Genomic DNA, 48380 nt, shown 5'->3' with positions numbered 1-48380 from the left:
GCTCCCACCTCCGGCCGCCTCACCCGCCTACGCGGCCGTTTAGCCCGCTCACAGAACGCGGTCGGCAAGAGCCTGCTCGGCCTGCTCGGCGGCGGCGACCTGGACGAGGACTCCTGGGAGGAGATCGAGGACACCCTCGTGATGGCCGATCTCGGCACCGCCGTCACCGCCACCATCGTCGAGAACCTGCGCTCGGAACTGGCCGCCCGCACCATTCGTACCGCCGACGAGGCCCGCGAGGTCCTGCACTCGGTACTCGTGCGGGCGCTGCGCCCGGAACTCGACCGCTCGATTCGCGCCCTGCCGCACGACAACCACCCGTCCATCCTGCTGGTGGTCGGCGTCAACGGCACCGGTAAGACCACCACGACCGGCAAACTGGCCCGCGTCCTGGTCGCCGACGGCCGCCGCGTGCTGCTGGGCGCGGCCGACACCTTCCGCGCCGCCGCCGCCGATCAGCTCCAGACCTGGGGTGAGCGCGTCGGCGCGCAGATCGTGCGCGGCCGCGAGGGCGCGGACCCCGCGTCGGTCGCCTTCGACGCCGTCAGCACCGGCATCGACACCGGCGTGGACGTCGTCCTGGTCGATACCGCCGGCCGCCTGCACACCAAGACGGGCCTGATGGACGAGCTGGGCAAGGTCAAGCGAGTCGTGGAGAAAAAAGCCGCCGTCGACGAGGTCCTGCTGGTCCTGGACGCCACCGTCGGCCAGAACGGCCTGACCCAGGCCCGCGTCTTCGCCGATGTGGTCGATATCACCGGTGTCGTCCTGACCAAGCTCGACGGCACCGCCAAGGGCGGCATCGTCTTCCAGGTCCAACACGAACTGGGCGTTCCGGTCAAACTCGTCGGCCTGGGTGAGGGCGCGGACGACCTGGCCCCCTTCGAACCCGGCGCCTTCGTCGACGCCCTCCTGGGCTAGACCCAGCCGCGAGCAGTGCCCCCGATCCAGGTCGCGGTGTGCGGCCCCCGAGACTGCCCCGACACCGACACCCGCAACGCCCGAGAGGTCGGCCGCCTCCTGGCCGAGGCCGGCGTCACCGTCCTGTGCGGCGGCGGCACCGGCGTCATGGCCGCCGTGGCCGAAGGCGCCTCCTCGGCCGGAGGACTGGTGATCGGAATCCGCCCCGACACCGACCCCGCGGCCATCTGCCCCGGCCTGTCGGCAGTCCTGTACACGAACATGGGCGAGGCCCGCAACACCATCTTGATCCGCTCCGCCGACGCGGTCATCGTCGTAGGCGGCTCTTGGGGCACGCTGTCCGAACTGGCCCTGGCCAACCACCGCGACGATGTCCCGATCGTCTCTCTCGGCGGCTGGCAGATCCTCGACGCCGCCGGGCAACCGATCGAATCTTCCGCTGTAGCAACAAGTCCTGCGCATGCGGTCGAATATGTCCTGAGCCATGCGGCATCTCGGTAAACGCACTGTGCGGACACATAGGAGACATAGCGTGGCCGAGCGGGATCCGGCGAGCCTGCGAACTCGATCCGAATTCGTGGAATACGTTCGCGCTCTTGCCGAAGCGGTCGGCGACAACCCGGGACAGTACGAAAACATCAGCTCGGCAGAGCTTCTCGAGGCAGCCGCCGCATGGGTCGATGATGCCGATGCTTGCGCTGCCGAGGCTGACGGGCAGTCACGCTCTGTCGACTGGTCGTTCATCGCGAAATTGCTTACTGCGGCATTGATATACGAGTGACCTGACCGACGTCGTGGCCCGGGGAAGTGCCGAAGGTGCGGCGGTATTCGCGGTTGAACTGGGATGGGCTTTCGTAGCCGACGTGGTAGCCGATCTCCGCGACGGTTCGGGCGCCGGTGGCGAGCAGGACGCGGGCCTCCTGGAGTCGGATTTGCCGGCGGAACTGGATCGGGGTCATGGATGTGGCCGCGCGGAAGTGGCGGTGGAAGGTTGATTCGCTCATTCCGGAGAGGGCGGCCAGATCGGCGATGGACAGGGGGCTCGCGAAATTTTCGCGGATCCAGCGGATGGCTCTGGCGATGTGGGTCAGGTGGCCGTCGGCGGTGCCTATCTGGCGGATGAGGGCGCCCTGTGCGCCGGTGAGCATGCGCCACAGGATCTCGCGTCGGCAGGCGGGGGCGAGTACGCGTAGATCGTCCGGATGGCCGAGTAGGCGTAGCAGGCGGATGATCGGATCGAGCAGGTCGGGAGTCGCGTCGCTGATGCTCAGTCCGGCGAGGCTGGGCCTGCGGGCCGGGACGGGGGTCTCCAGCAGCAGCGGTGCGATCTCGTGCGGGCTCAGAGTCATGCTGACCACGACCAGGGGTGCGTCGCGATCCGCGACCAGCGCCTGCCCGGTGACCGGGAGGTCCAGCGACACGATCAGGTACTGACCCGGGTGCTGCTCGTACGCCCTGCCGTTCAGCGCCGTGCTTTTGACGCCCTGCGTGACGATCGCGAACGAGGGTTCGGCCATCGCGCTCTGCGGCAGTGTCGGCTCGTCGACCGTGGTGACGGTGATGCCGTCGAGGACCCGCACTTTGCGCAGTCCGCCGACGCCGACCGCGGCCAGCGCCAGTGCGCGGAGTTCGTCGAGTGGGTCCACGCGTCGAGTCAACCTCGCGGCGTCGCCACGGGCAACGTGGTATTGCCCGATCGGCTCGAATTCGACGGGATCGGGCAATTCTCTGCCGGTATTCGCCTCACAGTGCGCGCGTCTGACGTGGTGCTCTGGTGTGGTCACCACATCGAGGGAGAAACCATGGAGTACCGCCCTTTGGGCAAGACTGGGATCGCGGTCGGTCCGCTGTGCCTGGGCACGATGATGTTCGGCGCGTGGGGTAATCCCGACCACGACGAGTGCGTGGCGATCACGCACCGTGCGCTGGACGCGGGAATCAACGTCGTGGACACCGCGGACGTGTACTCGGCGGGCGAGTCCGAGGTCATCGTGGGCAAGGCCCTGGCTTCGGTGGACCGGTCCCGAATCGTGCTGGCCACCAAGGTCAGCTCGCCGATGGGCGACGACCCGAACGCCCGCGGCGGCTCGCGGCGCTGGATGACCGCCGCCTGCGAGCAGAGCCTGCGTCGCCTCGGGACCGATTACATCGACCTCTATCAGATCCATCGCCCCGACGAGACGGTCGACATCGATGAGACGCTCGGCGCGCTGACCGATCTGGTCCGCGCGGGCAAGATCCGGTCCTTCGGCAGTTCGACCTTTCCCGCCGAACAGATCGTGACCGCGCAGTGGGTGGCGCAATCGCGCGGACGGGAGCGATTCCGGACCGAGCAGCCGCCGTACTCGATGCTGGTGCGCGGCATCGAGGGGCATGTGCTGCCGGTCGCTCAGGAGTACGGGATGGGGATCCTGTCGTGGAGTCCGCTGGCCGGGGGTTGGCTGTCCGGCCGGTTCGGAGTGGGCAAGGAGAACGTCAGCGAGCGCGACAAGCGCCTGCCCGGGAGGCCGGGCGCCGGCGGGCGATTCGACCTCACCACCCCGGCCAACCAGCGCAAGCTGCAGATCGTCACCGACCTGGCCGCACTCGCCGACGAGGCCGGGCTGACGCTGGTGGAGCTGGCGCTGGCGTTCGTGCTCGAACATCCGGCGGTGAGCACCGCCATCATCGGACCGCGCACCACCGACCAGCTCGAATCCCAGTTGGCCGCACCGGATATCCGGCTGGACCGCGCGATCCTGGACCGCATCGACGAGATCGTCCCGCCGGGCATCGAGGTCAATCCCGAAGACACCGGCTGGCGGGCTCCGGCCCTAGTGGACCCCGGTCGCCGCCGTCGTTCCTGGTGAGACCGCCCCGCCGAATTCGTCGAGTCGATAGAGCGTCCGGGCATTGGCGTACGCGATCTTGTCCCGATCCGCCGGGTCGGGGAGCGTCTCGAGGAATCCGGTGAGGGTCGCGGCGTCGATCCGGTGGAAGGGGTAGTCGCCGGAGAGCAGGATCCGGTCGACGGTGGTGAAGTCCAGCGCGTGGCGCAGCAGGCGGGGAGTCAGCATGCCGCTGGTCGCGATGTACACGTTGGTCTGGAAGTACTCGGCGACTCGGCGATCGAGGGTAGCGACATGGGAGAGACTGTCGGCCCGATCGAGGGCGAACAGCAACATCTCGCCCCAGTGCCCCATGACGATCTGCAGGTCCGGGTGCCGGTCGAAGGTGCCGCGCAGGATCAGGCGCAGCGCCGCGAGCCCGGCCTCGATATGCCATCCCCAGCCGAAGGTGGCCAGGGCCAGATCGACGGTCGGGTCGAACCCGCTGTAGGACGCCTCGCGCACCGGGTTCGGCGGAATCTGGGGGTGGATGAATATCGGCCGGCCCAGGCGGGCGGCGGTCGCGAACACCTCGTCGTTGGCGGGATCGTCCAGTGGACGGTCGCCGCTGCGGCCGTAGGACATGATCCCGACATGCGCGGGGTCGTCCGCGGTCCGCTCGAGTTCGGCCACGGCGGCATCCGGGTCGGACATCGGCAGCGTGGTCATGGCCCGCAGCCGAGTCGGATAGCGGCCGACGGCCTCGCTGGCGCGATCGTTGGCCTCGCGGCTCAGGGCGATGGCCTCGCGGGCCGGGAGCCCGTGGGTGCCCGGCGGGGCGAGCGACACGATCTGCATGTCGATCCCGGCCGCGTCCATGAACTCGATCCGCTGCTCGCCGAGATCGAGCAGGCGCGCGGGGATATCTCCCCGGTCGTTCAACGCCAAGCTCTCGTCCGCGCCCTGCGCGCGCAGCGCGCGATCGATCCCCTCCGACGTCCAGTGCTCTTCGATGGCAATGGCTCTCATCATGCTCCTTTGGCTCATGCTCTGTTGAGCGAATATATCAGATTCGCTCAACAACTGTAGAGTGAAATTCGTGGACGAACCGACGACTCGCGCGGCCAAGCGCGCCGCCACCGCGCAGCGGATCCTCGAAGCCGCCCAGGTCGAATTCGGCGAACACGGGCTCGAGGCCACGACGGTGCGCGCGATCGCGGGGCGTGCCGGGGTGGATCCCTCGCTGGTCATTCAGCACTACGGCTCGAAGAGCGACCTGTTCGCCATCGCGGCCCGGCTCGACGGCGACAGCACCGGCGGCGACGTCTCCGGGCACCTGTTCGATGTGCTGGGCGTCCGGCTCAGCGGCCTCCCACCGGAGACCCGCGCCCTCGTGCGATCGATGCTCACCGCACCGGAGGCGACACGGGCAATGAAGGACTTCCTCGACGAGCGGGTCCGCAACCTCGCGCGCACCAGCGATGACGCCGACGCCGAACTGCGAGCCGCGCTGACCGTCAGCAGCATCCTCGGCCTCACCATCGCGCGGCACTTCCTGGAACTCGACGCGCTCGCCGACATCTCCGAGTCGCAGATCGACACGGTCCTGCGACCGTGGCTGACCGCGGCTCTGGGCGAGGATGGCGGGGATGGCTAGGGCCTCGCGGCGCCCTCAGCGCCGGGTGGGTCCGGCGGTGAGGATGTTGATCACTGATTTCCGGTCGCGTGTCGCTCTCGCGGTTCTGCACACTGCTTGATCAGGCATTTTATCCTCAACACGCGAACCGTCTCGCAGCCGCGCGAAGCGCTGTGCACAGAATGAAACATGGTAGCAACACGGAGAACTCATCCGTTCACGCAGGCGAAACATCGCGGCGGCACAGATGAAACACCGAGTAGCGAACCTTCTGTGCAGGCTCGTTGCAGATGCTTTGGCCGAGCCCGGAGATGAGGAGGAACAAGGTGGCGTATCCCTTGGTTGGTGTACCGGACACCGGCGACACCGCGTGGATGCTGGCAAGCTCCGCGCTCGTGTTGCTGATGACCCCCGGACTGGCGTTCTTCTACGGCGGTATGGTCCGCGGGAAGAACGTGCTCAACATGATCATGATGAGCGTCAGCGCGATGGGCATCGTGGGCGTGCTGTGGGCGATCTTCGGATACTCCGAGGCCTTCGGTAACAACAAATTCGGCGTGATCGGCGATCCGGGCCAGTTCTTCGGCCTGAAGGGCCTGATCGGATCGAACGGCGCGGCCGCCGTCCCAGCGGATGCGGCCAACCACGTCGCGGCGAAGGCGGCGGTGACCATCCCGCTCGCCGGAACCATTCCGATGACGGTGTTCGTCGCCTTCCAGCTGATGTTCGCCATCATCACCGTCGCGCTGATCTCGGGCGCGGTCGCCGACCGGCTCAAGTTCCGCGCGTGGCTGATCTTCGCCACCGTCTGGGCGATCGTGGTCTACTTCCCGGTCTGCCACTGGGTGTTCGACTTCAACGTCTCCGACTCCGCCGGCAACCTCGTGCACGAGGGCGGCTGGATCGCCAACAAGCTGCAGGCCATCGACTTCGCCGGTGGTACGGCGGTGCACATCAACGCCGGCGCCGCGGGCCTGGCGCTGTGCATCGTGCTGGGCCGCCGCAAGGGCTGGCCGAGGGTTCCGGGCCGCCCGCACAACCTGCCGTTCGTGATGCTCGGCGCCGGTCTGCTGTGGTTCGGCTGGTTCGGCTTCAACGCCGGATCCTCGGTGAGCTCGAACGGCCTGGCCGGTTCGACTTTCCTGACCACCACCTTCGCCACCTGCGCCGCGATGCTGGGCTGGCTGCTGGTGGAGAAGCTGCGTGACGGCAAGCCCACCAGCCTGGGCGCGGCGTCGGGTCTCGTCGCGGGTCTGGTCGCGATCACCCCGTCCTGCTCCTCGGTCAATGTGCTGGGCGCGCTGGCCATCGGCGTGGTCGCCGGCATCGCCTGTGCGCTGGCGGTCGGCCTGAAATACAAGCTCGGCTTCGACGATTCGCTCGACGTGGTCGGGGTGCATCTGGTCGGCGGTCTGATCGGCACCCTGATGGTGGGCCTGTTCCTGGCCCCGCAGTCCGGCGCCTCGCAGAGCTTGAACGGCGCGAAGGGTTTGTTCTACGGCGGCGGCTTCAGCCAGCTGGGCAAGCAGGCGATCGGCGCGTTCGCGGTGATGGCCTTCTCCTTCATCGTCTCCCTGATCCTGGCCTACATCATCAAGTTCACTATCGGTCTGCGTGCCACGGCCGAAGAGGAGTTCGAGGGCCTGGACGAGTCGGAGCACGCGGAAACGGCATACGATTTTGCTGCTGCGACTGCTGTGGGTGGCACGGCACGTGAGGTCGTCAAGGAGGCATGACCAAAATGAAACTCATCACCGCGATCGTCAAACCATTCACACTCGAGGACGTCAAGAGCGGGCTGGAGCAGGCGGGCGTACTGGGTATGACCGTCAGCGAGGTCCAGGGCTACGGCCGGCAGAAGGGACACACCGAGGTCTACCGCGGCGCGGAGTACTCGGTGGACTTCGTCCCCAAGGTCCGGGTCGAAGTAGTGGTGGACGATACGTCGGTCGAAAAGGTCGTCGAGGTGATCGTCGAGGCCGCTCGCACCGGGAAGATCGGCGACGGCAAGGTATGGGTCACCCCCGTGGACGCCGTCGTGCGTGTGCGGACCGGTGAGCGCGGCGCCGACGCCCTGTAGGGCCGAATTTCGAGCGGCGGCCCCGCTCCCCACCGGGATACGGTAGGGGCGGGGCCGTCGCATGATCGTTGGGTGGTGGTGTGGGCTATGCAGGCGAAGAACGATATGCCGGGCGGTGCGACGGATCTGGTACGGGCCCGCGATCAACTGCTGGAGGGCGGCGACACCCGGCATCCGCGACTGGACGCCCACGCGCTGCGCCAGGCGCTGGTCGATCTGCACGATCTGTGGCTGACCGCTAAGGGCGCCGAACTCGGCATCACCGCCGACAGCGGGCTGGCCGTGGTCGCGGTGGGCGGGCTCGGCCGCCGCGAGATGCTGCCCTACTCGGATCTGGACCTGGTACTGCTGCACGACAACGTGGACGCCGCACGCGTGGCCGAGGTGGCCGACAGTCTGTGGTACCCGCTGTGGGACGCGCACATCAAACTCGACCACAGCGTGCGCACGGTCCCGCAGGCGCTGCGGGTGGCCGCCGACGATCTCACCGCCGCGCTCGGGATGCTGGACGCCCGGCACATCGTGGGCGACGTCGAACTGAGCAACCTGCTGATCGGCGGTGTGCGCCGCGAATGGCGCACCGGAATCCGTTCGCGCTTCAGCGATTTGGTGGAGCAGGCGAACCAGCGGTGGCGGCGCAGCGGGGAGATCGCGCACCGCGCCGAGCCGGATCTGAAGAACGGCCGCGGCGGCCTGCGTGATATCCAGCTGCTGGACGCCTTGGCGATCGCGCAGCTGACAGACGCCATGCCGGGCCTCGGGCCGGACGTCCCGGGCGGCGGGCTGAAGCAGGCCCACCGCCGTCTGCTGGACGTGCGCACCGAACTGCATCGGGTGGCCGGACGCGCGCGAGATCAGTTGCGCGCCCAGGACGCCGACGAGATCGGCAGTGCGCTGCGCATCGGCGACCGCTTCGATCTGGCCCGCACGCTCAGCGACGCCGCGCGCACGGTCGGCTATTCGGTCGACGTCGGGCTGCGCACCGCGGGCAACGCCCTGCCCCGGCGCGGGCTGGCACGGCTGCGGCGCATTCCGGTGCGCCGGCCGCTCGATGAGGGAGTGGTCGAACACGCCGGTGAGGTGGTGCTGGCCCGCGACGCGCGCCCGCAGAAGGATCCGGGTCTGATCCTGCGGGTGGCCGCGGCCTCGGCCCAGCACGCGCTGCCGATGTCGGCCACGACGCTGAACCGGCTGTCCGAGGACGCGCCCGAACTGCGCGAGCCGTGGCCGCGCGAGGCGCTCAACGATCTGCTGGTCTTGCTGGGCACCGGCCGCACCATCGTGGCGGCGGTCGAGGCGCTGGACCGGACGGGACTGTGGGGCAGGCTGTTTCCGGAGTGGGGCGCGGTGCGGGATCTGCCGCCGCGCGATCCGGTGCACACCTGGACCGTGGATCGGCATCTGGTGGAGACCGTCGCCTACGCGTCGGCGCTGAGCACCCGCGTGTCCCGGCCGGACCTGCTGCTGCTGGGCGCGCTGCTGCACGATATCGGCAAGGGCCGCACCGAGGATCACAGCATCGTCGGCGCGGACCTGGCCACCCATATCGGCCGGCGACTGGGCCTGTGGCCCCAGGATGTGCGCACGCTCAGCGCGATCGTGCGTTATCACCTGCTGCTGCCGGATACCGCGACGCGCCGGGATCTGGCCGATCCGGAGACCGTCGACACTGTGGTGCGGGCCCTGGAGGGCGATCCGCAGCTGCTGGAGCTGTTGCACGCCTTGGCCGAGGCCGATTCCCTCGCGACGGGTCCGGGCGTGTGGGGCGATTGGAAGGCCTCGCTGATCCGGGAGCTGGTGCGCCGCAGCCGGTTGGCGATGGCGGGCGAGGCGCTGCCGCAACCGGATCCGATCGATCCACAGCTGCTGGTCAAGGCCAAGGCGGGCGGGGTGCACGTGGAGCTGACGCCCGGCGATGGGCGCTACACGCACGTCGTCACGATCGTCGCGCCCGATACCGCCGGCCTGCTGTCCGAGGCGGCCGGAGTGCTGGCGCTGCATTCGCTCCGGGTGCTGTCGGCATCGCTGGGCGCGGAGGGTGATTCGGCGATCGACACCTTCGTGGTGAGCCCGAAGTTCGGCGACCCGCCCGATGTCGGGCTGCTGCGCCAGGAATTGATCCGGGCGATCAACGGCGAGCTGGATCTGGCGGCCGTCCTGTCGAAGAAGGAGCTCGACGCGGGGCTGCCGCCCAATCCGTACGCCCAGGCCCAGCCTCGCGTGCTGTGGACCGAGACAACGGTCCCCGGACAGGTATTGCTGGAATTGCGTGCCGAGGATCGGATCGGCCTGCTCAGCCGCCTGGCCGGGGCGCTGGCCGGGGTGCGCGTGAATGTGCTGTGGGCGAAGGTGGTGACTCGCGGCGCGTCCGTGGTCGACGCGTTCTGCCTGGATCTGCGGGGACCCGACACGCCCGAGCGGCGGGCGGGGATCGAGGCGGCATTGCTGGCCGTCGTCCCGCAGCCGTTGCCGCCGAAACCGAAGGATGCCGAGGAGGAGTAGGCGGCCGGAAACGGACGGTGGGCCTGGTTGGGATGTGAGTTGCGGGCAGGTGGCCCGGTGGGGGATTTGCTGACAAACCTGATGTTTACCGGTTAATCAGATCGTTGCGTGCGATTTGCTGCAACTCGTATCGGCTGTGATGTGACCCACTCTACGATCACTGGGGATCCAGCTACGCGAGTGTGGAGGAATCCGGCGTGAGTGGGGGCCGGTGCGAACCGGCCGTCTCTGCCGCGGGTGTTCGTTCGAACCTGTCAGGGATGTTCGAGCATGAGGGAGCGGGCCGGTGGCGATTGAAGTTGTTTCCGCATCGATGATGACCAGTGACCTGACCCAGCACATCGCTCGCTGTGTGGGGGGCGATCGCTGGGTGGTGTCCTGGCTGCCGGGGCGCACCCTGTCCGGGCAGCAGGCGGTCACGGCGATGACCATCGCCTCCACGGTGGCCGACGGGTCGAGCGCCCCGCCCACCGACGTGGAATGGGCGACGCTCGATTCGATGGCCCTGGATTTGGGGCTGACCGGCCGGGAGGCGGCCTATCTGGCGACCCTCCAGGACCGGGACATCCGCCAGGCGCCGCGGCCGCGGCGCCGGACACTGGAGTAGACGTGCCGCCACACCCCTGATGACTAGGGCGAATCCGTTCGTCATCGATCGCGCATTACGCTGGTATCCCGAGTGACAGTCCCTCGAGATCAGGAGCGCGATCGGTGTTCGAATCCTTGTCCGACCGGTTGACCGGTGTTCTGAGCGATCTGCGCGGTAAAGGGCGTCTGTCATCGGCCGACATCGACGCGACCGCGCGGGAGATCCGGCTGGCCCTGCTCGAGGCCGACGTCGCACTGCCTGTGGTGCGCGCGTTCATCGCCCGCGTCAAGGTGCGCGCCCAGGGGGCGGAGGTCTCCGGTGCGCTGAATCCGGCGCAGCAGGTCGTCAAGATCGTCAACGAGGAATTGATCGCGATCCTCGGCGGCGAGACGCGGCGGCTGCAATTCGCCAAGACCCCGCCGACGGTCATCATGCTCGCGGGTCTGCAGGGCGCCGGTAAGACCACCCTGGCGGGCAAGCTGGCCAAATGGCTGAAGGGCCAGGGGCATACGCCGCTGCTGGTGGCCTGTGACCTGCAGCGCCCCGGTGCGGTGACGCAGCTGCAGGTGGTCGGCGAGCGGGCCGGGGTGCCGGTGTTCGCGCCGCATCCGGGCACCTCGGTCGGCGGTGGCGGGCAGGATATTTCCGTCGCCGAACCGATCAACGTCGCGCGCAGCGGTATCGAGGAGGCCCGGCAGAAGCAGTACGACGTGGTCATCGTCGATACCGCGGGCCGTCTGGGCATCGACGCGGCGATGATGGGGCAGGCCGCGGGCATCCGCGACGCCGTGCAGCCCGACGAGATCCTGTTCGTGCTCGACGCGATGATCGGCCAGGACGCGGTCAATACCGCCGAGGCGTTCCGCGACGGCGTCGGCTTCACCGGCGTCGTGCTCACCAAGCTCGACGGCGACGCGCGCGGCGGTTCCGCGCTGTCGGTGCGCGAGGTGACCGGTCAGCCGATCCTGTTCGCCTCCACCGGTGAGAAGCTCGAGGACTTCGACGTCTTCCACCCGGACCGCATGTCCAGCCGCATCCTGGGCATGGGTGATCTGCTCACCCTGATCGAACAGGCCGAGCAGGTCTACGACGCGCAGCAGGCCGAGGAGGCCGCGCGCAAGATCGGGGCGGGCGAGCTGACCCTCGAGGACTTCCTCGAGCAGATGCTGGCCATTCGCAAGATGGGTCCGATCGGCAACCTGCTGGGCATGCTGCCCGGCGCGGGCCAGATGAAGGAGGCCATCGCCTCGGTCGACGACAAGCAGCTGGACCGGGTGCAGGCCATCATCCGCGGTATGACGCCGACCGAGCGCGCCAACCCCAAGATCATCAACGCCTCGCGTCGCCTGCGCATCGCCAACGGTTCCGGTGTCACGGTGACCGATGTGAACCAGCTGGTCGACCGCTTCTTCGAGGCCCGAAAGATGATGGCCGCGATGGGCCGCCAGATGGGTATGCCCGGCGCCAACCGCCGCAACAACAAGAAGGGCAAGAAGGGGAAGAAGGGCGGTCGCGGCCCGACTCCGCCGAAGGTGCGCGGTGGCTTCCCGGGCATGCCGGGGATGCCCGCCATGCCGCCTGGTATGCCCCCCGGGATGCCGGACCTGTCGGATATGCCCGCCGGACTCGACCAGCTCCCGCCCGGACTCGACGGCATCGACTTGTCGAATCTGGTCAAACGTAACCCGCCGAAACCTAAGGGTTAGGCGGATGACCAGGAGGTTTGTCGGTGGCAAGAGTGCTCGGGAGAGTACGGCTCTCGCGTTTCACAGACGAGTCAACATCACCGGAGCGGCAACGCGAGATCATCCAACAGTGGTCCGACTTGAACGGTCACCAGGTTGTTGGATGGGCTGTGGACATGGACGTGTCCAGGTCGGTAAACCCGTTCGATACGCCTGCGTTGGGTCCGTGGTTGACGGATGCCAAGCAAGCGCAGTGGGATATCGTTGCGGGTTGGAAGCTAGACAGGATCGCTACCGGCTCTATCTACCTGAACAAGGTTGTGGACTGGTGCGATAAGTACGGCAAATCATTGGTCTCGGTTACCGAGAATTTCGATTTGTCAACTTGGGTAGGTCGTCTAATTGCCAATGTTATTGCCGGTGTGGCTGAGGGTGAACTAGAGGCTATTCGAGAGCGTACTCAAGGGTCACGAAAAAAACTGGTTGCATCTGGCAGATGGTTCGGTGGAAAACCGCCGTACGGTTACCGGGCGGTGAAACAGAGGACTGGGGAAGGCTGGAAATTGGAGCCTGATCCAGAGTCCTCTGTTGTGCTGGAACGAATCGTTGATCAAGTTATCGCGGGTGACTCCGCGCTGGCTGTGTCTAAGCAGCTAACCGCCGAGAAGGTCCTTACGCCTAGTGATTTTATCCGGTACCGGAATAAAAAACCTACTAGAGGAACTAGCTGGAATCCGACTACACTACTGGACCTTCTTAGATCTAAATCGCTTCTCGGATATATGATTCATGACGGCATAGTGGCCCGGGAGGATGATGGAACCCCCGTGATGGTCGGTACACCGTTGTTGTCTGTCGAGAAGTTTGGGCAGTTGCAAGGTGCGCTAGAACAGCGCGCGATCGTTCAGCAGAACGAGCGCGGGGACGCCTCACCGCTTCTAGAGGTAGCGAAATGTTTCGACTGCCAAAATAATTTGTATCATCAGCGCGTGTACGACAACCGGAACGGTAACCGAAGGCGTTACTACCGCTGTCAGAACAAATGCACTCAGCAGATTGTTGCAGATACCGCCGAACTGTTGGTAGAAGAAAGGTTTCTCGGCGAACTCGGGCATGTTGAGGTTTTCGAACGTGTATACATTCCCGCTCAGGATCACCAAGCAGAGTTAGTGCAGGCGGTAGAGGCTATGGACGAACTAACTACGCTTCTCCGGGGTGTGAAGTCGCAAGCGGGCCGACAGCGTCTCTCCGCGCAAATAGCGGGTCTGGATTCGCAGATTCAAGAGTTGGAGCGAATGCCAGCTTCGGAAGCTCGCGAAGAACTGCGACCAACCGGGAAGACATATAGTGAGGTCTGGCAGGATAGCGACGTTCAAGAGCGTAGAGCGCTTCTGATCCAAGCGGGTATCGTCGCTAAGATGAAACTATCTGGTCGGGTAGGTAGAAGCGGGGGAGCGCTACAATGCGAGCTTTTTGTACCCGAGGACGTTAGGCAGCGGATGAACTAACGCATATCCGCAATGAAAACCCCCGGCCTCCGCGGTCGGGGGTTTTTTCTTTTTCACCCTAGATACGGTGATCTTCTCTGTTCTGAATGATGCTGCAATCTGAGCCGTACCGTTTCATGTACCGGCACCTCGGCTAGTTCGCCCAGAGTCAAAAACTTAACTTCGGTGGATTCCTTCGATACGGCGATACTGCCGCCGACAATCCGACCGTAGAACGTGATATTGAATTCTTGTCGAACTTCGTCGTTGCTGGTGTAGTGAATGACGTGTTTCGGATCGGTGTAAATACCGAGTAGCCCTGTGATCTCGATATCTAATCCGGTCTCTTCTTTCGTTTCGCGGACTACGCATTGTTCTAAAGTCTCGCCGATTTCCATGATCCCTCCCGGAAAACTCCAGTTTCCGGAATCCGATCGGCGCTGCATAAGTATCGCACCGTTAGCGTCTACAACCAACGCAGAACCGCCCGGTACTAACGAATTTGCTTGTGGTGCGTTCGGATCGTTGTAGTAGTCATGCCGTGAGGCCATGTGAACCCCCTTCGACGTACGGCACGGTGGTTTGCCATATCTGTTCGAACTGGTCGGCGAACGATTCGAATATGCCGTGTGGAGACAACCTACGCAGATACAAGGCTGTGTGCTGGTATCCGCGGGCACGGAACAGATACGGAGTAACGATCATTTCGTCATCGAACCGAAAAACCGAGTTGTACAAGTGTGTCGAGTGCAGACCTACCCGACACCCGGGAGTGTCCGGCAGTGGCCCCAGCATGGACAACGCATTACGTATCCGGCCCGGAAGCGTGCCGTTCATTTGTTCTAGCGTGTCGCGCTCTGCAACGTGATCACAGTCGGGATCTGCGAAACCTAGCCGTACCTCGCACCCCGCTAAGCACTTGCTAGCTATGACCTCTGAGGCTTTAGGCAACAGTTCGAGTACGAACGGGTAGGCGTACCCCATGATGTCTATCCGGTGAGTTGCCTTGTGCACCAACGAAACCCACAGATCGTTAGGTATCTCCGATCGGTGTGCGTAAGCGCTTAGAACCTCAGCGGTAGCAGGGGCACCCTCTTGCGTGTCCGGCCTAGCGGCCGGCCATAGCGTCTCCTCGGTCTCACCTAGTAGTTCGGCTACCTGCACACGTGTACGTCGGTGCGGTACTCGACCAGCTAGCCACCGGTTCACTGTCTTCACGTCTACGCCCGCCTTGTCGGCTAGCTCCGCAGAGCTGAGCCCCGATCTGAGAATTGCGGTTTCTAGCCTCTGCTGAGCCATACCCATAAGGCTAGGGGACATTCGGGACGTTTGAAGTGTCTTCCGAAACGTCCTCAGCACGGTTCAGGCGTCCCGTGGTTACTACGAGTCTGTAGGTAGCCCCGCGCTGAGGTGAGAGGCCCCCAGCGCGGGTGCCCACCACTGAGAGAGGTGAGATGGCTACCCACCGATTACCAGACCGGACACCGGGCGATCATCTGCCCGAGTACGTGAAGTTCGGCCCCAACGCCGAACTGTTGACCGAGGAGACGCTTCGGTACCTGTTGCGTGCAATGCGGGTGATCCCGGAGATTCAACCCGAACGCTTCGACTGGTGGGCTGAGCAATGAGTGCAGAGATGCCCCGTCGCCGAATAATCGTTTATCCGTGGGGATTCATGGAGGTTTGGGGAGACGATACGGATTGTGACGATTACCGCGTGATGACCGATGACGATCCGGACGATGATCCGGATTGGCGGCCTGCGTCATGATCATAGTGGGTTACGTGATCATGTTCGGGTTACCTGCGGTTGTGATACTTCATTCAGTAATCGCGATTTACCGTCACCGGTAAAATCTCGAACGTTAAGCCACCCTCTCTGCGGCGGGGTGGCTTTTTTGATGCCGTGACGACCGACGCTGAGCGAGTACCCGAAACAGGCCCCTGGTTGCCCCGTAGACGGACGAACACGGCTCGGGTGGGTAGTTGTGTGGTTCCGGGGGGTTCGGCTCTGAGAATCGAACGATTCCGGGATGTTGATCACGGATTTAGCATCTGAACTGGTCTTATACCCAACACGAATTACTGTCGGACTAGCTCTGACCTCGAGCTATGCGTGTGCATGCATCCCAGCGACACGGGGACAAGAGTCCCCTCCGTTGCAGTCCGTCTGCGACGGCTGCGACACGCCCGGAGGACTACCCCAGCGCGCGGGGGAGCGAGTGAACGTGCGCGTACGCACGCGGTAAGAGATATATACAACCGCGGAACGTGACGTTCGAGCTGTACCCGGCAACCGGTCCAGTCCAGCGAGCCACGAAGGCTCGCAGTATGTGAGTTGCCTCACATATTCCCCGGTGACCTGCGGATTCGCACGCTTAGTTATATGAGGCAGAAAAATTGTCACCCTTAGTCATATGACCCCAGGGAAATACTCACCCTTAGTTAGGTAGAGGCAGTTTCAAGTACTTGGATACAGTGACTGACGAAGATAATCGTGTGAACTAGGTCACAATCTACTCTCGAAGACCGAAATACTCACCTTCATACATATAGAGGGAGTAAGGGAGCAACGAAGTTGCGACCGCAGTGACCGAACCAGAGACGTGCCGAAGCCTCAGGGCGTAGGTACGGCTCGGTAGTACAACAGTTTGGTCTCGGACTGAAAATACTCAGGCTTAGTTATATGTACCACCCGGCAACCGCAAGGTTGACCGGGATTTTTTATGCCGCATTGACCGTAACGCTACGGATAGGAGGTGACCATGTGCCGCAACAACCACCCGGAGACACCCATGAGTCGGTATCCCGACTCGCACGAGTGTCGTATCTGCGTCAAAGACCGACAAATCAAATACCGGACCAAGAACCGTGCTCGCCTTCGGTGGCTCGCAGATTCCGGACTACTCAATTAAAGAAGGAAATCATGAAACCGACCATTCGGGCGTTCCGACCCAAGTCGGCAGACAAGGTCTTGTATCGCGTCGGTATGCCCGGCAACAACAAAACCTTGACTTTCAATCGCGAAGAGCTGGAAGCCCTCGCAGACCTTATACCCCTAGTCCTTGGAGGACGAAGCAATGACCAGACAATCCGCTAAGTTCGGGTGGCTAGAGGCTTACGCTTATAGCGGCAAGAATCTACCGAGCCGGGCAATGATGGTGCTGTTGCACCACGCAGACGGTGACACCTTGCAGTGTCATCCTAGCGAGCCGACGATAGCGAAGGCTTGCGGTATTACCGAGCGTGCGGTTAGGAAACAGATAGCCGCCAACAAGGCGGCTGGTTGGGTAGAGGTCGTACAGCGTTACGACCGATCGAACGTCTACACCCTTACCATCCCAGACCGGAACGATAGTTCCTCCCCTACTGGGGAGAGCGGAACTATAACGCAGGGAGAGAGGAACAATAGTTCCACTCAGAGAGGAACGATAGTTCCGCCTAATAGATCACTGGATAAACCAGTGATAGATCAGTCAATAGATCAAGAGAAGGGCGGAACAATAGTTCCGCACCCCGAAGACGTGACTACGTCGCCGGATTTGAGATCCGCCTCCGCAGGGACCGAACAGAGTGAGGGACCAGACAGAGAAGTTCCGGAGTGGAACAATAGTTCCGCTCTAGATCCCGACCCTTGGGCTAATTGGGTCGAACCGCCGCACCCAGAGAACTGCAAGTGCCTCCGATGCGACGACGAACCCCCGTTCTAGAATCGTTCGATTCTAAGCCTCGGGATCATCCCGAAGTATACCGATGTACCCCAAGCTCCCGGTAGTGGCTCACTGAGCCACACAGGGGCTTTTTTGATGCCTACGTAAGGAACACCATGGCAAGTAGTGAACTAAAACAGATGCTTCTAGCTCGGTTGAACGGTGAGCTACCGGAAACCGATGCCGACGACAACCAGTCGGTAGCGATGTCTCGGGCTGAGCTTAAGCAAGCGATGCTAGATGCGATTCATGACACCGGGGCAAAGACTCGGAATCATAAGCCGACCGAAGAACGGCTAGCCGAGCTACGCACTGTGCAGGATGACAACAACGATTGGTACGCAGCGCAGATTGCTAAGTACAACACCGAAATGACCAACGCCGAGAGTTCGCCTACGGCGTTGAACCGTTCGTTTTCTGAGTACAACCGCACCGTTAGCCTCTAGGGAGAGTTTGTAAAAATGGATATCAACAACACCGACGTTTATTCGAATCACGTGCAAGCGGTCGAAATGGTGGAATCGGCCGGCGGACAGGTGCCCGCGGAGTGGACGCGAATCCGCGAGGCTTACGAAACCAAATACGTGTACCGGTCGGAGTCTTTCAGTCTTCGGCTGGTCGAAATGATCGTAGACGCTAAATCGTCTGGTGATGATGTCTCGGAACTACGCGCTATTACCTTGGCGGATGCCGTAGGTTCGGTGCAAGGCACGTTGCAAGGATCTTCATACGGCACGGCTAGCTCGCATCTCGACACAGAGGTTCGGCGCAGTATCGCAGGTAAGCTTATCGCTCAGTACAACAAAGTTGCTGATCCTAATCTTAAGGTAGTAGCTAAGGCTTTCGATGATGATTGGAAGCTGTTTACCGAATACTCTGCGAAAGTCGATCCCGAGCTTACGAGTGACAAAGTGGTTCGCTTGCCCAAGGATGAGCAGAACGCTTGGCTTGAATTGGAAGCGATTGCACAGCGTCTAGACGCGCGTCTAACCGTCCTAGGTGAAGCGTTCAATATGGCTTCGAGTGTGGTTCGAGTTACGAATGGTGACGACAATACCTATTTGCCTTTGGTGCTCGCACCTACAGCGGTCGGACTTGAACGCTTGGCTGTGTGGAATGCGTGGAATGCGACCGGTAACCGTTGTGGTCGCTGGTCGGCTCTACTTACACTTGGTGAGCCAGTCAAGGCGGTAGAAACCGCTAGGGATTACCACGCTTACGGTGCATATCAGGGTGTAATCGAGCGGGTCGAACCGCTTGATCGTTTCAGTTCACGCAGGTTCTTTGTTGACGCCGAAACAGGCGAACGTGTCAATGATTGATTCTGAATACGGCTTTGATAAAGCGTGCCTGATCGCATTAGAGCTTAGCAATTCTGAGGATGCTAAGCGAGAGCTAACGAATCTCAGGCGTTGGTATCACGAGCACAACAACCGCGCTAACCGCTAAGGGTTATGCCCGTAGCTAAGAGCTAAGACCGGGCAAAATCTTTTGAATTCAAGTCTTGACATTCCGGCTCAGGTGTGAGCCGGGGTGCAACCCCTCCGGGGTGGTCGAACGGCCCCCCTCGGTGCATACGGGCCAATATCCCCCCGTATTTAAACATAGCTCCCCCTCATTGCGACCTGCGGTTTCTTCCGCAGGTCGTTCTTATCTCTCCCCCCTTTATTTCTAAGGCTATTCATGATGAAAGACTGTTCTATCTGCGGCCGACCTAGGCCACTAACCGAGTTCTACTCGGATAAGTCTCGCAGGGACGGACGCGAACACCGCTGCAAAACTTGCAGTAACCGGAAACGCACCGCGTATCAGCGCCAGGCCGACACTATCGGGGCGGCCTAATGGCTATCGAAATTGCCACAGCGTACGTTTCCATCCTACCGTCCACCTCTAAGCTTAAACCCGCTATTCGGGATGCTCTGAAAGATGTTCAGTCCGAAGCCGACCGTAATCCGGTAAACGTCAGGACTAAGGTCGATAACAAAGACCTTATAGCTACCAAGAAAGCGCTATCCGACCTCGGTAGCGCCGCAGGCGGTATATCGACGCTCGGTGCTCACATGGCCGTACTAGGCGGCGGTGCTGGGCTAGCCGCTGGCGCAGTAGCGTCTCTCGGTGCGGGGCTACTCGCGGTTGGCGGAGCTGGCGCGCTCAGCGTTGCTACCGTCGCGGTAGGAATCCATGGCATTGCGGATGCCTTCAAGACTGCCGCGGCTGCATCGGATGCTTTTTCGGATGATGCTCAGGCTAAGGCCAAAGCCATTCAGTCCGCACAGAACGGCGTTACCTCCGCTCTGCGTTCGCAGGAATCAGCAGAGCGCAGCCTAGTAGACGCTAAGCGCGAATCGCAGGACGCAGAACAGAACCTAACCCAGTCCCGCAAGGATGCCTTGCGGCAGTTGCAAGACCTGAACCGCGAGACGGAAAAGGGAAAGCTAGACGCTGAAGGCGCAGCGCTTTCGGTAGCGGAAGCTCAGCGAGACCTTAACAAGGCTCGAATGACTTCGACTGATCCACTAGAAATTGCTGAGGCTCAGCACCGACTTAACGAAGCACTAGCGGATCAGCAGGACGTTCTACAAAAGAATTCGCGTACCCAAGAGGACGCTAATACCGCTAACGCTAAGGGTGTCGAAGGGTCAGACAAGGTTGTCGCTGCACAAGAGCGAGTAACCAAATCTCACGAATCGGTGCAGACCGCCGAAGAGGCGGTTACCGACGCTAATTCGAAGCTGGTTCAGGCTAACCAGGCTCTTGTTCAGGCGCAGACTCAGTCGAGCGATTCGGCTAAGAAGGCACAACAGGCGATGGCTAAGCTTTCGCCTAACGCACGTGACTTCGTTACTCAGATGCTGGCTCTTAAGCCAGCGCTTTCGGGTGTCGGTAATTCGGTTCAAGACTCGCTGTTTGCCAACTGGGGTACAGACTTCTCGAATCTCGCTAACACTTCTATTCCGACTGTCCGTGAGGGCATGGACGGTGTGGCGGGTGCGATCAATAACGCTGGTAGGAACGCTGCGACGTTCTTCTCTACCGCTCAGGCTCAGCAGGGTATACAGGCCGCATTTGCAGGAACCCGCGATGTTATCAACGCATCGGTCGGGGGAATCGGAAACCTGACAAACGGCATGCTCAGCATGAGCAAGGCCGCTGCCCCCGCTATGTCGAATATCGGTACCGCTATCGGGTCCGTATTCGGGTCTATCGGTAATACGCTTACGCAACTCTCGAATTCTGGACAGTTGACGACACTGTTTCAGGACTTCGCAGCAATCCTAAGCTCGATGGCTCCGGCATTGTCCGGGCTGGTTTCGGGGCTGGTCACGCTGGCGACACAAGCGGCACCGGGTATCAAGGCGTTGTTCCAAGCGCTCGGGCCTGCGCTGCAATCTATCGGCCCTCCGTTGGGCTCTCTGGGTGCCGCACTAGGCACCGCGCTAGCTGGTGTTCTTCCCGTAGTTACAAAACTCGTTACTTCTCTAGCCCAAGGGCTACAGCCGGTTCTACCGGTACTGGGTACGTTGCTAACGAACCTGGGAATTGCTCTTATTCCGCTGGTTAAGCCGTTGTCGGAAATCACGCTATCGCTGGGTACAGCGTTGGCGCAGGCTATACCGATTCTGGCCCCGTCTATCACTCGGCTATCTAACGCATTCGCTTCGGTCGTTCAGTGGATAACACCGTTAGTTCCGTTGCTGGGCTCTCCGGTATTCCGAACTCTCGCGGTAGTAGTCGGAACAATGGTGGCTGGATTCGAGGCTTATAAGATTACGCTTGCCGCTGCATCGGTGGTCCAATCGGCGTTTAACGCCGTAATGGAAGCTAACCCTATCGGTATCGTTGCTTTGGCGCTCGCAGGTCTCGCCGCTGGTGTTGTTTACGCATACACGCATTTCGCGACGTTCCGAAATATCGTAGACGACTTCGGAAAGTTCTTCGTAGGGTTGTGGAACTCGGCTCTACATCCTGCGGTAGACGCGCTGGGCGCAGCGTTTACCTGGCTGTGGAAAAATGTCATGGTCCCGGTTTGGGATGGCGTTTCCGCTAGTGTCCGCGGTGCGTGGACTGATGTAATTCAGCCAGCATGGAAAGCGATGCAGACCGGTCTCGGTGTCCTCAAAGACACGTTCTCTTCGGTCGTATCTGGCATCGGGTTGATCTGGGACGGTTTGAAGCAGATTGTAACCGCACCGATCAATTTCGTGATCCAGACCGTTTTGGATGACGGAATATTTAAAGCATGGAACTCGGTTGTAGGATTCCTGCACCTCGGAGACGGGCTGAAAGCCCCGCATCTAGATCCGGTGAGATTCGCTACGGGTGGCTTTGTTTCAGGTGCGGGTGGTCCTAAAGACGACGTGATTCCGGCAATGTTGTCCAACGGTGAATTCGTCTTGAACGCCGATACGGTTTCACGTATCGGTGTAGCCAACCTAAACCGTATTAACGGTGGAGGTACCGCAGACGGTTTGGCTCGTATCGCTGGCTTGCCTGCGCTAGCGGCTGGTGGCGCGGTAGAGGCTGCAATGGTCAATGCTCACGAGTTCGCCCGCTCCATGGACGGACAGAGCTACCTAATGGGTGGCGAGGCACCCGGCCCAGTGGACTGCTCAGGCTTCATGTCTGCTATCGCTGATGTTGTCCTCGGAGGTACCGGGCATGGTCGTTGGTGGGCTACTACAGCGTTCCCCAAGAGTCAGGCAGGCTCGGTTAACGCTGGCGGCCAAAACTGGGCTGGTGGCCTAGGAAAAGGCTTCTCTATCGGCGTTATCGGCGGTGCTGATTCCGGGGGTGCTAACGGCCACACAGCGGGTACTTTGACCGGTTACGGCAAGTTCGCGACTGTGAACGTCGAAGCTGGTGGCTCACACAACAATGTTGCGTATGGCGGGCCGGCCGCGGGTGCCAACAATTCCGAGTTCCCTACTCAATACCACCTGCCGATTATCGACGGGTTGTTTCAGGCTGCTACGCCTGGTTCAGGCGGTAGTCACGGTTCGTTGTGGAACTGGGTTATCGACCACACATTCAAGCCAGCACTGAACGGTGTGTCGTCCCTGATTCACACCGTGCCCGGTATCGGAGAAATCCCGAAAGCAATGTTCGACAAGGTTTCGGGTGCTCTACTCGATTACCTTAAGGGTGGCGCTAGCACAGATACCCCCGGTGCTCCCGGCACCGGTCCGGTTCAATCCCAGGTTCAGCAAGCATTCGCACGCTACGGCTGGGGTAATGGCGACCAGTGGGCCGCTGCCTCATGGATCATTGACCACGAATCGAGCTGGAATCCGACCGCGGTTAATCCTTCGGGTGCATTCGGTCTAGCTCAGTTCTTGGGCTCGACTCAGCAACAGTATCTCCCGGACAAGAACCCTAACCCGGGTATCCAGGGCGATGCTATGGCCCGTTACATCCGTGACCGGTACGGTTCGCCGAAGGCTGCACAGCAGTTCTGGATGGCTCACCATTGGTATGACCAGGGAGGTATTTTCCCTAACAACTCGATTGGTATCAACCAGTCGGGTAAGCCTGAAGCGGTTCTAACAAACGATCAGTGGAGGTTGTTCACTGATTTTGTTGGGCTACTGGGAAAAATGGTGACTATGCCTGCCACTCAGGTACCGATGAGCACAGTCACGGTTACCCCGAACCCAGGTGCGACGGATTCTCCGTACACAGTGACGCCGGACACTACACAGAGTCCGATCACGGCAGCGGATGTTGGTACACAGCTTCAGGGCATCGGTAGCGACTTCGCTCAGGCGAACTACAACGAATTCCTGGGCGATATCGGTACCCGCCCGTCTGGCGGGGCTGGTCAGGAGATAATGAAGCTTTTCGATCAGAGGGTTCTTGCAATGCTCGCTGAGGGTGCGGCCAATACTCGTATTCAGGCTGCGTCGTTCATCGGACGCCGATAGGCGTTAGTACCGCCTAGATTCAACACTGAGACACGAAAAAGCCCCTAGGCATACTTTGTATGCCCGGGGGCTGTTCGTCGTTCTACGGCTAGATATTCTCGATAAGGTACGTGGTGACCAATCCGGAACCCCCGTACATGTGCGCGTCCTCAACCTTGGTTGTCGCCAACTCGGTATGCGCGTGGTGCGAAAGGAACTCTTCGAGTTCACGGGTCATCCATTTACCCGGAGTGACCCGTATCGACCGGTACACCATGAGAAACGCTGAGTTCTCAGCGACGGGTGCGAGCGAGACGTACAACCACATCGGCCTATGCGTCGTTCCATCGTTCCATAGGCCGTCTGTCAGCTTCATGGGTTCTCCAAGGTCGCGGCACCCTGTAGAGTGCTGGGTGTAAGTCGACCATATTCGACTTGTCCAAGCTGAAGTTCCCCAAGAACTGAGATATTCGTAGGCGGCAGTCCGCTGCGAACCTTCGCTGGGCCACCGAGACGCATCGACTCGGTGGCCCAGCGCTCTGCGGCATGTGTGATCGGTCGGTCACTCCGAGCGGGTGATTGGTTGATCACTCGAGCGGGGTGACCGGTTGGTCACTTCGACCAGGCGGATTCGTCTAATGGACGAGGCCCTCGGTGAGGCGGGTTGCCCAGGGTTCGGTCGAGTTGTCCAGGTCGAGGGCCGCGACCAGGTGACACAGCTGTCCGCGGGCGACGAACGTCTGGATCTCAGCCTGCGCGGCCTGTGTGTGATCAGTCACGAACTCGACCAGCCGGGCCTGCTGCGCGCGCATCGCGTCCCGGATTTCCGGGTCGTCGCTGGCCGCGAGCGCGTGGACCTGCAGCATGATCAGCTTCCGATCGGTGATCAGGTCGGCATAGGCGTCGGCCAGCGCTGCCAGGGCGCGGCGGGGGCTGATGGCCGGCAGATTCTCCATATCGGCCAGCAGCCCGGCCAGGATCTCGTCGAAGCAGGCATGTAATGCTGCGATGAACAGGTCCTGTTTGGTCGGGAACAGCCGGAACACATAGGCGGGGGAGATGCCCGCGACGGCCGCGACCTCGGCTACCGGGGTGCCCCGGTAGCCGGACACCGCGAACACCTCGATCGCCGCATTCGTGACGGTAGCCCGCCGCTCGTCCGCCCTCGACAACGTTCTGTTCATTACTTCGCCGCTGCCGAGACCGGCGGAACCGCCGCAGCGGGCCGGTTCGCGCGCAGCTCGGCCAGCGCGGTCGTCCAGCGCAGCAGTTCGGCGAACATCAGCGGCGCCGCCTGTTCCAACTCGGGGCTCGGCTGGAACTGGCCGTCCTCGATGAACTGGGCGAAGAACGGGATCGCCACCGCTTCGGGAATCGGCACCATCTTGAGCGTGGTCACGAGCTGTTTGAGCACCTGGACCGCGCGGGTGCCGGCGGCCACGCCGCCGTAGCTGACGAATCCGACCGGGGCGTAGAGCCATTCGCTGTGCAGGTAGTCGATCGCGTTGACCAGGCTCGGCGGCGGTGCGTAGTTGTACTCCGGGGTGACGAACACGAACGCGTCCGCCTCGCCGACCTTGGCACTCCATCGGATGGTGTGGTCGTGGACGTACTTGCCCGTCCGTGGGTGGTTGGGCTCATCGAACACCGGTAGCGCGAAATCGGCGAGGTCGACCAGCTCGACCTCGAATCCGCCGTGCTGGGCGGCCGCCTCGGCAGCCCAGGTCCCGATGGGCAGGCCCACTCGGCCCGGACGGGTGCTTCCGACGATGATGTGCAGTTTGGGCATAAGGCGACTCCTCCTGGATGCGGTGCTCGACCTACGATGTGCCGCGGGTAGGGGCCGGTAGCGGGTTTGCCGCCGCGTACACCGCAGTCGAAGGTTACCGGCGTCGCGCCCCGGCGACGACCGCAGGGAGGTGGTGGATTCGGCGTGGCCTAGCTGCCCGAACCGCTGCCGGAACCGCCTCCGCTGCCGGACATGTCGGCCTCGTTCTTCTCGAAGGTGCTGACCGTGTCCTTCAGATTGGAGGCGTTCTGCTGGAAGACGCCGACGAGCGAGGCGAGGCTGGCGATGGTGTTGTTGGCGTTGGCGATATAGCCCTTGTCGCCGTCGGCGAACGTCTTGCCGGATTTGTCATCGCCCCACGGCTGGCCCTCGCTGGCGGTGGTGGTCTTCAGGGTGTTCAGGATGTGCTGGGTGGTGTCGGCGATGGCGTCGAATTGGTTTGCGGCGTTGGTCAGTCCGCTCGGGTTGACGCTGACCGGCTCGTTGCTGCTCATTGCGCTGCTCCTGCTGTCGAACTACTGGATATCGTGCGGAGGTCGGCGAGGCTGCCCGCCTGCTGTTCGGCGTCATCGGGTGCGATGACCCCCGAGAGGTGATCGGCCGCGAACGTGCGCATGTGACTCAGGGCCGTGATGGAGGGTTGTCCGGCGACGTACGCGTCGCTGAACCGCAACTGCCACAGTCCGGCCGCGATCTCCCCGGTGCGCCCGGCCCGCGCGTGCGGCAGATATCCGGCCGCATCACCCGTCACGGCGGCCCAGACATAGCCGACCACAGCCGAATCCACACGGACGGGCAGATATCGGATCGGTGCGTCGGTGGCGGTGGCATAGGCCGGCAGCGGGGAACTCACGAGCGGGCCCCAGCCGTCCGCCCGATCGACCGGCGTCCCGTCGGGATACGTGCCGTCCTGGATCAGCGGTCCCTCGCCGAGCGGCGGGCCGTCCGGATTCAGCCGTCCCCAGAGCTCGTCCAGGCTCGGCGAGTCGACGGGACGGCTACCGGCCGGGATACCGCCCGCTGTCTCATCCTCGGGCGCCCCGATCCATTGTTCGAGGGCCGCGGCTGGTGCGAGCCCCGCCCGGGACGCCTCGGTAAGCCTTGCCTCCCAGGCGATCAGGCAGTCGAGATCGTCACCGGCCACCACGAGCCGACGTTCGAAGCCCGCGGCGTAGTTGCCGGTGGCCGAGGCCCACAGGTAGCCGATCAGCTCACCGCGCCGGTGCACGGGAAGGTAGGTCAGCGCCTGCCGCGTCCAGCGGCTGTAGTTCGCGGCGGTGGTATCCATGATGCTCAGCTCCGTGGGGGTCCCATCGATGGTACCGGCAGGCGCCGAGCCGGGCAGGACGACCAACGGGTGGACAACCGGCGGTACGCTCACGCCCAGGCACTGTCTTTCCAGGTGATCATCGTGCCGCCCGGAAGGACGATATGGATTGTCGCGTCGCCGATCTCGTCCGCGATCCGCTCGACCACGACCCGGGCGCGGTCCGCGGTGACTGCCTGGTCACTCACGTGGATGACCACCGCGTCGATCCGTGCGGACTCGGCTCGCCGGACCGCACGGGCGATGTCTTCGCCGAAGGCGCGGGCCGATGCGGTATCGGCGGTCCGGAACACCGCGGCGAAGCCCGGAGCGTCGGCATCGGTGCGTACCAGCCCGATTCCGTACTCGTCGTCGCCACCCGGTGCGGCGATCACCGCGAGACCGTGCTCGGTGAGCGCCTGCGCGGCGTGCCGCGGACCGGACCCCAGCCGTGCGCCCGGATCGTGCACCGCCGGTTCGAAGCTGTCCAGGGGCAGATTCGAGTCGTAGATTCGGGTCGCGTGGTTGCGGATCGCGGCCTGGATGCCGCGGGAGTCGGACGGCTGCCTGCCGGACTGGTCGGCGATCACCGCGCCGACCGTTCCGCTCGGGTCCGCCGTGCGGATCAGGTTCGGGTCGGTACTCGAGCTGCCGAGCACACGCAGCTCGCCAGAGGAGTCCCGCAGCCCGTCGATCGCTCCGGCGGTGCCGTACAGCGGTTGCAGCGTGGTGGAGTTCAGCAGAGCGGCGACGCCTCCCTCGTAGGTGCTCTCCTGACCGATCGCCATGACGACGCGGTGGTACAGCTTGGCGGAGCCGTCGTCGAATCTCGCCTGGAAGCGGCCGTCGGTGGTGCGCAGGATCGATATCGGATTGGCCAGGTAGTGGTTGGTGCGGTCCCACACCTTGTCGGAGTAGGCGCCGAATTCCGGCTCGGTGTTGCGGCGGTTGTGGCCGGGGGATCCGCGGAACTCCTGGGAGATCTCGGCTTCGTCGGTGGAGTGCAGGCGCGCGGGGTTCATGGGGCGCGCGTACCAGTCGACCCGGGCGCCTGGCACCTGCGCGCCCTGTTCGATATCCCATGCGGCCGAAGGCCCGCCGCCGTACACCAGGATCTCGTCGTCCGGCTGATAGTCGTCCGCGATGTTCTGCCCGGCGTAATCGATCCGGAGATCGCGCGGAGCGACGAATCTTTCACCGGGGAGGTGGCCGAGCCGCTGGGCTACGTCGGGTGGCAGGTCGGCGGGGTGCACGGGCTGTCCCGTGGGGTCGGACACCTCGCCTGTTCTGCTGTCGACCAGATATCCGCTGTCGGGGTCGACGGTTCGTGGGTCGGTGAGCCTGCCTTGGAGGTCGGCGAGCAGGGGGCCGCGGGCGTTTCCGCTGCGGTCGATACCGAATCGGGTCAGCGTGGTCCGCGGAACGTCCGAGGTGGCTATCTCGGCGCCCGAGGGATCCTGGAATGTGGGATGTGCGGTGCCGAGACCGTGCGCGCTGTATCCCGTGTCGGGATCGACGAGGCGCGGCGGGTAGTGCTCGGGCGCCGCGGAGGGGACGCGGGACGGGCCCGGTCCGCCTGTGAGGTCCAGCTTTTCGGTGTAGAGGTCGCGCCCGTCGACGGTGACTCGGAAGTTGGCGCCGTCCGGCCAGCCGGTCGCGTCCTGGGGCCGGTGTGCGAGGGCGGTGACCCCGCCGCGGAAGGTCGGCATGTTGTGCAGGGCGCGGGCACTGCCCACCGCGAGCCCGAAGTGCTCCGAAAGCAGGTAATCCACATCGGGATCGGCGAATTGACTGGGTTGCACGGGCAATCCCGGCAGGTCCAGCTCGGAGGGAACCTGCCCCATTTTCAGGTGACGGCGACGCAGCCATGGTTCGCCGTCCTGCCCGATGGCCATGACCCGGGGGAGTTGGCCCTCGGGGTTGTCCGGGTCCAGCCCGGCGTAGTCCGATACCGCCGCCCAGCCGTCGCCGACGATCAGGCGCTCGAAAACCGGTGCGGTGCCGTCCTCGACAGCCGCGCGCACCACCTGTGTCAGGGATTCGTCGGCGGCATCGCGCTCCTTGATGAGCTCGTGCGCCCCGGTACGCAAGGCCCGGCGATCCTTGTCGCGAATGCCGAGGATGCGATCCCCGTGCTCGCGCGTGGCGCCGGTGCCCGCGATGTTCGTCACGGCGCGCACCTTCTCGAAGTGCGCCCCGAGCGCGCCCGACAGTGCCCGCAGACGGGCGTTGGTGGCCCCCCAGCCCGCTATCGGCAGGCGGCCGCCGGGCCGGTATCCGGAATTCATCGACCTGGGTGGCCGATGATCGGCCAGGCCGTAGCGGATCATCATGCCGACGGCATCGCTGTGCAGTTGTGCGGATCGCTCCGTATCGCCCTGCCGGTCGGCCTCGGCGATGTCGTGCGCCAGCACCCGCATCGCCGCTATGCGTCCCAGGTCGCTGACCCCGAGTTCGTAGCCGGCCGCGTCGTTCGTCCGCGACTGCTCGGTCAACGCGGAGGTCAGGTTGCCGCGCCCGGCGCGATTGCGCACACCTTCGAGTTCGGCCAGCATCGCTGCCACTCCCTGACGGATGTGATCCGGTGTGGCGTTCTGTGAGACCCGCAGTCGTATCTCGTGCGGTCCCTCCACTCGTCCGGTGACCGCCGGGGCGTAGGCGCGCTCGTCGAAACCGATCACATCGGTCGTACCGATGGGCGCCGTGTCGATACGCACTCGGACCGGCTGCTCGTCCCCGCCGTCGTACCACATCGCGCCCGTGTCGTCCGTACGGATCGGGTGCGGCGACAGGTGCTTCTCGCGCAGCAGTCCGGCGATGGCGGCCGCGGTGCGCTCGGGGTCGGCGTCGCGCAGATAGGTGCCGCCCAGCTCGTGGCCCACCGCGGCGTGGTTCAGATCGGGGGCGCTCCCGGTCTCCGTCTCGGCGTCCGGTGGCGGCGTTGCGGTGCGCGAGGATGCTCGGCTCAGATACTCGCTCATCGAGTTGGGCCGCGAAGCTTCAGCGGCCGCACGGTCTGTCGGTCTCGGCTGCTGACGCGTCCCGCGAGTCTGTTGATTCTGTACGGGCTGATTCAGCGACGATCGCCGCCGTATGTTGCGCACGGGCAATCTGGCGGCACCGGCGGCGCCGGCGCCGGTGCGTGTGGCGAACGTCCGCATGCCGATGCGGGTGGCGGGCAGGGGCCGCTGGTCGGGGCCGGCGACGATGTGCGGATCCCCGGAGGGGGTGAATACGGCGGCGTGGACGGTATCCACGTGCTCCGGTGTATGCGCGCCCAGGGGTTGGTCGATCCCCGCGCCCGGATCCCTGACCGTGATGACGCCGCGATCGTTGGTCAGCACGTAGGCATGCGCTCCGACGCCGTGATCGGTGGCCGGACCCCGATAGGCGTCCACGATCAGCGCGGTGGCGCCCGGCCCCAGCTCGCGCAGCTCCTCGGCCACGGCCTGGTGATCGACGAAGTTTCGTAGCGGAGCGCCGGCGGCGTCCTGGAAGTCCGTCGTAGCGAGGCCGTCCGGGCCGATGGGGTGCTCGGGGATTCGCGCGGTGGTGCTGCCGGTCAACTCGATCAGCTCGCGCAGGGCCAGCGGTCCGCAATCGCCGAGCAGCATGGCAACCGGAATCTCGGGATCCGTGTGCGCCGGTGAGGGCGGCGTACCGGATGCCCTCGGGACGACGCCGGGCGTCGCGTGGATGCCGCCCGGTGTGGTCGAGGTGGGGAAGTCGGCTCCGTACAGCCCGTACGCGCCGGCGCCGCTCACTGCGAGGGTGCTGAACTTCGGCAGGTGCTGGAGATCGACCGCGACGATCCCGCCCCGCAGGGGGATGGTCACATCGGGTGGGTCGGTGCGGAAGGGGTCAGGGAAGGACATGGTGCTGTTGGCGGGCCGGGTCGTCTTGTTGCCGAACTTGTCCGTGAAACGGATGTTGCCGCTGGGCGATTGCCAGTACCGGCTGCCGTCGGGGAACGTGTGGTGTTGCGCGCCGTCGGGATCCTTGCGATACCGGGCCCCGGCCGGGTTGATGCCGTACCGGACGCCATCGGGATTCACCCGGTACCGGGTGCCGTTCGCCTCGATGCCGTACTCGGTATAGGTGCCGTCGTCGTTGGCTTCCCGCCGGTACCGTCCGCCGTCCGGGTGCGGCACATAGTCGCCTTCCCGGGAGTCGAGGCGGTAGTGGATGCCGCGGGCGGGGACGGGATAGGTGCCGTTCCCGTCGTGCGGATTGTCCAGGATGAGCCGCTGCGGCGTGCCCTTCGCGTCGCGTTCGACGCCGAGGACGGCGTAGTAGTGGTTGCCGATCAGGCCGGGCACCGCGGTGCGGTTCGCGAAGACAGATCCGAACATCTGCGTTCCGATGACCAGGGTGGTGCCGCGGTCGAGTGCGTAGCCGATGCGGTTGCCGACCGCCTGTGCGGCGACCTCGGAACCGGAGGTCAGCGTGAGGTCCTCGGGCCGCAGGCCGCGTATCGCGCCGTACGAATCGTTGAAATACTCTGTCAGAGCCTGCTTTTCGGTTTTCCACCGGTCCGGGAAGTTGTCGTCCAGGTAGGCGCGGAAGCCGGTCGGCGAGTAGAGGTCCTCGGAGTGCAGGAACAGGTTCCACGCGGCGGCGAATGCGGGAGCGTCGGTGTGGGCGGCCCGGAGCTCCGCGTTGCGCCGGGTGCGCAGGCCTTCGGCCGTGACATGCCATTCTCGCAGGGTGTCGGCGACCGCGCGGGCGAACTCGGGGTCGATCACCGGTGGACGGCTGTTCGCCGGAGCCGCGCGCACCGCGTAGTCGCGCACCAGCTCGTGCACCGTGTCCATGTCGAATCCGAGCGGGTTCAGGAAGTTCCAGTCGTCGACATGATGGACGGGCTGCTGAATGCCGGTTGTTCCGGCTCGATGGAATCCCTTGCCCAGGTGTGCCGCCGCCGCGCCGGCCCGGACTCCGACGATACCGAGATAGCCGTCGTCGCGGCCGATCCGATGCGCGAAGGCCTTCTCGATGATGCTGGGCCACAACGGTTCTCCGGGGCTGTGGCCGATGAAGGAGGTGGACTTCGTGTCCTGGTCGACGTTGACCGTCATCAGGTGGCGATCCCACACCGGCGCGCCGTCGACCATGAGGCGGACGCTGACGGTTCCGTCGCCGTGATCGTGCAGCATGTCGAGGATCGCCTGCGGATCGCGTTCGGCCAGCCACTTGAAGGGTGCGACCAGGCCGCAGTCGCCGAGGCCGGCCTGGCGTGCGTCCTGCGACTTCGGCAACCCACTCGGGCCGAACAGCGGGGAGTCGCGGCGGTCGACGAGGTCCGGCAGCCTCGGCACGATGCGGTGGCTCGCCTTGATCTCGGTCCACCCCGCGACCCCGGGGTATTTCACCCATCGCCGCGAGCCACGCCCGGGCTTCGCCGCGAGGGTCGTACCGTAGGGCATCTGCAGCGAAACCCATCGGCGCTGCTCGTCGCGGCCGAGAATTCGGACCCGGCTGTCCGGCCGTATGCTCCAGCGCAGATCACCGGTGTCGCCGCCGGGGGTATCGGGCTGGAACCTGAAGTCCTTCGCCAGTTCGAGGGGAATGCGATAGGTCGGACCGTATGTTCGCACGGTCTCGTAGTAGGCGGGTCCGTTCTGCGGCTGCCGCAGTATCGCGCGCTCCCTGCCGGAGGGCTGCAGGTAGAAGCTGCCGCCGTTGTGGTCGGCGAACGTCACCATGTCGGAGTGGCGGGTGGTGACGGTGATCGGCACGGCGACCACCGGGAGCTTGGCCGCCACCTGTTCGGCGGTCAGGTTTTCCAGGCGCTCGGCGTCGGGCAGCGGACCGGGGCGTTGGAGTCCGGGATGCGCGAGGTTCGGTCGCCGGTGGGCGGGTGTCGGGGCGATGTGGTCGAGGATCGGTGTGTCGAGCATCCGGTGGAGGGCGTCGCCGAAATCGGTGTCGCCATCCTCCGGCTCGAACGGCTGCGCCGGTGCGTGCGTCTCGCCGGTGACCGCGACGGCGCCGCTGGACGAGCCGATGAGCGGTTCTCCGCGCGCCGGGTCGACGGCGGGCGGTGGCAGGACTTCCGCGTGCAGAACGGTGATGTCGCCGTCCCTGCTGATCCGGGAGATCCGGTACCGCGTATCGCGGGCCAGCAGCAGTTCCCGCTGTTCCGGGTTGGTCGCGTCGCTGCCGATCAGCACGCCGCGCGCACCGGGAGGAACGAGAAGTTCCATGCGGTAGGAGGAACCACCCGCCAGGCGGGGCACGGTGACGCCGAGCGAGGTGGACATGTAGCCGCGGTCCTGCTGCACGACGTTGAGCAGAAGTTCCGGATCACGGTCGCCCAGCGGGGCGCCGTGCTCGTCCGTCGCCATGTAGTCGATGTCTTTGAGAGCGCGCACGATTCGAATCGGCTCGGTCAGGCGCAGCCGCCGGTCGGTGGCCTGGTCGAGCAGCGCGATCTCGTGCCGGACGGCGTCGCGATCGAAATCCCGGTCGTAGTGCAGGTCGAAGTGCACGCCCAGGACCCGATCGAGCCGGGCGGCGGCGGCCATCCGGTCCCACCGGGCCGCCGGGCGCGGGTCGGCCAGGATGTCCTCCAGCAGGCGCAGCTGCTCGTCGTCGTCCCCGGTACGATTGTTCTTGGCGGACAGCACTTCCCGGCGATCGTGCAGTGCGGCGAATCGCGGCACGACGCCGCGTGGCCGGCCCGCGAGACGCACCATGTCGGCGGTGCGGTGCAGCTCGTCGATCCAGTCGTCCAGTTCGGCGTCCGTGGAGGTCCTGCGCAACGCGAAGTTGACGACCTGCGTCTCCTCGTAGGCGTGCAGCGCGTCGCGCACCTCGTGCGGTAGTTCGTGCCAGACGCTCAGCCGGTGGAAGCCGAAACTGCTACCGGCGTCGTCGGACTCGAACCGGCGCACTCCGTCGTCGCCGATGTGGCCCTGGTCCGCCGGATCGTGGGCGAGGCCGTATGCCTGTTGCACGCGGTTGTGCGGAATACCTTGTGCCGTATACAGAATCGCTTCGGTACCGGACATCTCCCGCAGTGGCGCCGGCGGGAAGTCGTGCTCCACACCGGATCCGCGGTCGACCACGGTGATGGCGCCGTTCTCGTTGACCAGCAGGTAGGTGTGCGCGCCGATGCCCTGTGCGTCGGTGGTGGTGTAGGAGTCGACGACCAGCGCCACCGCGCCGTCGCCGAGGTTGCGCAGTTCGTCGGCGATCGCGGCGTGGTCGGCGAAGGGCTGCGTGCTTGCGCCGGCGTGCGTTTCGAGCCGGTCGCGGGTGATGCCGGTGGGGCCGACCGGTGCGTCGATGGTGACGACGACGGGGCTGCCGGTGCGGCGCTTCAGTTCGGCGAGTGTTTTCGGGGCGCAGTCGTTGTGCTGCTCGGCGCCAGTGGTGGTGTGCGGGGTGGTGCCGGTGCGAGGGTGCGAGGTGCTGCCGTCGGAGGTGACTCCGACGGCGCCGTCCGGGCGGCTGCGGTCGGGAGTTGTTGTGCTGTTCGGAAGTTGGATATCCGCCGGTGCGAAGTCCGTGTGGTTCGGCGCTCGTTCACCCGTGGCGGCCGAAGTGTCGTGTGTGCCGCTCGTGCCGTCGTAGGCGGCGGGCAGCACTCGCCGGTGCGGCTGTGTACCGGGGGAGTCCTGCGGCACAGTGGTTCCGGGCTTGGCACCGGATTTGTCGATGACCATCGGGTCGCTGTGGGCGGCCGGGCCGCGGGGAGCGTCGGCGGGCCCGTACAGGCCGTGGGCGCCCGCACCGCTCATCCCGACGCCCATGAACTTCGGCAGGTGGTCGAGGCCGACCGCGAGAATGCCGCCGCGACGTGGAATGGTCATATCGGGTGGATCGACGCGGCCCGGATCGGGTTCCCAGGTGCCACTCGCCGCTCGCTTGGACAGCTGTGTCCCGTCCGCCTTCGTCCAGAACTCGTCCCCGCCGGGTTCTTGCCAGTATCGGCTGCCGTCCGGGCCGACGAAGTGCCGCAGGCCATTCGGGCCCCGGTAGATCCGGGCGCCGTCGCCGGCCATGCTGTAGGTCGATCCGTCGGCATCCCGGCGGAACTGGCTGCCGTCGGGATGGATGCTGTACGTGGTGCCATCGGTGTCCCGGAGGTACCGCACGCCGTTTCCGTCGGTGGTGTACCCGTCCCCGCCGAGGGCGAGACGGTATTCGATTCCGTCCACGGGCTTGGGATAGGCGGGCCGAGACCCGTTGTAGTCGTGCGGATTCTCCAGGATGAGCCCGACGGGTTTGCCGGTCGGATCGCGTTCGATTCCCAGCACCGCGTAGGCGTGATTGCCCACCAACCCTGGTACCGCGGAATTTTCGCGATCCTCCCCGAACGAATGTGTGGCGGTGATGACCGTGGTGCCGCGTCGCAGGGCGTAGTCGAAGCGGTTGGCCACGGCCTCGGCGACGGATCGGTGAAGTGCGGGCATCGACCGCTTATCGGTCTCGCCGCCGTACACGGCATCGTAGAAGTTCGCCAGAGCGTTCTTCTCGGTACTCCACTGCCCCGGGAACCGTTCGTTGAGATATTCGCGGAAGCCAGGGGGTGAGGTGAGGGCCTCGGTGCGCAGATAGCCGTCCCAGGCAGCCTGTTTCGCGGAACTGTCGTGTCCGTGGACGAGCTCGAGAAAGCTCCACCTGCCACGCTTGCGCGTGTTCGACTCCTGCTCGAAATGGTCGTAGCTGCCCGCGAACCGGCGCAGGAATTCCGGATCCGCGTGGTCGCCCAGCAACTCGTTCAGGGAGTCGTAGTCCAGCTGCAGCGGATTCAGCATCCAGCGATCATCGATATCGCGGATCGGTTGGGGCAGTACGCCTTCGTCGGGATGGTAGAAGCCCGTGCCGAGATATCCCGCGGCGGCGAGCGTGGCGTCCTGTCCGATCCCGTAGAAGCCGTCGCCCCTGCCGAGCCGGTGCGCGAAGGCTTTCTCGATCATGGCGGGCCACAACGGTTCTCCGGGGTTGTGGCCGGCGAAGTATCCGCTCTGGGTGCCGGGGTATACGTAGATGCTCTTCTCGACACGGACCCATTCGAGCGCGCGATCGACGCGCAGGCGCACGCTGACGGTGCCGTCGCCGTGGTCGCGCAGCATGTCGCGGATCGCCTGCGGATCGCGTTGGGCGATCGCCTTCAGCGGTGCGATCAGGGTGCAGTCTCGGGCGGCCCCTTGGCGTGCGTCCCGTGCCTGCGGTCCGTGCGGGCCGAACAGGTCCGCGTCGTGGCGCTGGACCAGATCCGGCGGCGCCGCCAGGAGCTTGTCCGAAACGGTGACCGCGTGCCACGCCGCTGTCCCGGGCAATTTGATATACCGCGTCGGCCCGTATCCGGGCACGGCGACGACATCGGCTCCGTAAGGCATTCGCACCACGGACTGCCGCCCGTCGGCGATGCGGCCCAGGACGCGGATCTCGGGCGAGACCTTCCAGGTCAGCGTGCCGTGTGCGTTCCCCGTGCCGGGCTGGAACCGGAAGTCCGGCACCAGGTCCGTGGGCACCCACCGGTGCTGTCCGTTCAGGTCGATCATGTCGTAGAAGGCTTGTCCGGATGCCGCGACGGTGTAGTCCGCCTGCGTGTGGCCGGTTCCCGGCAGTTGCAGGACCCCGCCCTTGGTGTCCACGAGGGTGAGCGCGGCGTTGCCGTTCGCAAGTCTCGGGCCCGCGGCTTTGACCGAGACCGGGACGGCGGGCAGGAGAGTCGCGACCTGGACCGGGGTGAGGTTCTCGAAGCGCTCGTGGTCGGCCAGGGTGGGCGGTTCGAGTCCGGTGCGGTCGTACCGGGTTCGTTCGGGGTTGGTGGTGTCGCCGGACTCGGATCCCAGGATGTCGCCCAGCGCACCGAGATAGGTGTCACCGTCCTTGGGCTCGAAGGTTCCGGTTTCCTCGTCCAGCGTGCCGGGCAGGTCGTCGCCGACGTGGCTTTCCTGCTCTTCGGGCTGCTGCGCCCGAGTGAGACCGATGTTCGGTTCGTCCTGCAGCGCGGCGGCCGGGGTGTCGGCGGGCGAATCCGGCTGAGCGGGTCCGTGGAGACCATGTGCGCCGGGGCCGCTCATCCCGACCGACTCGAATTTCGGCAGGTGTGCCAGATCCACCGCGACCAGGCCGCCGCGACGCGGGACGGTCGGATCCTCCCAGTCGATGTGGTTCGCCAGGGGCGACCACGTGCCGTCCGGTAGCTTCTCGAACGATTCGTCCTCGCCGGTCCCCTGTGCGGTCCCGTCGGGTAGCACGCGCGTCTTGTAGCCGCCGGGGAACGTCCGGTACAGCGTGCCGTCGGGGCTGCGGAAGGAGCGCACTGCGCGGGGCGTGACGCCGTACACGGGACGATCGGGGGCGTCGGGGCCGGGGATCGGATCGTGCCGGTACTGGGCGCCGTCGGGCGTCTGGAAGTACTCGGTTCCGTCCGCGGCCAGAATGTACCGGCCGCCCTCGTCGTCGGTGCGATCGATGACGAACTCGCCCCGAGCGGGGATCAGCCGGAATTCGATGCCGTCCGGCGGCTCCGCCGGATCATCGTGCTGGTCCCACGGGTTCTCCAGCAGCAGCCGCGCGGGTCTGCCTGTCGCACTGTCGTATTCGACCCCGAGCACGGCGTACGCATGACCGCCGGGCAGGCCCGGCACGCTCTCGCGATCGTCGGAGAACGAATCGGTCGCGATCGTGACCGTGTCGCCGCGTTCGAGGGCGTAGTCGATCTGTGTGGCGAACTGCTCGCCCGCGACCCGGTACCGGTCGGGCAACGCTCGATCCTCGGCCGAGGCGAGATACACCTCGCTGTAATAGCCTGCGAGCGCGTCCTTTTCGGCTTGCCACTGTCTCGGGTACCGGTCGTTCAGGTACTTGCGGAAGCCGGGGACCGAGCCGAGGTCCTCGGCGGCCAGGAACTCGTCCCACGCGGCTTGCCTGGTGAGCGGGTCGTCCGCGTGGTCGATGCCGATACGGTCGAATGTCGCGTCCCGCAGCGCATCACGCTCGCGGGACCACTCCTCGATGGTTCCCGCGAACCGATGCGCGAACGCGCTGTCGGGCCGGTGTCCCTCCGGCAGCGCGGCGGCGACCAGGGCGTGCACCGTATCGGGATCGAACCGCAGCGGGTTGAGCGGTTGCGCGATGTCGACACTGCGGACGGGTTGCTGTATCGATCGCTCGCCGGTCTGATGGAACCCCTTGCCGAGGAGTCCGGCCACCTCGCCGCCGCGGCCGCCGTAGGAGTAGACGTGGTAGCCGTTTTCCCGGCCGAAGCGGGCCGTGTAGGCCTTGTCGATCACCGCCGCCCAGAGCGGTTCGCCGGGCTCGTGATCGAGGAAATAGCCGCGGTCGGTGCCGGGCTCGACGTAGATGCTCTTCTCGACGAGGACCCATTCCGGGACGCCGTCGACCATGAAGCGGACGCTGGCGGTGCCGTCGCCGTGATCGCGCATCGCCTCGGCGATCGAGGCCGGGTTGTTGTCCGCCAGATGCTTCATCGGGGCGACCAGGAAGCAGAGTCCGGGCTCGCGCTGCCGCGCCTCGTGCGGTTTGGGTAATCCATCGGGTCCGAACAGCGGAGTGTCGTGCCGCGCGGCGAGGACGGGCAGCTCCGGCAGGACGCTGTGCGGAGCGTCGACCGAAACCCACCAGGAGTCGTCGGGGTCCTTGATCCAGGTCCGCGACGAGTCACCGGCACGCGCTACCAGCGTGGTCTCGGGCGGTACGCGGGTCACGCTGGGCTGGCCCGAGGGTTCGCGACCGAGGAAGCGGACCTGGCCGCCGGGCACGTTCCAGCGCAGCGCGCCGAATCCGCCCGCGGGGTCGGCGCGGTACAGGAAGCCGTCCGTCAGGGACGCGGGGATATCCTCGGTCCTGCCGTCCGCGTGCCGCAGCGTGTAGTACGGCGGACCGTTCGGCGGGTTGGTGCGTTTCGCCGCAATGCTGCCCGAGGCGGGCAGGCTGTGGGCCCGGCCCGAGTCGTCGACCAGGACCAGGGCGTCCCGGCCGCCGGGCAGCGTGAGACGGGGCATGGTGACCGGGACGCCGGGCGCCGCGAAAAGCCGCTGCCGGTCCTCGGGCGTGAGGTTGTCCAGGCGCTCGTGCTCGGCCAGGGGCGGGGGCTCGAGCGCGGGGTGGTCGAAGCGAGTTCGTTCGGGGGCCTGGTCGTCGCCGAACGGGGTGTCGAGTTTGTTCAGGAGGTCGGCGCCGAAGTAGGTGTCGTCGGCCGTGATCTCGGCCGGTCGCGCGGATGCGTCGGCGAACGGGCGGTCCCGCCCGATGCCCGGCTCATCGTCGGTGACGTGTGCGGCGTGGTCCGCCGAGATACGCGCGGGCCCGGCCGGGAGCCCGTCCGGCCCGTAGAGGATCGCCCGGGTGCGTGACAGTTCCCGTTGCGGACGTGGCGGGAAGTTGTGTCGCACACCGAGTCCCGGGTCGTCCACGGTGACGATGCCGTCGTTCACCAGCAGGTACGCGTGGGCGCCGATGCCGTTCTCGTCGGTGGCGGTGTAGTTGTCCACGATCAGGGCGGTGGCGCCGGGGCCGAGGCGTTCGAGTTCGTGCGCGATGGCGGTGTGGTTGTTGAAAGAGCGCAGCTGTGCACCGGCGTGGGTTTCCAGTTGGGTGCGGGTGACGCCGTTGGGCCCGACGGGCATGTCGATCAAGGTGACGACGGGGCTGTTGGTACGGCGCTTCAGCGCGGCGATGGCCTTCGGCGCGCAGTCGTTGCGCGATGCGATCGGTTCGGTCGCGGGGTGGCCGGCGGTCCGAATGCCGGCTTCGATCCGGGACTTAGATCCGTCGCCGGTGGTCCGGGTGTCGTGGCGGGCGGGTACCCCACCCTCGACCGTGATCACGGGCGAATCAACGTGCGGCATCGAGGATTTCGCCGCGAACAGGTGAATCCGCAACGGTGTCGCGGCATTCGGCCCGGCCCGGTGCGCGTCGGCGAATGCGGAGACCGCCGCGCCGAGCCGGTCGGGGGCGCGATCACGCGTGCCGCTGAACGCGCGGAACAATCGCGGCATCAGCCGTCGCGCTCTGCTCGGCTCCCTGGCGGGGGCGATCCACACCACGGTCGCGTGATTAGGTTGCCGGCGAGCCATTGTCGCGTGTACGCCCACCGCTTCGGTGATCGCGGGGGTCATCGCGCCGATCGATGCGCTCGCGGGGGCGTGCCAGTGCACCGTGGCCGCGGTGTCCACGTCGCCGAACGCGATCGTCGCGGCGCCCTGCCGTCCCGCGGACTCCTGCTCGAAGGACAGCAGGTATATCGGCGACACCGGAGTGCCGGACCGCCTGGCGGCGAGGAGGGCGTCGAGATCCGCGATGTACAGGTCGGCCAGTGTGGACTTCAGGTTCCGCAGCCGGCGCCGGTCGCCCGAGGACAGGGCGCCCTCGGCGACCGCGCCGAGCCGGGCGATCTCGAGCTGGATGTACTTGCGGTTCAGGGCATCTCGTACCGGCGCGGGGATGCCCTCGCCGTTGCGCAGCCCGGGATGGCCGGTGAGCAGCCCGGACTGGTACGCGGGCGCGAGATCCTCGAAATGCAGGTTGTCCCACCAGGTCCGGCCCTGGTCCTGCCACCACGCGGCGCGATCTCGCGCCGAGAACCCGGCCTCGTCGAATCCGTGCGGTCGTTGCGGCGGGGTCAGGCGGTCGGTCGGCCCGGCCGGCGCGGGATGGGCGAACAGCTGGTCCCGCAGTGTCTTCTGGACCCGGCCCGCGGCCAGTTCGTTTCGCCAGTAGTTCAGTTCGACTCGCCGCCGGTCGAGATCCCAGCGTGCGATCGAGAGAAGCTTCTCCGCCGCGATGTCCCGAGGATCGGCGAGCGACTCCCGGCGGGACAGCGCTTGGTCCGCGCTCTCCAGCAGGATCTGCCGCCGTGCGACCTCGCCGCGCTGGCGATCCAGCTCGCCGGACCGCTCGCGCGGCGTGTCCGCGAAGTCCTGCCGGGTGAACTGCTCGTCGAGCACGAGCCCCTGGCGCCGCAGCCAATCCAGGGCGAAGTCGTTGATCTCGGGGCGCGGCAGATAGTGTCCGCTGCGGTCGCTCATGACGGTGAGGCGGCCGTCGCGCACCTCGATCTCGCCGGCGCCGGTGACGGTCCGCCCGCCGAGGAACGAGGAGTGGTGCCGCTCGCCGAACACCTGGTCACCGGCGTACAGGTTGCCGAACTCGTCCATCACGAACATCGCCCGGCCCGATCCGCTGACGTACGCGGAACGCGCGTCCCCGGTGTCGAACGGCATGCCGTCGGAGGCTCGGTACAGTCTGCCGTCCGGGCCGACGAACAATCGGTGCGACTCGAGCTCCTCGGGGCTCATGCGCCCGACCGGCGTGTAATACGCGAGTGGCGGTGCGGCCTCGGACCGCCTCATCGCCGGGGTGCGCTCGATCGTGGACTTGACCGCGATCGGCCGGGACTCGTCGATGTACTTCCGGTCCATCGCCGCGCCGCCGAGCAAGGGGAACTGGGGCGAGGCCAGCACTCGATCCAGGGGCGGCGGGATCTGCTCCCTCGGTATCGCGACGCCGGTGGCGGTGGACAGGTCCCTCGCGCTGCGTCCGGGGCGCCTGGTGAACAGCGTGCCCTCGGGGGTCACGCCGATCTCGTATCGACCGTCCGGGGTGTGGCGCACGAATATCGCCGGCTTGCCCGCGGCCATGGTGATCTCGGAGGGTATGCCGGCCGGCGACACGCTGACCATGTTCATGCTGAGGCCACGGGCGGCGACTGCCAGCGCTTCCCCGGCCTCGGCGGGTGACCAGTTCAGGTGGGTGGCGGGGTCCGCCGCCATGAGGTCGCGGGCTTGCGCCATCCGGCGGTCGAAGTCGTAGCGCCGCCGCTGTTCCTGCTCCCACTGCGCATCGGTCGTCGAACCCTGCCGCCGCGCGTCGTCGTTCTCGCCGCGGTGATAGGCCTCGATGCGCACCAACGCGGACAGGTTCTCGTCGATGCGGTCGCGCACATCCGCGGTGCCGGGGTAGCTCAGGATCCGGGCCAGGGTGGCGAACAGCGGATCCTGCTCGTCGTGCACCGGTTCCCAGTGCTCCGGCATGGTCGCCGGTGCGGGAGACGACGTGAGGCCGATGCGCGGCTCGTCGGCGGCTGATAAGTCCTGCTGGGCTGGGAAGTCCGGTCGGGAGAATGCCGTTTCGCCGAACACATCCGGGCGGCTGATCGCGCGAGTCGGCTTGCCGCGTCGCGGATTCAGGCCAGGGGGACGCTGGTGCGACGGTTCATCGGCACGTGATCCGTCGCGGGCGGTCGTATCCCGCTCGCCGCTGGGGTCGTGCACCGTGACGATGGATGAATCCAGGTGCGGTACGGCATTTTTCGCAGCCGATTCCGGTGCGTGCAGCTCGAGCTGCCGCAGTGGGCCCGTGCGATGCGCCTCGACGAATGCGGAAACCGCCGTGGTGAGCCGGTCGGGGCGGGAGAACCAGCCCGGCAGCAGCCGCGCCGGTGTGAACGGCGCTGGAGCGGCGTCGTGGCCGGCCCAGACGATCGTCGCCGAAGGTTGCTGCGTGGCAAGGACTTTCGCGTGTCGACGTGCGGCATCGGTGATCTCGTGGTGCGTTGATCCGGCCGTGGCATGCGCCCGGACGTGCCAGTGCACGGTCGCCGCGGTGTCCACGGAGCCGAAGGCGATGGCCGCGCCGGTGCGCTGTCCCTGCTCGTCCTGGTCGAAGGACAGCAGGTGGACCACGGGTTCGTCGATGCCGGAATCCCGCGCGGTGAGCACGGCGTCCAGATCCGCGGCGTGCAGATCGGTCAGCATCGACCTGAGATTCCGCAACTGCCGCCGGGCGCCGGGCAGCAGCGTGTCGGGGTCGCCGAGCGCGGCCAGCCGCGCGATTTCCAGCTGAAGGTACTTGCGGTTCAAGGTATTTCGCACCGCGGCCGGGATGCCCTCGCCGTTGCGCAGCCATGGGTGGTCGGTGAGCAGTCCCAGCTGATAGGCCGGTGCGAGGTCCCGGAACTGCAGAGCGGCCCACCAATCGCTCCCGTGTTCCCGCCACCAGGTGGTCCGGTCCTGCACCGAGGATTTGAGGTCGAGGCCGCGGGGTGATTCCGGCGGAATGAGCCGGTCGAGCGGGTCCGAGGGTGCGGGATGCGCGAAAATCTCGCCCTGCAGCTCCTTGTCGATGATGTCGTCGGCGAGCCGGGCACGCCACTGGTCCAGCCGGGCCTGCCTCAGGGCGAGGTTGTCGCGCCTGGTGCGCACGGCCGGATCCGGCGTGCCGGATTCGTTGCGGGCCTGTTCCTTTCGGAGCAATGCCGCGTTCTCGGCGTCGAGCAGAATCTGGCGGTGCGTGATCTCGACGCGCTGGCGGTCGGATTCGCCGAACCGATCCCGAGGCCGGCCGTCGAACCCGCGGCGGACGAAACTGCCGGAGACCGTGAGCCCCAGTCGCCGTAGCCAATCCAGCGCGTAATCGTTGACCTCCGGGCGTGGCATGTAGTGTCCGCTGCGATCGGTCATGGTGACGAGCACGCCGTCACGGACCTCGATCTCGCCGGCCGCGGTGACGGTGCGCCCGCCGAGGAACGAGGTGTGATGCAGGCCGTCGCCTTCCTGGTCGGCGGCGTACATGTTGCCGAATTCGTCCATGACGAACATGGCCAGGCCGTCACCGTCCATCCGGCTGGACGTGACCTGTCTGGTGTCGAACAACCGCCCGTCGGCCGCCCGGTACAGTCTGCCGTCCGAGCCGATGAATACGCGGTGGCCCTCGAGCTCCTCGGCATCCATGTGCCGGACCGGGGTGGCGCCTGCCTGCCTGCCGGTCTTCCTGGCATTCGGGACAGAATCGGTGGAGGACCTGACCGCGATGGGTGCGTCGTCGCCGATGTACCTCTTGCGCATCGCCGCGCCGGCCAGGAGCGGAGTCTGCGGCGAGGCCAGCATGCGATCCCATGGCGGGGGGATCTCCTCCCGCGGCAGGCGGGCGAGTGCGGAGCTGAGGTAATCGGGCATCCGCCGGTTCCCTCTGGACGCCATGAACAGGCCACCCGTGGGGGTCAGGCCGACCTCGTATCGGCCATCGGATGCGCGGCGCACGAACACCAGGGGCTTGTCCGGGTTGCCGATGAATTCGGACCTGTGTCCGTTCGGAGAGATGTCGACCGCGTTCTGGCCCACCGCCTCAGCGGCCAGGCGCAGCAACAGGGCGTCGTCACCGGGCTTGCCGGTTCGGTCGGTGGCCGGATCCTGTGGCCGCAGCAACTGCCGGTATCGCGTCTGCAGATGGTCGAATTCGCGCTGCCGTCGCAGTTCCCGCTGCCATTGCGCGGCGTCGATTCTGTCCCGGCGGCCGTCGGCGATGGCGCGGCGCCGGTTTTCGTCCTTCTGTCGCCTGTCCAGGAATGCGACGCCGCGTGCGCGGATGTGTGCGGCATCGGGCCGATTCCATGCCTTGGCCAGGGCGGCCAGCAACGGGTCGCGAGGATCGTCCACCGGCTGCCAGTTCGTCGGCGTGCGCGGGTCCGGCTCGTCGAATAGGCCGTGCAGCACATCGTCTTCCGTGCCGTCGAGCAGCGAGACGGCCTGATCGACGTAGTCCGGCGAGTCGTCGGCGAGAGTCGAGTGCGCCGGAGTCGCGGCGAGATTGCCCTCGTTCTCCGGCTGGGGGTGGTCGGCGGAGTACAGGCCGTAGGCGCCGGGGCCGCTCATACCCAGCGCGCCGAACTTCGGCAGGTGGGCGAGGTCGACCGCGACGACGAGGCCCCGGGGCGGGATGGTCATGTCCCGCACGGGATCTCTGCGGTTCGGGTCGGGTTGCCAATCGCCGCCGGGCGCCCGTCGCCGCTTGGCGCCGTCCGGATCGGTCAGGTACTCGATCCCGTTGGCATCCCGGCGGTACCTGGTGTCGTCGGGGTCGACCCGATAGAGGGTGCCATCCCCTTCCTCGCGGTAGCGCTGTCCCGTGCCGGTGATGCGGTACTCGATCCCGTCCGCATACCGCAGGTACCGGGCGCCGGCAGAGTCGGTGCCGTATTCGATACTCCACGAGGTGTCGTTCGGTTCCCGCCGATAGGAGCCGCCGTCGTCTCGGGGGAAGTAGTCCGTCCCGCCCGGGTCGAGGCGGTAGGTGATGCCCGCGACCGGGGCGGGGTACTCGCCTGCCTCGTCGTGCGGATTCTCCAGCAGGATCCGGGCCGGATTGCCTGCGCCATCACGTTCGATTCCGAGAACCGTGTATGCGTGAGTGCCGACCAGCCCCGGAACGGCCGAGGAATCCTCCCTGGTCTTGCCCAGCATGCGGGTCCCGATCGTCACCTTGGTACCGCGTCGCAGCGCGTAGTCGATCTGGTAGCCGACCGCCCGCGCGGCCACCGTGGAACGGTCGGTCAGCAGCAGGTTTTCGGCTTTCCCGTCGTACACTTCGCGGAAATAGCGTGTCAGGGCGTCTTTCTCGGTCTCCCAGGCGCCGGGGAACTGCTTGTCCAGATAGTTCCGGAATCCCTGGGGGCTGAAATAGTCCGCATTCAGGTCCTGCGCTTCTCGATAAGCCTTGCGGTAGGTATCGGCGATCGCGCGCGCGAACTCCAGGCCGACCTCGTGGTTCCGGTCCTGCACATGATCGCGCAGCAGGTCGTGCAGTGTGTCGACGTCGAAACCGAGCGGGTTCAGGATGTCGAGGGCGGACAGGCTGCGGACGGGTTGTTGCGGTGCGTCCGGATCGGCCTGGTAGAAGCCCTTGTCGAAGAATTTCGCGACGTAGCCGAGGTGCGCTCCACCCACCAGGGCGGCGTACCCGTTGCCCTTGCCGAAACGCTTGACGAATGCCTTCTCGATCATGCTGGCCCACAAGGGATCACCGGGCCTGTGGGTGACGAAATGCCCGACCCCGGAACCCCGGGTAACGTAGATCTCCTTGGTGACGCGGACCCATTCGAAGCGGGCGGTCTGCTGCCCGGCGTCCTGGATGGCGAATCGCACCGAGACGGTCCCGTCGCGATTGTCCTGCATCATCTCGACGATCGAATCCGGATCACTGATCGCCCTGGCCTTGAGGTGGGCGAGCAGCGCGCAGTCACCGGCGGCGCCCTGGCGCGCGTCCTGCGATTTCGGCAGGCCATCCGGCCCGAACAGCGGGTCCTTGCGCCGGTCGACGAGTGTCGGCAGCTTCGGCAGGACAGTGGCCGGGATGTCGACCCGGAACCAGGTGTCCTGCCCGCGGAATTTCACGAACCGGCGCGGCCAGGGGCCCGCCTTCGCCGCGAGGGTTTCACCCAGCGCTGCGTGTGACGCCGTCATCGCCCCGGCGCTGTCGACACCGAGGAATCGCAGTCCGCCCTCCGGGAGATTCCAGCTCAGCTCGCCGGAATCACCACCGGGCGTGTCGGGCTTGAAAACGAAGCCGTCCGTCAATTCGGTTCGGACGAACCGCGAATACCCGTTCTGCATGAACTTGTAGCCCGCGGGCTGCCCCGGCGTCCCGGGGCGATACGTCGCGCGCACCGACGAGACCCCCGGCAGCGGTGTCACCTGACCGTTGTCGTCGACGAGGGTGAGCCGGTTGCTGCCGTCGGGAGCGGTGGCGCGGGGGACCTCGAGCGGTACGCCGAGAACGGGGAGCAGTTGCTCCCTCGTGGCCTCGGTGAGTGTGCCCAGGAGCTCGTCGGGGCGCAGTACCGGCGGTTCGAGTCCGGCAGGATCGACCCGCCAGCGCGGCACTTCGGTAACGCCGTCGGGGGCCTCGGATCGCTGTAGCAGGTCGAGCAGATTGTCACCGAAATAGGTGTCCTCGTCCCCGGGCTCGAACGCGGACGCGGCTTCGGGAGTTTCGGTGGTCGCGGGGGATTCGGCCGGGCGCAGACCGGTCGGGGTGCTGTTGCGCGTGCCGGGGCGCGGCACTCCCGGGAGCGTCCGCGCCTGTGCGGGGTCTTCCGGGCCGTACAGGCCGCGCGTGCCGGGGCCGCTCATCCCCAGGGTCTTGAATTTCGGCAGGTGGGCGAGGTCGACCGCGACCAGGCCGCCGCGGGGTGGAACGGGGGCCCACAGGTCGAGGGGGTCCGCGAGCGGGGACCACTCGGTGGCGCCGCGTCGCCTGCCGAACGAGTTGCCGTCGCTGGTCGTCTTGTACTCGGCGCCCTCGGGTGTGCTGAGGGTCGTCGTGCCGTCGGGGTAGGCCCGGTGCTCCGTGCCGTCCGGCGCCTGGTAGTACCGCTCACCCGTCGGCGTGACGCCGTACACGGCCCGGCGGCCCGGCGCGCCGCGGTACGGCTTCGGATCGCGGCGGTGCTGGCCGCCGTCGGGGTCGGTGAGGTATTCGGTGCCGTCCGCGGTCCGGACGAACCGGCCACGTTCGTCGGTCCGATCGATGACGAAGTCACCCCGGGCGGGCATCAGGCGGTATTCGATGCCGGGCCGCGGTACGGGATAGCCGTCGTGGTCGTCCCACGGGTTCTCCAGCAGCAGCCGCGCGGGCTTTCCCGTCGCACTGTCGTATTCGACCCCGAGGACGGCGTAGGTGTGGTTGTCGATGAGCCCCGCCACGCTCCGCACGTCCGAGAATCGATCGCTCGACAGCAGCACCGTGGTGTTGCGCCGCAGGGCGTAATCGATCTGTGTGGCGAGCAGTTCGGCCCCGGCCCGGTAGCGGTCGGGCAGCAGGCGATCCTGCGGCTGTCCGAGGTGCGCCTCGCGGTAATATTCTGCGAGAGCGTTCTTTTCGGCTTGCCACTGCCCCGGATGCCGGTCGTTCAGGTAGCTGTGGAAGCCCTGGGCCGAAACCAGATGTTCGGTCTCCAGGAATTCGTTCCACTTCGCATCCCTGGTGGCCGTGTCGTTCGGGTGTTCGGCGTTCAGACGCGTCCAGGTCGAGTGGTACAGCTGCTCGAGCCCGCGCTCCCAGTCGTCCATGGTCTCGGCGAATGCGTCCGAGAACGCGCGGTCGGCCGGGTGGCCGTCCGGCAGGGCGGCGCTGACAACGGCATGCAGTGTGTCGGCGTCGAACCGCAGGGGGTTCAGCAGATACGGGGTGTCGACGGTGCGGATCGGCTGCTGTATCGCTTGCGCGTCGGCCTGGACGAAACCCTTGCCGAGGAGTCCGGCCGTCTTGCCTGCGTGTTCCCCGCCGGTGCCGTGATAGCCGTTGCCCCCGCCGAACCGGACCGCGTAGGCCTTGTCGATCATGCTGGCCCACAACGGTTCTCCGGGACTGTGCCCGACGAACTGGCCCTGGTCGGTGCCGGGGGCGACGTAGATCGACTTCTCGACGCGGACCCATTCGGGAGTGTTGTCGATCATGAACCGGACGCTCACGGTGCCGTCGCCGTGATCGGCCATCGCCTCGGTGATCGAGGCCGGATCGTTCTCCGCCAGATGCTTCATCGCGGCTACCAGGGAGCAGCTGTCGGCCAAGCCCTGGCGTGCCTCCTGCGGTCTGGGCAGTCCACTCGGCCCGAACAACGGTGTGTCGTGCCGGGTGACGAGGGTGGGCAACTCCGGCAGGACGCTGTGTGGCGCCTCGACCGCACCCCATGTGGTGTTGCCGGGGAGCTTGATCCATCGCTTAGCGGACTCGCCGGGACGCGCGACGAGCGTGGCGCCGTGCGGTACGTCGATCGTGCCCGTCTGCCCGGCGTCGTCGCTGCCCAGGAATCGGATTCCGCCCTCGGGCATGTTCCAGCGCAGTGTCCCGGGCCTGCCGTCGGCGCCAGGGCGGAATCGGAAGCCGCGCGCGAGTTCGCGGTCGATGTCTTCGGTCGTCCCGTCCGGGTGACGGATGGTGAAGTACGGGCGGCCGTCCGGTGGGACGGTGCGGGTCGCCTCGAACGAGCCGGTGGTCGGCAGGCGGTGTACCTCTCCCTGGGCGCCGACCAGGATGAGTGCGTCGCTGCCGTCGGGCATCGTGATCCGCGGCAGGTCGACGGCGACGCCCGGGGCGGGCAGCAGCCTGTCCTTCTCCCCAGGGGACAGCCTGTCCAGTCGTTCACCGTCCGCCAGTGTGGGACGGGCGAGCCCGGGGTGGTCCAGGCGAGAGCGTGCGGGATGGGT

At 65.6% G+C, this 48380-nt stretch carries 24 protein-coding genes; 15 read left to right on the top strand and 9 right to left on the bottom strand.

Going from position 1 to position 48380, the window contains the following annotated elements:
* The 3 genes from ftsY to JZ791_RS24795 all read left to right on the top strand — a co-directional run.
* Positions 1–921, top strand: a 921-nt coding sequence (gene ftsY / locus JZ791_RS24805) for a signal recognition particle-docking protein FtsY (protein WP_216897616.1), incomplete at its 5' end; no start/stop codon positions are given.
* 15 nt (positions 922–936) lie between these two features.
* Entirely contained in the window at positions 937–1422 is a 486-nt protein-coding gene (locus JZ791_RS24800; protein ID WP_308163072.1) for an SLOG cluster 4 domain-containing protein, read from the top strand.
* 31 nt (positions 1423–1453) lie between these two features.
* Entirely contained in the window at positions 1454–1702 is a 249-nt protein-coding gene (locus tag JZ791_RS24795; protein WP_216897615.1) for a DUF7660 family protein, read from the top strand.
* On the opposite strand, the gene JZ791_RS24790 is transcribed toward JZ791_RS24795, so the two are convergent.
* Positions 1677–2567, bottom strand: coding sequence for an AraC family transcriptional regulator (locus JZ791_RS24790; RefSeq protein WP_216897614.1), 891 nt, complete (start codon positions 2565–2567; stop codon positions 1677–1679). The two genes, JZ791_RS24795 and JZ791_RS24790, sit on opposite strands and share 26 nt — an antisense overlap.
* 156 nt (positions 2568–2723) lie before the next feature.
* On the opposite strand from JZ791_RS24790, the gene JZ791_RS24785 reads away from it, so the two are divergent.
* Positions 2724–3770: an aldo/keto reductase gene (locus JZ791_RS24785; RefSeq protein WP_216897613.1), complete on the top strand. Its 1047-nt coding sequence runs from the start codon at positions 2724–2726 to the stop codon at positions 3768–3770.
* Here the strand turns inward: JZ791_RS24785 and JZ791_RS24780 are convergent.
* Entirely contained in the window at positions 3735–4757 is a 1023-nt protein-coding gene (locus JZ791_RS24780; protein ID WP_216897612.1) for an amidohydrolase family protein, read from the bottom strand. The genes JZ791_RS24785 and JZ791_RS24780 overlap by 36 nt on opposite strands.
* A 70-nt stretch (positions 4758–4827) precedes the next feature.
* Here JZ791_RS24780 and JZ791_RS46585 point away from each other — a divergent pair, with 70 nt between their 5' ends.
* The 7 genes from JZ791_RS46585 (at position 4828) to JZ791_RS24745 (ending at position 13728) form a co-directional block, all read left to right on the top strand.
* Positions 4828–5385 carry a TetR/AcrR family transcriptional regulator gene (locus JZ791_RS46585; RefSeq protein WP_216897611.1) on the top strand — a complete coding sequence of 186 codons (558 nt, stop codon included), beginning with the start codon at positions 4828–4830 and terminating at the stop codon, positions 5383–5385.
* Between the two features lie 290 nt (positions 5386–5675).
* Positions 5676–7100 carry an ammonium transporter gene (locus JZ791_RS24770; protein WP_216897610.1) on the top strand — a complete coding sequence of 475 codons (1425 nt, stop codon included), beginning with the start codon at positions 5676–5678 and terminating at the stop codon, positions 7098–7100.
* Between the two features lie 5 nt (positions 7101–7105).
* The gene (locus tag JZ791_RS24765) at positions 7106–7444 is read left to right on the top strand and encodes a P-II family nitrogen regulator (RefSeq protein WP_216897618.1); all 339 of its coding nucleotides are present in this window, start codon (positions 7106–7108) and stop codon (positions 7442–7444) included.
* Positions 7445–7531: 87 nt separating this feature from the next.
* Positions 7532–9946 (top strand): [protein-PII] uridylyltransferase, encoded by a 2415-nt coding sequence (locus tag JZ791_RS24760; protein WP_216897609.1) that lies wholly within the window; start codon positions 7532–7534, stop codon positions 9944–9946.
* A 286-nt stretch (positions 9947–10232) separates the two neighbouring features.
* A complete protein-coding gene (locus tag JZ791_RS24755) occupies positions 10233–10553 on the top strand; it encodes a hypothetical protein (protein WP_308163071.1) in 321 nt (106 codons plus the stop codon).
* 104 nt (positions 10554–10657) lie between these two features.
* Positions 10658–12241, top strand: coding sequence for a signal recognition particle protein (gene ffh / locus JZ791_RS24750; RefSeq protein ID WP_216897608.1), 1584 nt, complete (start codon positions 10658–10660; stop codon positions 12239–12241).
* Between the two features lie 23 nt (positions 12242–12264).
* The gene (locus JZ791_RS24745; RefSeq protein ID WP_216897607.1) at positions 12265–13728 is read left to right on the top strand and encodes a recombinase family protein; all 1464 of its coding nucleotides are present in this window, start codon (positions 12265–12267) and stop codon (positions 13726–13728) included.
* A gap of 53 nt (positions 13729–13781) precedes the next feature.
* Here the strand turns inward: JZ791_RS24745 and JZ791_RS24740 are convergent, their stop codons facing one another.
* Positions 13782–14258, bottom strand: coding sequence for an NUDIX domain-containing protein (locus JZ791_RS24740; RefSeq protein ID WP_216897606.1), 477 nt, complete (start codon positions 14256–14258; stop codon positions 13782–13784).
* On the bottom strand, positions 14242–15006 hold the full coding sequence (locus JZ791_RS46850) for a helix-turn-helix domain-containing protein (RefSeq protein WP_368858337.1): 765 nt from the start codon (positions 15004–15006) through the stop codon (positions 14242–14244). The genes JZ791_RS24740 and JZ791_RS46850 overlap by 17 nt, the downstream gene beginning before the upstream one ends.
* A gap of 155 nt (positions 15007–15161) precedes the next feature.
* On the opposite strand from JZ791_RS46850, the gene JZ791_RS24735 reads away from it, so the two are divergent.
* The 4 genes from JZ791_RS24735 to JZ791_RS24720 all read left to right on the top strand — a co-directional run bounded on the left by JZ791_RS24735 (position 15162) and on the right by JZ791_RS24720 (position 23338).
* Positions 15162–15335, top strand: coding sequence for a hypothetical protein (locus JZ791_RS24735; protein ID WP_216897605.1), 174 nt, complete (start codon positions 15162–15164; stop codon positions 15333–15335).
* A gap of 2198 nt (positions 15336–17533) precedes the next feature.
* Positions 17534–17863: a hypothetical protein gene (locus tag JZ791_RS24730; protein ID WP_216897604.1), complete on the top strand. Its 330-nt coding sequence runs from the start codon at positions 17534–17536 to the stop codon at positions 17861–17863.
* A gap of 15 nt (positions 17864–17878) precedes the next feature.
* Positions 17879–18739 (top strand): hypothetical protein, encoded by an 861-nt coding sequence (locus JZ791_RS24725; RefSeq protein WP_216897603.1) that lies wholly within the window; start codon positions 17879–17881, stop codon positions 18737–18739.
* 519 nt (positions 18740–19258) lie between these two features.
* On the top strand, positions 19259–23338 hold the full coding sequence (locus tag JZ791_RS24720; RefSeq protein WP_216897602.1) for an aggregation-promoting factor C-terminal-like domain-containing protein: 4080 nt from the start codon (positions 19259–19261) through the stop codon (positions 23336–23338).
* A gap of 614 nt (positions 23339–23952) precedes the next feature.
* Here the strand turns inward: JZ791_RS24720 and JZ791_RS24715 are convergent.
* From JZ791_RS24715 to JZ791_RS24695, 5 genes are all read right to left on the bottom strand, one after another.
* Entirely contained in the window at positions 23953–24501 is a 549-nt protein-coding gene (locus tag JZ791_RS24715; RefSeq protein ID WP_216897601.1) for a TetR/AcrR family transcriptional regulator, read from the bottom strand.
* Complete coding sequence (locus JZ791_RS24710; protein WP_216897600.1) at positions 24501–25106, bottom strand: NADPH-dependent FMN reductase; 606 nt, start codon at positions 25104–25106, stop codon at positions 24501–24503. Before JZ791_RS24710 ends, JZ791_RS24715 begins: the two co-directional genes overlap by 1 nt.
* 149 nt (positions 25107–25255) lie before the next feature.
* A complete protein-coding gene (locus tag JZ791_RS24705; protein ID WP_216897599.1) occupies positions 25256–25600 on the bottom strand; it encodes a WXG100 family type VII secretion target in 345 nt (114 codons plus the stop codon).
* Entirely contained in the window at positions 25597–26487 is an 891-nt protein-coding gene (locus JZ791_RS24700; RefSeq protein WP_216897598.1) for a hypothetical protein, read from the bottom strand. Before JZ791_RS24700 ends, JZ791_RS24705 begins: the two co-directional genes overlap by 4 nt.
* Positions 26484–48233 carry an IQM protein middle domain-containing protein gene (locus JZ791_RS24695; protein WP_216897597.1) on the bottom strand — a complete coding sequence of 7250 codons (21750 nt, stop codon included), beginning with the start codon at positions 48231–48233 and terminating at the stop codon, positions 26484–26486. Before JZ791_RS24695 ends, JZ791_RS24700 begins: the two co-directional genes overlap by 4 nt.
* Positions 48234–48380: the final 147 nt, after the last annotated feature.

The organism is Nocardia alni (genome assembly GCF_019038435.1).
GTDB lineage: Bacteria > Actinomycetota > Actinomycetes > Mycobacteriales > Mycobacteriaceae > Nocardia > Nocardia alni.
Note: the sequence above shows the minus strand (reverse complement) of the source record. Positions and strands in the feature narration are given on the sequence as shown.

What these genes read in the sequence shown, in the direction of transcription:
- JZ791_RS24785 (WP_216897613.1), top strand. Translation starts at nt 2,724, where the DNA reads ATGGAGTACCGCCCTTTGGGCAAGACTGGGATCGCGGTCGGTCCGCTG.
- JZ791_RS24780 (WP_216897612.1), bottom strand. Translation starts at nt 4,757, where the DNA reads ATGAGAGCCATTGCCATCGAAGAGCACTGGACGTCGGAGGGGATCGAT.
- JZ791_RS24770 (WP_216897610.1), top strand. Translation starts at nt 5,676, where the DNA reads ATGAGGAGGAACAAGGTGGCGTATCCCTTGGTTGGTGTACCGGACACC.
- JZ791_RS24765 (WP_216897618.1), top strand. Translation starts at nt 7,106, where the DNA reads ATGAAACTCATCACCGCGATCGTCAAACCATTCACACTCGAGGACGTC.
- JZ791_RS24760 (WP_216897609.1), top strand. Translation starts at nt 7,532, where the DNA reads ATGCAGGCGAAGAACGATATGCCGGGCGGTGCGACGGATCTGGTACGG.
- JZ791_RS24740 (WP_216897606.1), bottom strand. Translation starts at nt 14,258, where the DNA reads ATGGCCTCACGGCATGACTACTACAACGATCCGAACGCACCACAAGCA.
- JZ791_RS46850 (WP_368858337.1), bottom strand. Translation starts at nt 15,006, where the DNA reads ATGGCTCAGCAGAGGCTAGAAACCGCAATTCTCAGATCGGGGCTCAGC.
- JZ791_RS24735 (WP_216897605.1), top strand. Translation starts at nt 15,162, where the DNA reads ATGGCTACCCACCGATTACCAGACCGGACACCGGGCGATCATCTGCCC.
- JZ791_RS24730 (WP_216897604.1), top strand. Translation starts at nt 17,534, where the DNA reads ATGGCAAGTAGTGAACTAAAACAGATGCTTCTAGCTCGGTTGAACGGT.
- JZ791_RS24725 (WP_216897603.1), top strand. Translation starts at nt 17,879, where the DNA reads ATGGATATCAACAACACCGACGTTTATTCGAATCACGTGCAAGCGGTC.
- JZ791_RS24720 (WP_216897602.1), top strand. Translation starts at nt 19,259, where the DNA reads ATGGCTATCGAAATTGCCACAGCGTACGTTTCCATCCTACCGTCCACC.
- JZ791_RS24715 (WP_216897601.1), bottom strand. Translation starts at nt 24,501, where the DNA reads ATGAACAGAACGTTGTCGAGGGCGGACGAGCGGCGGGCTACCGTCACG.
- JZ791_RS24710 (WP_216897600.1), bottom strand. Translation starts at nt 25,106, where the DNA reads ATGCCCAAACTGCACATCATCGTCGGAAGCACCCGTCCGGGCCGAGTG.
- JZ791_RS24705 (WP_216897599.1), bottom strand. Translation starts at nt 25,600, where the DNA reads ATGAGCAGCAACGAGCCGGTCAGCGTCAACCCGAGCGGACTGACCAAC.
- JZ791_RS24695 (WP_216897597.1), bottom strand. Translation starts at nt 48,233, where the DNA reads ATGCCCGACGGCAGCGACGCACTCATCCTGGTCGGCGCCCAGGGAGAG.